We start from the raw sequence: 57,671 nt of genomic DNA on the forward strand, positions 1-57,671 counted from the left end.
GCTGGGCATAGGCCCGGGCGTCGGCGGGCTTGCGGACGGTGGTCTGCAGCTTCTGCTCTTCGCGGTCTGCCTCCAGCTTGGCCACCTGGGTCTCCTGCACCACCACCTGCTGCCGCGCCGTCGCCTCCGCCAGCGGGCCGGCCTGTGCCGCGTTGGCCCGGGCCCGCTCGGCGTTGGCCTGGGCGGCAGACTGCTTGATGGCGGAGATGCTCTGGGCGTCGGCAACGAGGGCCGCTGCCTCCGCCTCCTTCTCCGACGCCTCCCGGTTCCGCGTGGCCTCGGCCACCCTCGCCTCCATCATGACCTGGGCAATGTGCGGCTTGGCCAGGTTTTGGATGTACCCGGTGGGGTCCTGCAGGTCCTTGATCTGCAGCGAATCCACCACCAGCCCCAGCTTCTCCATTTCAATGCCGCTGGCACTGCGCACCTGGGAGGCGAGCTTGTCCCGCTCCCGGATGATTTCCTCCACCGTCATGCTCCCGATGATGGAACGCAGGTGGCCCTCAAAGACGTTGTACACCTGGCTTTCCATCTTCGGCTGCTGTCCCAGGAAGCGTCTTGCCGCATTGGCGATGAACGGCGTCGAATCCCCAATCTTGAAGATCACCACGCCCTCCACCACCACTTGGATGCCCTGTGAGGTGACGCAGTTGACCTGCAGTTCGGTTTCGTTCAGGGTCAGCGACAGGGTGCGCACGGTTTGCAGCCCGGGGAGCACCAGCGCGCCCTTGCCGGTGACGATCCTAAAGTCCATGCCGTCGGTGGTGGCGGGGCGGCTGCGCCCAAAGCCGGAGATGATCAGGGCCTCGTTGGGCTCGGCCACCTGCCACATCTTTTTCACGGTCGCCCGGACCAGCACCAGGAACACCACGACGGCAACAATGATGATGATGAGGGGAAGGAATGCTAACAGCACCGGCATGGCGGTGACCCTTTCGCGGGGCCAGCATCGCCCGGATGGCTGGCCGTGGACCGCGGGCGTACCCGTCGGCCCGGAAATGTAGATGGCGCTGTCCGCGGGGGCGGCCCTGCCGGGAGGGCCGTGTCCGCGTCAACGGGCCCGACGCCGACAGCTCGCCGGCGGCGGGAACGAAAGGCTGCGAGGTGGCCCAGTCGTGTGACGGACCAGTACTTTTATGCTGCGCGCAACATTACCCGCCGATGCTTGGAATTCACCCACTGCCGGCCGTGGACGGGGCCGGCAGTTGCCTGGCCCGTTCAGTCCCCCGAAGGCTGCCCCGCCGGCTCGGCGAACCACAGCCGCGTTTCACCGTATTTCTTCGCCGCCAACAGCTCCAGCGACGCCGGCCAGGCAGGCTCGGGCGTGCGGGCCGAGCGTTCCACCACAACCACGGCGTAGGGGCTGAGCCGCGGGCCCAGCAGTCCCAGCACCTCGGACAGCTCCGGCTCGGTCAGCGGGTACGGCGGGTCCAGGAAGACCAGGTCCCACCGGTCCACGTCGGCGTCGTCCGCCCGGGCCAGGAACGTCTCCACGCGGGAGCGCTGCACCGTCACCACCTTGCTGCCGCGCACCTTGTTCACCAGTGCGGCATTGCGCTGGCACACCCCGGCCGCCTTTTCGTTGAACTCCACCAGCTCCACGGACTTGGCCCCGCGGCTGGCGCTCTCCACGCCGAGCGAGCCCGAGCCCGCGTACAGGTCCAGGACCCGGACATCGGCGAGCATGTCCATGGATTCCAGGCGTGAGAACAGGGCCTCCTTCACCCGGTCCGTGGTGGGCCTGGTGCCGTCGCCGGGCACCGAAATGAGCGGCGTCCCCCCGGCGGCCCCGGCAACAATCCGGCTCATGCGCGCACCCCTGCAGCCACTGCAAAACCACTAGCCACGTTCAAGGAATGCCTCATTCTGTTCGGTCAGGTAGGTGTCGATTTCAAGTTTCAGGGCCGGATGCTGCTTCAGCTCCGGATCCGCGGCGACGATCCCCGTGGCGTCCGCACGGGCCCGCTCAATCAGGTCCTCGTCGCGCAGCACGCTGAGCACGCGCAATCCGGAACGGCCGCCGGACTGCCGGGCGCCGAGGATGTCTCCCTCGCGCCGCAGTTCCAGGTCCTCGCGGGCGAGGACAAAGCCGTCGGTGGTCGCCGCCACGACGTCAAGGCGCTTCCGGCTGGGGTGCCCGTGTTCCAGACCGGTCACCAGCAGGCACAGGCCCGGATGCCCGCCCCGGCCCACACGCCCGCGCAGCTGGTGCAGCTGCGACATGCCGAACCGGTCGGCGTCGAGTATCACCATGAGGGTCGCATTGTGCACGTCCACGCCCACCTCAATCACGGTGGTGGCCACGAGCACGTCGATGTTGCCGGCGGCGAATTCCGCCATTGTCCCCTGCTTGTCCGCGGAGTCGAGCCGGCCGTGCAGCGCCTCGATGCGCCTGCCTGCCAGCGCCGGGACTGTACGCAAGTACCTTACGACGTCGAGCACCCCGGCCATGGGGCGGTCCTCGCCGTCCGCGGGGGTCCCGGCAGGCCCGGACTCCGGATCGTCGCCGATCTTGGGGCACACCACATACACCTGGCGGCCGGCGTCAATCTCCTCGCGGGCGCGCTCCCACACCCGCGTTTCCCACTGGGGGTGGTCGGCCAGCGGCGCCACATGGGTGGTGATGGGTGCGCGGCCCCTGGGCAGCTCGGTCAGTTCGGACACTTCCAGGTCGCCAAAGACCGTCATGGCAACGGTGCGCGGAATGGGCGTGGCCGTCATGACCAGCAGGTGCGGCGGCTTGGCCGCCTTTGAGCGCAGGACGTCGCGCTGTTCCACGCCAAAGCGGTGCTGTTCATCCACCACGATCAGCCCCAGGTCGGCAAACTGCACGTTGTCCGAGAGCAGCGCGTGCGTGCCGATCACAATCCCTGCCTCGCCGGACGCGGCCGCCAGGAGTGACTTCTTGCGGGCGGCGGCCGGCATGGACCCGGTCAGCAGCACCACGTTGGTGGCGTGCGGCCCGCCCAGCAGCGGGCCCTCGCCCAGGCTGCCCAGAAGAGCCAGGATGGAGTTCAGGTGCTGGGCGGCGAGCACCTCGGTGGGGGCCAGGAACGCGGCCTGCCCGCCGGCGTCGACCACCTGGAGCATGGCGCGCAGCGCCACCACGGTCTTGCCCGAACCCACTTCGCCCTGCAGCAGCCGGTGCATGGGATGGCCGGCTGCAATCTCCCCTGCCACCAGGTCACAGATCTGCTGCTGGCCGCCCGTGAGCGTGTAGGGCAGCTGGGCGTCAAAGGCTTCCAGCAGCGCACCGGCAACCAGCGGCCGGGCCGTGGCGTCCTGCTGCAGGGCCTCGATGCGTTTCCGGGCCAGCGCCGTCTGCAGTGCCAGGGCTTCCTGGTAGCGGAAGCGCTGCCGGGCCCGCGGCCAGTCCTCCATGGTGGCGGGCACGTGGATTTGTTCGTAGGCCTCCCACAGCGGCATGAGCCTTTCCCGTGCGGCAATGGCCGCCGGCACCGGGTCCGGGACCTTGCTGAGGTCCAGGGCCGGCAGCAGGGCTGCGATGACGGCCTGGGTTTTCCAACTCGGGAACTTTGCGGTGGCCGGGTAGACGGGCACGGGCATGACGGCCTGGATCTCGGCTTCATGCTCGGCCAGGGGGTCATCCGGCAGCAGCACGTAGTCCGGGTTGGTTAGGGACTTGTGCCCGCCGTACAGCGAAACCCGGCCGGAAAACATGGCCAGCACGCCGGGCCGCAGCTCCTTTTGCGCCGTCCAGCCGTTGAAAAAGCTGATCTTCAGGTTGGAGGGGCGCCCCGAATTGTCCGTAATGACAACGTCGCTGATGGTTCCCTTGCGCCGTTGCATGTGGCGGGTGGAGAGGTCGACGACGCGGGCCAGGATGGTCACTTCCTCGTCGAGCGGAAGCTTGTCCAGCTCGGTCAGTTCTCCGCGGGCCAGGTAGCGCCGTGGAAACTGGTGCAGCATCTGCCCGACGGTGGTGAGCTCGAGGTGCTTTTCCACCGACTTAGCGGTGGCGGCCCCCACGAGCCGGGACAGCTGCAGGGCCAGGTCGGGGTATTCGCGGGGCCGCGGCGGCTGCGGCTCGTCCGGCACGCCGCCCAGGGCGGGGTGGGCGCCGTCAGAGGAGGTCATGGGCGTCTGCGACGGCGTTGGGGCTCAGGGCCGAAATGCTGACGTTGCTTGGATCACCCACGGCCTGAATGGCGTCCAACGCGATGGTTGGCGACGGAACGTGGACGTGCACGCGCCACGGGTAGGCGCCGGTGTCGTCGGCCTGTTCCGAGACGGCGCTCATGATGACCGATTCCCCCAGCTCATCCAGCTGCATGCGCAGCCCGGCCGCCGCCAGCGGCGTGAGGCTGATGGTGCACATGACTTCCACGCCCAGCTGTTCGGGCATGTCCAGGGCAATGTTGGGGTCCTGGACCTTGTAGCCGGAGAGCCCGTCGAGCAGGTCCTCCTGCAGCGGCTCGCCCACCACCACGGAGCGCAGGCAGTCCAGGATCAGCAGCAGGCCCACGCCGCCGGCGTCCACCACGTGGGCGTCGGCCAGCACGCCGAGCTGGGACTCGGTCAGCACCACGGCCTCCCGGGCCGCGGCCACGGCGCCGTCCAGGGCCAGTGCCAGGGCCGCGTTGGAGTCGTCGCCGTTGAGCGTGGATTCCACCTCGGAGGCGCCGTGGGCGGCGGCCTCCAGCACGGACAGCATGGTCCCGGGCATGGGCTCGCTCAGCGCACTCCAGGACCGCAGCTGGGCGCGGTGCAGCGCGGCGGCCAGCAGGGGCCCGTTGAGGCGCGGCTGCCCGGCCAGGGGCTCGGCCATGGCGCTGAGGAACACGGAAAACAGGGTGCCGGAATTGCCGCGGGCCTGTTCCATGGCGGCGCGCCCTGCGGCGGCCATGGTGGCACCGGCGTCGAGCGGGTCCAGGTCCGCCACGGCCTGGGAGGCGGACCGGACCGTCTGGTACAGGTTGGTGCCGGTGTCGGCGTCGGCCACCGGGTAGATGTTGATGGCGTTGAGCCGGTCGCTGTGATTGGCAAGCGTCTGCTCGGCCTTGGCCAGCCAACGCCGAATTACGGGGGCAGTTGCGGCAATCTTAGACTGCAAAATGATCCCATCCCACAGCGCCGTCCACGACGCTTTTGAAGTTCCGTCCGTCGATGGTCACAGCCGGTTGGCCGTCGCCCGCGGACACTATTGAGCCTATCCCAATGAAGCCGGACGGGAGCGCAACGTTGGCTGGGAATGTGGATAACAATCCGTGGTCCTCGCCGCCGCTGAGCACCCATTGCAGCGGGTCCGTGCCCAGTGCCTGCGCGCATTCGGCCAGTCCATCCGCCAGCTTTTCCAGAACGACGCCGGCCAGGTCCAGGCCGGTGCCGCTGGCCGCGGCAAGGCGCCCGGCGTCGCGGAGCAGGCCGTCGGAAATGTCCATCATGGCGGTGGCGCCGGCGCGGGCTGCGGCGGCGCCGGCGGCCAGGGGCGGCTGCGGCCGGTTGAAGAGGTCGGCCGCGTTTTGCAACGCGGGTGTGTACTGTGCCGGGGCGATGCTGCTTTCCTGCAGCGCCCACCCGGCGGCCGAATATCCCAGCTTGCCGCACACGGCCACCATGTCCCCGGGGCGGGCGCCGCTGCGCAGCACGGGGTCCCGGCCGGCCAGGGAACCGGTCACCGCCACGGTGACCACGATCTCGGAGCCGCCGGACAGGTCGCCCCCCGCCACGGAACATTGGCCCGCCCCGAGGGCGTGGATCGCGGCAGCCAGGCCGTCGGCCAGCGCCTCGACCCAGGCGACCGGCGTCGTGCCCGGCAGGGTCAGGCTTACCACCATGGCGGTGGCCTCGGCGCCCATGGCATTGATGTCGCTAAGATTCTGGGCCGCGGCCTTCCAGCCGACGTCGTAGCCGGTGGTGGCGTAGCCGTTGGGCCAGGCGAGTCGGAAGTCCTTGTCCTGGACCTGGGTGTCGATCGAGATGACCGTGCGGCCGTCGGGGGCGGCGATGATGGCTGAGTCGTCGCCGGGGCCGAGCAGCGTGGACGTGCCGGAGGGCAGGCGCGGGAAGATGCGGGCCAGCAGGGCCGATTCGGAGAGTTCGGCGACGGTGAGGGTCATGGTTTAACCGTAGCGGGTGGGGCCGACACCGGGCGGCTGTCCCTGGGCTGATGCGGCGCCGGGCCTGTTGCCCCGCCCGTGCGTTGCTGTGAAGATGATCCTGATGACTGACGTGACGCACTACCTTCAGGCCTATGACGACCAGCTCCGGACGGACGCCGAAACGCCCAGCGCGCTCAGCGTCGCCGTGCTTGGCCCGCTGCGGCTGGTGACCTTTGCCGGCGGCCGGGGATTCATCACGTACCGGGACCTGGCCGGCTCCGGGGACATTGCCGCCCTGGTGGCCGACGCGCTGGCCCACTTCCGCGCCGACCCCGCCGTGACCGGCGTCGAATGGAAGACCCGCGGCCACGACCGGGCCCCGGGGCTGCATGAGGCGCTGGTGGCAAACGGCTTTGTGCCGGGCGAGCCCGAATCCATCATGGTCGGCCCGCTGGCGGGGCTGTGCCGGAACGCCCCCGTGCCTGCCGGGGTGGTGCTGCGGAAGGTGACGGCCGACGCCGACGTGCGGGCCATGAGTGCCATGGCCGATGAGGCGTTTGGCGAATCCGTCAACACCCGCGCCGCGGACGCCCTGCTGGCACGTTTGGCCCGCCGCGACGGCATGGAACTGTGGGTCGCGGCGACCGGCGGCCGCATGGTCGGCGCCGGCCGGCTGGAGCCGGTGCCCGGCACCGGCTTCGCCGGGCTCTGGGGCGGCGCCACCCTGGCCGAGTTCCGGGGCCGGGGCATCTACCGGGCGCTGACGGCCGCGCGGGCGCGCTCGGCGATGGCCTTGGGCAAGACGCTGGCGCACAGCGACTCCACGGAATTTTCCCGCCCCGTCCTGGAGCGCTCGGGGCTCGTCAAGGTCTCCACGACCACGCCGTACGAATGGACCCGCTGAGACGTCTCCCTGCGGGCCATTCCTGCCAGTGCAGCCGGGGGCGTGCCATACCGTCGGCGGCGTGCGAAATTTCACCCGCCCCCAACGGTTTGGCACGCCGCCAGCGAAACGAAGGCTGGGGCACCGCGCGGGCGGGAATCCTGCCCGCCGTTATGACATGTGGACAAAAGTCCGCCCCAACTTGACTCTTTTGGACAGAACTGTCATTCTGATGCAATAAATAGCAGTGACCCTCGTCACGTTTGAACTATTTGGTCACCTGGAGCGAAGGAGCTGCCATGCCATTTTCTGCCGTCAACCCGGGGTCGACAGACATCACCCCCATATCGTTCCACCCGGTGCTCTGGATCGCTGCTGCGGCCGTCTTTGCCGTCATCATCCTGCAGTCCCTGATTTACCTTCGGGCCATCCGCAAGGCCGCGCCCGCCGCCAACCTCACGGACGGCCAGGTCACCAGCTCAGTCCGCCGCGGCGGCATCGCGGCCATCGGCCCTTCACTCGCCGTGGCGCTCGTGGCCATTTCCCTGCTGCCGCTGTTCAGCACTCCGGCCGTGCTGACCCGCATCGGCCTGGTCGGCTCAGCGGCCTTCGACGTCGCCGCCGCCGGCCTCGCCGCCCAGTCACAGGGCGCCGGGCTGGGCGGTCCGAGCTACACGCAAAAGGTCTTCGCGATCGGCTTCGCGGCCATGACCCTTGGCGGCCTGGTCTGGATGGTCACGGCGCTCATTCTCACCCCGATCCTCGCCAAGGGCGACAAGCGGCTGCGCAACGTCAACCCCGCCGTCATGACCGTGGTGCCGGGCGCGGCCATCCTCGCGGCGTTCTTCACCCTCGCCTTCGCCGAGACCACCAAGTCCGGCACCCACATCGTCACGGTGCTCGCCTCGGCGGCCGTGATGGGCCTGTGCCTGGCCGCGGCGAAATACTTCAAGAAGCCCTGGCTGCGTGAATGGGGTCTGGGCATCGCCATCCTCGTCTCCCTGGCCGTCGCCTACTTCCTCACCGCCAAGTAGCAGAACCGAAAGAGAAACCCCATGTCTTCCCAGACCAGCACCCTCGGCGGGCTCGCCCAGTTCGACCGCACCACCTCCATCTGGGGCCCGATCACGCTCGGGCTCGGATTCCTCATCTCCCTCGGGGCCGCCCTTTTCGTCGCCTTCGGCACAGGACTTGGCATCACGGCCGCTGAGGTGTGGAACGCCTTCAGCATCGTCTTTGCAACGTTCGGCATCATCGCCATTGTCGAACCCATCTCGTACTACCCGATCCTGGGGCGTTCCGCGATGTACCAGGCGTTCATGATCGGCAACATCGCCAACAAGCTGCTGCCGTCGGCGATCATCGCCCAGAGCGACCTCGGCGAGAAGCCGGGCACCCGCCGCGCCGAGCTCATCGCCGGCGCGGCCATCATCGGGGCCGCGTTCGTGCACCTGCTGTCGCTGGTGGTGTTCGTCGGCATCCTCGGCACCTGGCTCCTCGGGCTGCTGCCGCCGGGACTGATCAGCGTCGCCCGCCTCTACATCCTTGCTGCGGTGTTTGGCGCCGTGACCGTCCAGACCATCATTGCGATGAAGACCCTGCGCACCACCATCATCGCCGGCCTTGTCGCCGCCGTCGTGGTGTTCGGCGCCGTCCACGCCGCTCCGCAGCTCACCAACTATGCGACGGCTATTTCGGTGGTCTGCGCGATCCTCATCGCCTGGTTTGCCCGCAAGCGCGACACCGTCCAGCCGCCGGCCCCGGTGTCCGTCGGCCACTAGCACCCCCAACCCAGCACAGCCAACAGGAGAATCCACCATGCCAGGTACCGCAACCACCGTCGCCCTCGCCACGGGCATCAATGTCCCGGACAGTTTCCTCACCGAACACATCGAGATGTACAAGGCCTTCCACCGCACGCCCGAGCTCTCCTCCTGCGAACAGCGGACCGCGGAAACCATTGAGGCACGCCTGAGTGAACTCGGCATCGAGCACTTCCGCTGCGGCGGCACCGGCGTCGTCGGCCTGCTCAGGAACGGTGAGGGCCCGGTCATCGGATTCCGCGCCGACACCGACGGGCTCCCCATCGCCGAGGAGACCGGCCTCGACTACGCCAGCCGCTCAACGGGAACCTTGCCGGACGGTTCCAACGCCCCCACCATGCACGGCTGCGGCCACGACACCCACATCACCGCCGCACTCGCTGCCGCCGCGTACCTGGTGGACGCGCGCGAGACGTGGGCGGGAACGGTGGTGTTCCTCTTCCAGCCCGGCGAGGAAACCGCCAGCGGGGCCAGGGCCATGGTCGACGACGGGTTGTGGGACCGTGCGCCGCGCCCCGACGTGGTGCTGGCCCAGCACGTCATGCCGGCCGCGGGCGGCACGTTCTGGCTGCGCGCCGGCAACATGGCCAGCCTCGGAGATTCGCTGCGGGTCACCGTCCGGGGCCGCCAGGCGCACGGTTCACAGCCGGAGAAGTCCCGGGACCCGATTGTCGCCGCCGCGGCCATGGTCATGCGGCTGCAGGCCGTCGTCTCCCGCGAAGTCGCGCCGATGACGCCGGCCGTGGTCACGGTCGGCACCTTCCACGCCGGCCTGAAGGAAAACATCATCCCCGAGACGGCCGAATTCACCCTGAACATCCGCACGCCGGAGCAGGAGGTCCGCAACACCGTCATTGCCGCCGTCCGCCGGATCATCTCAGCGGAGGCCGCGGCCTCCGGCATTGCCGAGCCGGAGATCACCGAAATCAACAGCTTCCCGCGCCTGTTCAACGACGCCGAAAACACCGCCCGTGCCACGCGCGCGCTCACGGCCGCATTCGGCCCCGACGCCGTCATCGACAGCGCCCTGGGCATGGGTTCGGAAGATGCTGGATGGCTGGGCGACGCCATCGACGTCCCGGTCGTTTTCTGGGCCTTCGGCGCCTTCCCCCGGGAGGCGTTCGCCAATGGCGCCGCACCGGCGGGCAACCACTCCCCGCACTTCGCCCCCGACGCCGGGCTTGCGGTCACGAACGGCACGGGCGCCGCACTTGCCGTGCTGCTCGACCACCTCGGCAAGTAGCCGCCGGGGCCGCCAGCGGCCCCGTGCCGCCGCCGGCCGACCCCGCATGGAATGATGCATCCATGGAATTAGACGAACTCGACCGGCAGATCACGGCGGCCCTGCTCCGCAACGGCAGGGCGCCCTGGCGGCTCATTGCAGACGTGCTGGGGCAGCAGGAACGGACCGTGGCCCGGCGCGGCAACCGGCTGCTGGCCTCGGGGAACGTCCGGGTCCAGTCATTCCCCAACCCGCTCGCCCTCGACAACGTGGACCTGTACATGCTCCGCGTCCGGGTTGAACCGGCGGCACTGCGGTCCGTCGGCGCCTGGCTGGCCGGCCGCCCCGACACGCACTGGGTCTCCGGCCTGGCCGGATCCAGTGAGTGCATCGTGGAAATGTTTGTCCGGCCCGGGGACCTGGGGCAAATACTGTATGGCGAAGTGGCCGCACGCGACGGTGTGCGGGACTTCTCGCTTGAACCGGTCCTGGAGTACCACCGCACCGTCTCCGGCTGGGCCCCCGACCTGCTCACCGTTGATCAATATGACGCCCTATACGCAGCCGAGCAGCCCCAGCTCATCACGCGGTTCGCCGCCACCGACCGTGCCCGGATCGACGACACCAACCGCGCCATCATCGACCTGCTGCGCGCGAACGGGCGGTCCACGAATGAAGAGCTGGCCACAGCACTGTCAATCTCCAAGGCCACGGCCGGCCGGCGGGTTGAAGCACTCATCGCCTCCGGGGCCGTGACCATCCGCGCTGTCCTGGACCCGGCCATGCTCGGATACCCCGTCGAAGCCCTGCTGGAAATGGCGTGCACGGCGGCACAGCTGCCGGCCGTGGGACGGCACGTGGCCGGCCACCCGACAACGCGCTGGGCCGCCTCCGTGGGCGACCGGCTCCTGGTGCAGACGGCCGTGCCCACCCTTGGCCACCTCAAGGACGTCATCGCGGAGTTCGGCGCACTCGACGGCGTGCAACGGTTCACTTCCTCGCTCTACGTGGACATCTTCAAGCGCAGCACCGTTGTCTACATTGGTGGGCAGCTGCCGCTCGTAGCCGTGTGATTAAGCAGGTAGGTCGCAGTTGTTACAGTTTTTGCGGCGAAAACCCGCCGAAAACGGTAACAACTGCGACCTACGTGGTGAGAGGCTACTGCTCCTGCATCGGGATGCGGACGCCGCGCTCGGCGGCCACCTCGACGGCGCGTTCATAGCCGGCGTCGACGTGGCGGATCACGCCCATGCCGGGGTCGTTGGTCAGCAGCCGCGAGAGCTTTTCCGCGGCCAGGGCGGAGCCGTCGGCGACGGACACCTGGCCGGCGTGGATGGAGCGGCCGATCCCAACGCCGCCGCCGTGGTGGATGGACACCCAGGTGGCGCCCGAGGAGGTGTTGAGCAGGGCGTTGAGCAGCGGCCAGTCGGCGATCGCGTCGGAGCCGTCCTTCATGGCTTCGGTTTCACGGTAGGGCGAGGCGACGGAGCCGGAGTCCAGGTGGTCGCGGCCAATGACGATCGGGGCCTTGACCTTGCCGGAGGCCACCAGCTCGTTGAACAGCACGCCGGCCTTGGCACGTTCGCCGTAGCCCAGCCAGCAGATCCGTGCCGGCAGGCCCTCGAACTCAACGTGCTCGGCGGCGGCGTCGAGCCAGCGGTGCAGGTGGGCGTTCTCGGGGAACAGCTCCTTCAGCGCCTCGTCGGTGACGCGGATGTCCTCCGGGTCGCCGGAGAGTGCCACCCAGCGGAACGGGCCCAGGCCCTCGCAGAACAGGGGGCGGATGTAGGCCGGGACAAAGCCGGGGAATTCAAAGGCCCGCTCATACCCGCCCTTGCGCGCCTCGTCGCGGATTGAGTTGCCGTAGTCGAACACCTCGGCCCCGGCATCCTGGAATTCCACCATGGCCTGCACGTGGCGGGCCATCGCGTTCTGGGACTTCTTGGTGAATCCCTCCGGGTCTGCCTCGGCCTCGGCAGCCCATTCCGCCACCGTGTATTCGGTGGGCAGGTAGGAGAGCGGATCGTGCGCGCTGGTCTGGTCGGTGACAATGTCCACCGTGAATTCCCCGGCCTTGTGGCGGCGCAGGATCTCCGGGAACACTTCGGCGGCATTGCCCACAACACCCACGGACAGCGGGGTCCTGGCCTCCTTGGCGGCCAGCACCTTCCCCAGTGCGGCATCCAGCGAGGGAGCCACCTCGTCCAGGTAACGCTTGCCCACGCGGCGCTGCAGGCGCTCCTCGGACACGTCCACGATCAGGCACGCGCCGCCGTTCAGGGTGACGGCCAGCGGCTGGGCCCCGCCCATGCCGCCGCAGCCGCCGGTCAGGGTCAGCGTGCCGGCCAGGGTTCCGCCGAAGCGCTTCTCGCCGATCGCGGCAAAGGTCTCAAAGGTGCCCTGCAGGATGCCCTGGGTGCCGATGTAGATCCAGGAGCCGGCCGTCATCTGGCCGTACATCATCAGGCCTTCGGCCTCGAGCTTGCGGAATTCGGGCCAGGTGGCCCAGTCCCCCACCAGGTTGGAGTTGGCCAGCAGCACGCGCGGGGCCCAGACGTTGGTGCGGAAAACACCGACGGGCTTGCCGGACTGCACGAGGAGGGTTTCGTCGTCGTCGAGCGTCTTCAGCGTGGCGACGATGGCGTCGTAGGCCTCCCAGGATCGGGCGGCGCGGCCGGTCCCGCCGTAGACCACCAGGTCCTCGGGGCGCTCGGCAACCTCGGGGTCCAGGTTGTTCATGAGCATGCGCAGCGGCGCCTCGGTCTGCCACGACTTGGCCGAGAGCTCGGTGCCGCGGGCTGCGCGGATGGTGCGGGAGGGGTCATGCATCGTTGCCATGATGGTTTCCTTAGCTGTTGGTTCAAAATTCCGTGTGGGATTTCCCTTAGTTCCATCCAACCCCCGACGGCCCTGCGATCCTAGGCTTTCGACAGGCCAGGTGTCTGTGATCCAAGACAATGCGGGCGCCCCGGGCGGAGGCCCTACACGAAGGCGGCAATCCCCGTTATCGCCCGGCCCGCCACGAGCGTGTTGATCTCATAGGTGCCCTCGTAGGTGTAGATCGCCTCGGCGTCGCAAAAGACCTTGGCCATCTCGTAGTCCACTGAAATGCCGTTCCCGCCCAGGATCCCGCGCCCCAGCGCAACGGTCTCGCGCATGCACTTGGTGACGAAGGCCTTGGCCAGCGCGGAATGTTCGTTGCGCGTGGTGCCTGCATCCTCCAGCTGCGCCAGCCGCACCATCATCCCCATCGAGGCCTGCGCGTTGGAGAGCATCGTGACCAGCTGCTCCTGGATGAGCTGGAAGCCGGCAATGGGCCTGCCGAACTGCCGGCGCTCCACGGCGTACTTGCGGGCCACGTCGAAGGCGGCCAGCTGCATGCCCACGGCCTGCCAGCCCACCGTGGCACGGGTCGTCTTGAGCACCTTGTTGGTGTCGCGGAAGCTGTTGGCGCCCGCCAGCTTGTTGAAGTGGGGCACGACGACGTCCGCCAGGACAATGTCGGCATTCTGGACCGCGCGCAGGGCAATGCGGTTCTCGATCACGGTGGCGCTGAAGCCGGGCGTGGAGGTCTCCACCAGAAAGCCCTTGACCTGGCCGTCGGCGGTGTCCTTCGCCCACACCAGCACGTAGTCGGAGAAGGTGGAGTTGCCGATCCAGCGCTTTTCCCCGTTGAGGATCCAATGGTCCCCGTCGCGGACGGCGGTCGTGGTGGTGCCGCCGGCTACATCGGAGCCCGCCAGCGGCTCGGTGATGGCAAAGACGCCGGTCTTCCGCAGCGCGTAGATGTCCGGCAGCCAGGCGGCCTTTTGTTCCTCGGAGGCCAGCAGTTCGATGGACCCGGTGAACAGCCCGTCATGGCCGCTGAAGAAGGTGCCGAAGGACGCATCCACCCGGTGGATGGCGGCCGTGACCATGCCGGCCAAAAGGTGCGAATGGCCCTGGCGGCGGACGGGGCTGACCATGTCCAGCTCCGCAACGCCCGGAATGAGGTGGACGGGGAATTCGCTGCGGCCCCAGTACTCGCGGGCAATGGGGCGCACGTTGGCCTCCATCCAGTCACGGATGGTGTTCAGGCGGGCCAGCTCATGGGCGGGGAGCAGGCGTTCAAAGTAAAGGAAGTCGGCGTCGGCGTAGGGCAGCTCGGCTGGCGAACTCATGGGTCTGTTCCTCCGAAAGGTTGGTTGGGGTGTCTTTTTCGAACATAGCCGCACGGCCGGGACGCGGATGGCGCGGATCACAGAAACCACCTCTTTGTCTGTGATCACAGACGTGATTCCTGAAGCCCATCTCGGCCCGGGCCCGGGCCGTGCTCAGATTAAGCAGGGCAATTCAACATCCCGCCACGTACTTCCCAGCTCCCAACAGAGGAACGCCATGTCAAGGATTGAAACAGTGAAAAAGTCGGGACCGGTGGTGGAGCGCCGCTCCATCGACTTCGTCCCGCACAGCGAACGCCACGGCCGGCCGTTTGGCCAGTTCACGCTGTGGTTCGGCGCCAACATGCAGATCACCGCCATCGTCACCGGCGCCCTCTCGGTGATCTTCGGCGCCGACGCCTTCTGGGGCATCATCGGCCTGTTCATCGGCAACCTGCTCGGCGGCACGGTCATGGCCCTGCACGCCGCCCAGGGGCCCAAGCTGGGCATGCCGCAGATGATCTCCAGCCGCGCCCAGTTCGGCGTTTTCGGCGCAGTCATCCCCCTGGTCCTGGTCATCGTCATGTATCTCGGCTTCGCGGCCACCGGCGCCGTCCTGGCCGGGCAGGCGGTGTCGGAGGTCATCCCCACCGGGCACCCCGCCGTCGGCGTCGTCATCTTCGGCGCGCTGACGGTGCTCGTGGCCACGCTGGGCTACAAGTACATCCACATGCTCGGCCGCCTCTCCACCATTGTGGGCGTCCTCGGCTTCACCTACCTGGCCGTCATGCTGTTCAGCAAGCACGACGTCGGCGCCGTCATGGGGGTGGGCAACTTCGCCTTCCCCACGTTCCTCCTGGCCATTTCCCTCAGCGCCGGCTGGCAGCTGACCTACGGCCCCTACGTGGCCGACTACTCCCGCTACCTGCCGGCCAAGACCAACGCCGGCAAGACGTTCTTCTCCTGCTTCGCCGGCGCCGTGCTGGGCTCCCAGTGGTCCATGACGCTCGGCGCCCTGTTTGCCGCCATTGCCATGCCCAAGGGCCATGGGTTCCTGGACGGGCAGGTGGCCTTCGTGGGCGAGCTGTCCGGCGGCGGGGCCATCGCCATCCTGATGTACATCGTGATCGTGGTGGGCAAGCTGACCGTCAACACGCTCAATGCCTACGGCGGATACATGACGATCCTGACGTCCGTGAGCGCGTTCACCCACCAGCTGCGCTTCGCCCCGTGGGTGCGCTTTGCCTACGTGATCGGCTTCATCACCGTCTCGGTCATCATCGCCATTGCCGCCTCGGCGGACTTCATCGACAACTTCAAAAACTTCGTCCTGCTGCTGCTCATGGTCTTCATCCCGTGGAGCTCCATCAACCTGGTGGACTTCTGGCTGGTCTCCAAGGAAAAGGTCGACGTCCCGGCCCTGTACGACCCCAAGGGCCGCTACGGCGCCTGGAACGTCCCGGCACTGCTGACCTACCTGCTCGGCGTGGTGGTCCAGATCCCGTTCCTGGCCCAGACCATGTACACCGGCCCCATTACCCCGCTGCTGGGCGGCGCCGACATCTCCTGGCTCGTGGGCCTGGTGGTCACCGCCGCCGTCTACTACCCGGTGGCCCGCAGGTTCCAGCGCCCGCCGGCGGCCATGGTGTACCCGGAGGACCTCGACGCCGACCCGGTGGCAGTGACCTCCGCGTAGCACCAAGGCACCGGCCCGGGGGCACGACCCCGGCGCCATCGCAGCGGCCGCCACCACGGTGACGGCCGCTGCCGCGTCCGCGCAGAATGTTCGCACCGGTCCGATTTCCCGGCGGCCAGGCAGCGACCCCCTTGGTCCGAAAAACATCCTTGAAGGGACGCTGCGGCCGTGCCATGCTGGAGTTTTCCACGAGGAGGAATCATGCAACGGATCGTGCCCAACGTATGGTGCCAGGGCAACGCGGCGGAAGCCGGCGCGTTCTACTCCGCGGTGCTGCCGGAAACGTCGTCGGCGGTCACCATGAGCTACCCGATGGACGACCTGCCCGACTTCCAACGCGGCTATGCCGGCCGGCCCCTCATTGTGGATGTGACAGTGGGCAGCTACCAGATCCGCCTCATCAACGCCGGAAACGAATTCCGCCCAACACCTGCGCTGTCCTTCATCCTGAACGTGGATCCACGGCTCGTCGACGGCGGCGGGGACCAGGCACGCACCCGCATCCACAGCATCTGGGACGCCTTGGCCGACGGCGGCGAGGTGCGCATGCCCCTGGGCGCGTACCCGTTCAGCAAACTGTACGGCTGGGTCGAGGACCGATTCGGGGTCAACTGGCAGCTCATGCTGGCCGACCCGGGGGCAGAGCGGCGGCCGATGCTCATGCCACAGTTCCTTTTTACCGGCCCCGCCGCCCAGGCCCGGCAGGCGATCGACCTCTATACCGGCCTTCTCCCGGATTCGGGCACCGGCATGCTCGTGCCCCAACCGGCAGATCCGGACGCCGTCATGTTTGCCGAGTTCCGACTGGCCGGCCAATGGTTCTCCGCCATGGATGGCGGCACGGCCCACGACTTCACGTTCACCCCGGGGCTTTCACTGGAGGTCAACTGCGCAGGACAGGAGGAGATCGACGCCTTGTGGGAGGTGCTCTCCGCCGTGCCCGAGGCCGAGCAATGCGGTTGGTCGGTGGACCGGTTTGGCGTGAGCTGGCAGATTGTGCCGGACAACATGGGCGAGCTGATGCAAAAACCCGGCGCCTACCAGCGGATGCTGGACATGAAGAAAATCATCATCGCCGAACTGTGAGCGTCCGCGGCCACTGGGCCGGCCGCAACACCGGAGTGCCCGGTGTTTTTTCGCTGCCCCGGGGCGGCGTCAGCCGCTGGGCCGCAGCCGCCGCGAGATTTCCGCCGCGCAGCGCTTGACGTCCGGCAGCCACTGGTCGGCCAGGTCCTCCAGCTGCACGGTCCGCTCCGGCACAACGCCTTCCGCGGCATTGCGCGCGGCCGCGGCAGGGGACAACGCCGGCCGGTTGGCCACGGTGAGCGTCACGCTGGCCACGGCATAGCCGCTGCGGTCCACCACGGCCACGGCCAGGCTGGAGAAGCCGTCGGTGACCTCGTCCTGTTCCCAGGAGAATCCGCGCTCGCGGATGCGTTCGAGGATCTCGTTGAGCGCCTCCACGGAGTGGACGCCGTTCTCGTAGCGGGTGGGAAACGCCTCCGGTCCCGGGTACAGCGCGGCCAGCTGGGCGGCGGACATGGACGCGAGCATGGCCCGGCCGCTGGCCGTCAGGTGGGCGGGGAGGCGGACGCCGGCGTCCGTGACCAGCTCACGCTGCCGCTTGGCCCGTTCCTCAATCACGTAGATGACCTCGCGCCCGTGCATGACGGCCAGGTGCGCGGTGCGCCGGGTGCGGGCCACGAGCTGGGCGATCGGGAACCGGGCGATGCGCTGCAGCGGCGCCTGGCGCGAGTAGCCGGTGCCGAGCTCGTGGGCGGTCACGCCCAGCGCATACTTGCGCTCCTCCGGCAGGTGCACCACAAAGCCGTCGTCCACGAGGGCCGCCAGCAGGTGGTAGGTCGTGGAGCGGGGCAGTTCCACATCGCGCGCAATGGCCGCAGCGCCCACAGGGCCGCCCTGGGAGGCAACGTAACGCAGCACGGAGAGGACGTTCTTGGCGGCAGGCACCTGCGCCGCGGGCTGTGGGGCGTTCATCCCACCATGGTAGCGCCGTCTGTGATCACAGACGCATTGACCGGCACCACCGTGTTCCGGGCCGCCTTTCGATGGTCGGATGGGGAGGACAGACCTCCGGCCCGCGCGCCGAACCACCGTTGCAAAGGACAGTGCCAGCCATGACCGCCACGCCCGCCCCAGAGAACCGCTCCCCCGCCGCCGGGCCCGGGCACCCAGGCTCCCTTGAGGGCCTGCGCGTCCTGGACCTCTCCCGGGTGCTGGCCGGCCCGTTCTGCGCCATGATCCTGGCCGACCTCGGCGCGGAGGTGATCAAGGTGGAAAGCCCCGACGGCGACGACTCCCGCCATTTCGGCCCCTGGTACAACGGCGAATCCGCCTACTACCGCCTGTTCAACCGCAGCAAGTACGGGGTCACCATGGACCTTAAGGACGACGGCGGGCGCGGCCGACTGCTGGAGCTGGCGCGCCGCTCCGACGTCCTCATCGAGAACTTCCGCCCGGGCGTCATGGACCGGCTCGGGCTGTCCGCCGAACACCTCATGGCGGAAAACCCGCGGCTGGTGATCGTCAGCATCACCGGTTTCGGCCAGGACGGGCCGCTGCAAAAGGCACCCGCCTACGACCTGATCGCCCAGGCCATGAGCGGACTCATGTCCATCACGGGCCTTCGGGGCGGGGATCCCACCCGTGTGGGCATCAGCATTGGCGACGTCATCCCGGGCCTTTACGGTGCCATCGCGGCACTGGCCGCCATCAACGAACGTCACCACACCGGCCGCGGCCAGCACATCGACGTGGCCATGCTGGACAGCCTCGTCTCGGTCCTGGAATCCGTGGGCATGCGCGCACTCCACGGCGGGAGGCCGGTGGCGTGCGGCAACGACCACGCCATGTCCACGCCGTTCAGCACCTATGCGACCGGGCGCGGTTCCATTGCCATTGCCATCGCGGGCGACCGGCTGTTCCCGCGCCTGACGGCGGCCCTGGACCGCCCGGAGTGGCTGGCGGACGAACGGTTCAGCGAGCAGACCCGCCGCAACGGATTCCCCGGTGAGTTCCGGGCCGCCCTCGAAGGTGCGCTGCAGGCATACACCGCCGAGGAGGCCATCGAGCTGCTCTCCGCCCACCACGTTCCGGTCTCGAAGGTGCACACGGTCAACGAAGCCCTCGAAAGTGAGCACGCGGCCCACCGCGGCGCCGTCGCCACGGAGTCCGACGGCTTCCGGACACTGGCCTCCCCCCTGCGCCTGAAGGGTTCCGTGGCGCCCTCGCCCGCACCCACCCTGGGCCAGCACAACGGCATGGTTGACCGATGGCTTTCCGGACCCGTGCGCACGGGCCGCTAAGGCACCGGGTCTCGACGCGCCCGGCCAGCGGGGACTCAACCGCCGAGCTTGGCCGCCGCCAGGTATGACCCGAGTGAATCGTCGGTGAGGGCCTTCGCTATGGCCGAGATGGCGGCGTCGTCCTTCAGGACGATTGACTGGCCGTCCGGGCTGGTCCCGGTGCCCAGCGTGGGGAGGGTGAAGGACACCACGTCCGGGCCGCGCACCGCGTACAGGCCCAGGGCCAGCGCGCCCACGGTGGCCGAATCCAGACCCTTGTCCACGCTGAGGTACGGGGAGGCCTGGTCCACCAGGCGCGTGGCCTTGACCGGGTTGGCCAGGGTTGCCGGGGCCAGGATGGTGTTCATGACGGCCTTGAGGAAGATCTGCTGGTCCTTGACGCGCTGGTAGTCGCCGTCGGCAAAGGCATGGCGCTCCCGCACGAACGCAAGTGCCTGGTCCCCGTTGAGCTTTTGCGGTCCCGCCTTGAGCGTCATGTCCGTCGTGTAGGCCTTGAAGCCGACGGGCACGTTGACCTCCACCCCGCCCAGGGCATCGGTGATCGCCTTGAAGCCCTGAAAGTCCACGATCGCCACATGGTCGATCCGGTTCCTGAACAGCCCCTCGAGCGTCTGCACCACCAGCGGCACTCCCCCGTAGGCCATGGCCGCGTTGATCTTGGCCTGCCCGTGCCCGGGAATGTCCACCCATGTGTCCCGCAGGATCGACATCAGGTAGACGTGCTTGCGGTCCGCCGGGATGTGCACCCACATCATGGTGTCCGAGCGCTGGTCCGAAGGTTGGCCCTCCTCGGACTGTTGAAGCGGGGCGGCGCGGGTGTCGCTGCCCAAGATCAGGATGTTCATGGCGTTCGACGCCGGGCCCTCCGTGGGCTTGACCGGCCGGGACGCCCCGCTGGGGAACGCCTGCGCGATCTTTTGCGTCTTGGTGTCATAGCTGTGGGCCAGGTTGAACACGAACAGGCCGGCAACCACCGCGGCCGCCACCAGGATGGCCGGGAGGAACAGCAGCACGTTGCGTCCGGTTTTGCGTCGGTGCCGGGCAGGGACCGGCGCAGCCATGTGTTCGCTCATGGCAGCATCATCCCACCGCAAGGTGGCGAACGTGCCGTCAATGTGGATGGATGCCGCCCCGTTGTTGCCCGCCCGTGACATTTCCGGCGCGAATGCGGCCGGCGCTACCCGCCCGACCGGGCCACGGCCGGCAACCTCAGCAGTGTCACGTAGCATGCCGTCGCCAGGGCCCACAACGTCGCCATGATGAGGGAGCTGACATCCTCCCCGTAGTTGAGGAAGCTCCCGCCATTGAATCCGGCGCCGAGGACCAGGACGCCGGCCACAATGGTGAGTGCCAGATGGCTGCGCCGCCCAGCTCGGGCCGCCTGGACGACCAGGCCGATGGCGGTCAGCACCAGGACCACCCCCAGCCCGGCGTGCAGGGCGAGCCACACTCCGCCATGGGCCAGGGCCCAGGCGACGCCTGCCGTCACGCCGCCAAAGTATTCGGCGGCGTTGGCACCGGGATGCACCTTGGGGACATGCACGAAGAGGTTCACCACCATCCCCAGCAGGTACTGCGCCAGCAGCAGCATGACCGCAAGGAAGGCACCCCGGCGCAACCCGCGCCCCCGCCGCGCCGCCGCGTCCTCGACCCTGCCCATGGTTTCATTATCCGCGCCTTCTACGGGCACCGTACAGTCTCCGGCGGGGGTTCCCAGTTTCCCGGGCTAGGCTTGATCCATGCGTTTGAAATCCCCGTCCTGGCGGTCCGCTGTGCCCTGTGCAGCCGCCGCCCTCCTGGTCCTGACCGGTTGTGCGCCGTCCGTGGGCGTGGCTGCCGCCACGGATTCCAACAACCCTGCCTGTGCCCCCATGATGGTTTCCCTGCCGGACACCCTGGCAGGCGCCCAGCGCCGCACCACCACCAGCCAGGCCACCGCCGCCTGGGGCAACCCGTCGCTGGTCATCTTGCGGTGTGGCGTCGAAGTTCCCGGGCCCACCACCGCCAGGTGCGTCGGGGTCAACGGCGTCGACTGGATCATCAAGGAAGGTGACCCGGACTGGACCATGACCACCTACGGGCGCAACCCCGCCGCCGAGGTGACCATCGACCCGAACAAGATCGCTTCCAGCTCCGTGCTGGCCGAACTCTCCAACGCAGCCGACAAGCTGCCGAAGGTGCGCGCGTGCGTGGGCCCGGCCGATGTGGAGAACCTCCCCAGCGCGAAGGCGGGCTAGAAGGCCTGCGTCCGGGCCGCGCCAAGTTTCCACAATGAGGTGGTCTCGCGTGAGCGGGCGTCGAAGAAGGGATCGTTGCGGTCCATGGAGCGCGGGTGTTTCGCCGGCGTGTCCAGCCTGTCCCTGATGACGAGCCCGGCCGCCTCGATCCAGTCCAGGAGCTCGTCGCGGGAGCGCAGGCCCAGGAGTTCGGCGAGGTCGGAGATGACCAGCCAGCCCTCGCCCCCGGGTTCCAGGTGGTCCGCCAGGCCGTTCAGGAAGGCCTTGAGCATACGGCTCTTGGGATCATAGACGGCGTTGTCCAACAAAGTGTGGGGCGTCCCCGGCAGCCACGGCGGATTGCAGACAATCAAGGGCGCCCGGCCGGCGGGGAACATGTCGGCCAGCAGCGGCTCCACCCGGCCCGCCAGCCCCAGCAGTTCCAGGTTTTCCGCAGCGCACGCGATGGCCCGCGGCTCGCTGTCCGTGGCAATGACCCTTGCAACGCCCCGCCGGGCCAGGATGGCAGCCAGGACGCCGGTGCCCGTGCCAATGTCGAACGCCAGCTCCCGCGACGGCAGCCCGGCCTGCGCCACCAAATCCAGGTATTCGCTGCGGATGGGGGCAAACGTCCCATAGTGCGGATAAATCACGGCATCCAGGGCTTCGACAAACAACCCGTTCCGGCGCCATTCCCAGGCCCCGATGGCCCCGAGCACGTCCTGCAACGGCACCACCACCGGCCCGGTGACGGGGCCGGCGGCGGCCAGCCAGGCCCCGGCAATGTCCGGGGCGCGGCGCAGTGCGACGGCGGGGCCCGCCTCCAGCGGCACCAGCAGCAGGCCGAGCACCCGGGCCCGCTGGGAGCGGGACTGGCGGTAGCGGTAGAACGCTTCGGCCACGGTTTCGCCGCGGTGCTTGTGCTTCCTGGTGCCGTCCGGCAGCCGGCGGGCCAGGGCGGAGAGCAGCTGGCGGGCGTTGTGGTAGTCGCCGGTCCACAGCATGGCCGTGCCCTGGGCAGCGAGGCGGTAGGCGTCGTCGGCGGTCAGGGCGTCATCAACGGCCACTACGGTCCTTGGCGCCTTGGCACCGTTGGCCGAGTGCCACAGCGCGGTGTGCTCCGCGCCGTCCCGCGTCCACGTGACCGTGGCGTGGGCGGCGGCTGTCGGTTCGGTGCTCATGCTGTGGGGCGCTCCTGGGGTTGGCTGGCTGGGATGGGTCTCGACGCACCCGGATTTCGAGACGCCCGATTTCGGCAGGCCCCGATTTCGGCGGGCCCGGACTTCGGCCGGCTCAGTCTCCGGGCACCGGGCTCAGCGCAGGCCGGTCTTCCGGGTCAGGGCCAGCTGCAGCAGTTCGTCGATCAGCTCCGGGTAGGACAGCCCCGAGGCGGCCCACATTTGCGGGTACATGGAACTCGGGGTAAAGCCGGGCATCGTGTTGATCTCGTTGATGACCAGCCCGCCGTCGGCCGTGTAAAAGAAGTCAACGCGGGAGAGCCCCTCGGCTTCGACGGCGTCAAAGGCGCGGGCCGCCTGCTCGCGGACGCGGGCGATGTCCGCCTCCGGCATGTCCGCCGGGCAGCTGAGGTTCACGGCGCCGCCCTGGACGTACTTGGCCTCAAAGTCGTAGAACCGGTGGTGCGCGCCGTCCACCATGGCGATCTCGCCCGGCAGGGAAACGCGCGGGGCATCGCTCCCCCGGCCTTCAAGGACGGCGATTTCAATTTCGCGGCCCACGATGCCGGCCTCGATGACCAGCTTGAGGTCGTGTTCCCGGGCAGCAAGGATCGCGGCGTCGAGCCCGTCCATGGAATCCACCTTGGAGATGCCCATGGAGGAGCCGGCCCGGGCCGGCTTGACGAAAACGGGGAAGCCCAGCGCGGCCACGCTCTCGCGCACACGCTCCGGGTTGACGGTCCAGTCACGGTCCGTCACGGCGACATATGGGCCCACCGTCAGCCCGGCCGCCGCAAACACCACCTTCATGAAGTGCTTGTCCATGCCGATCGCGGACGCCAGCACGCCGGCGCCCACATACCGGGTGTCGGAAAGTTCCAGCAGCCCCTGGATGGTGCCGTCCTCGCCCCACGGCCCGTGCAGCAGCGGGAACACCACGTCCACGGAGCCCAGTTCCTCGGGCACGCTGCACGACTCGGTCACCACCAGCTGGTGGCCGCCGCCCAGGTGGGCCAGCGAAACCGACTTGCCCCCGGCCGCCACCTCAGGCAGGCTGCCACCGGTCAGCGACCAGCCGGCGACGTCATCCCCGGCCAACACCCACTGGCCGCTTTTTGCAATGCCGATGGGAACGACGTCGTACTTGGTCCTGTCAATGGCGCCCAAAACGCCGGCAGCGGTGACGCAGCTGACGGCGTGCTCGCTGGAGCGCCCGCCAAACAGGATCGCCACCCGGATGCGGGCGGGCGCAGCTGTGGAAGGGGTTGTTGCTGGAGTGCTCACGCGTTAGTCGCCTTCGGATTTCAATTCGCGGGCCAGCAGCAGCGGCCCGAGGTCGTCGACAGTCAGTTTACCTTCCAGCACGGCAACCACCGCGTTGGTGATGGGCATGTCAACGCCCACCTTGGCGGCCAGGTCCTTCACGGCGCGGCCGGACTTGATGCCCTCGGCCGTCTGCGTCATGCGGTTGTTGACCTCATCCAGCGTCAGTCCCTCGCCCAACATGCGCCCGGCCGTGTGGTTGCGGCTCAGCGACGACGAACACGTGGCGACGAGGTCGCCGAGCCCGGCCAGCCCGGCCAGCGTCTCCGCCTTCCCGCCGAGTGCCAGCGCCAGGCGCGTGGTTTCCGCCAGGCCGCGCGTGATGACGGTGGCCTTGGTGTTGTCGCCGACCTTCTTGCCCTCGCAGATGCCCACGCACAGGGCAATCACGTTCTTGACGATCCCGCCAATCTCCACGCCCACCACATCGTCCACCGTGTACGGGCGGAAGTACGGCGGCGTGCACAGGGCCGCGACCCACTTGGCCGTGTTCTCCTCCGCGCACGCCACCACCGAGGCCGTGGGTTCCTGCCGCGCGATCTCCATGGCCAGGTTGGGCCCGGACACCACCACCACCCGGTCCTTGCTGAGGCCCAGTTCCTGTTCGATCACCTGGGACATCCGCTGGTCCGTTCCCAGCTCCAGCCCCTTCATCAGGCTCACGACGACGGCGTTCCCCGCCAGGTGCCCGGCCCACCCGCGCAGCTGCTCACGCAGGGTTTGGGCGGGGACGGCCAGCACCACGAGCTCCGCGTCCTCGAGCACCTCCCCGACATCCGTGGAGGCGCTGATGTTCCCGGGCAGCTCCGTGGTGGAAAGGTAGCGGGGGTTGCGGTGCTGGCGGTTGACCTGCTCCACCACCTCCGGCCGGCGCCCCCACAACACTATTTTCCGGTCCGTGCCCTGCGCCGCATCGGCCATGACCTTGGCAAACGTGGTTCCCCAACTGCCGGCACCCAACACCGCGATTTTGGCCGGTGCCGTGCCATCCACGTAGCTCACCGGGCGTCCCCCGTTTCTGTTGTGCCGGCGTCGTTTTGCCCGGGAGCCGTATTTTCGGCCGGCTTGTTTTCGGCGGGCTTCGCCCCGCGCTCAACGAACCGGCCGTGCATGGACTGGTGGTGCGCGGCGGGGTCCCACCGCCCGCCCGGGGCCTTTTCGCCGCGCAGGCCCTCCAGGAGGGCGGTGATGTCGGCCATGATGACCTCGGTCATGGCTTCCAGCGTGGCCTTGTCGCCTGCCTGGCCGGCGAAGGCGCTGAGGTCGACGGGGTCGCCCACCACCACGCGCGTGTTTTTGCGCGGGAAGATCTTGAAGCCCTTGGCGTAGCGCGGGAACACTTCCTGGGCGCCCCAGTGCGCCACGGGGATGACCTTGGCGCCGGTGCCCAGGGCCAGCCGGGCAGCCCCGGTCCGGCCCTTCATCGGCCAGAGGCCGGGGTCGCGGGTGAGGGTGCCCTCGGGGTAGATGATCACGGCACCGCCGTCGGCCAGGACCTGCCTGGCGACGTCGAGCGACTTCCCGGCGCCCACACCGCTGCGCTCCACCGGGATCTGGCCCGAGCTCCTGAGGAGGGACCCGAGCAGGGGCGTGCGGAACAGCCCGTCCTTGGCCAGGAAGTGCGGCATGATGTTTTGGCTGTAGAGCATGTGGCCCACCACGATCGGGTCAATCTCCGTGCAGTGGTTGGGCACCACAATGAAGCCTTCACGGGCGGGCAGCTTCTCCAGCCCGCGCCATTCCTTGCCCGTGAGCCCATTCATGATGGGCAGGGCAATCCCGGCCATGAAGGCAAAAACCAGCCGCATGGACCACGACATGTTTTTCGGTTTGAACGGGCGTTTGGTTGTGCCCATCCCTAAACCAGCGCCTGTTTGGCGTCGTGGACGTCAAAGTCGGCGCCGAGCCCGTCCAGCTTGGCGGTGAAGCGTTCGTAGCCGCGGCTGATGATGTCGATCCCGGTCACCGTGGAGGTGCCCTGGGCTGCGAGCGCCGCGATCATGTGGCTGAAGCCGCCGCGGAGGTCCGGGATGTCAATGGTGGCGCCCTTGAGCGGGGTGGAGCCGGAGATGACGGCAGAGTGGATGAAGTTTCGCTGCCCAAAGCGGCACGGCACGCTGCCCAGGCATTCGCGGTGCAGCTGGATGTTCGCGCCCATGCGGGTCAGCGCCTTGGTGAAGCCGAAACGGTTTTCGTACACGGTCTCGTGCACGATCGACACGCCCTGGGCCTGCGTCAGCGCCACGACAAGCGGCTGCTGCCAGTCGGTCATGAAGCCGGGGTGCACATTGGTTTCCAGCACCAGCGGCTTCAGGTCGCCGCCGGGGTGGTAGAAGCGGATGCCGTCGTCCTGGATGTCCATGCCGCCGCCGATCTTGCGGAAGGTGTTCACGAACGTCATCATGTCCCGCTGCCTGGCGCCCTCGACGTAGATGTCGCCGCCGGTCACCAGCGCGGCCGAGGCCCAGGAGGCCGCCTCGTTGCGGTCCGGCAGGGCGGTGTGGACGTAGCCGGTGAGTTCCTTCACGCCTTCGATGCGGATGATGCGGTCCGCCTGGACGGCGATGATGGCGCCCATTTTTTGCAGGATGGCGATCAGGTCGATGATCTCCGGCTCGGTCGCCGCGCCGCTGAGCTCGGTGACGCCCTCGGCCCTCGTGGCGGATAGCAGGACCTGTTCCGTGGCACCCACGCTCGGGTAGGGCAGGGAGATCTTGGTGCCCTTCAGCCCGGTGGGGGCCGAAATGAGAATGCCGGTGCCGGTCTTGTCCACCACGGCGCCAAACTTGCGCAGCACATCCAGGTGGTAGTCGATGGGCCGGTCGCCGATCTTGCAGCCGCCCAGGTCGGGGATGAAGGCGTGGCCGATGGAGTGGATCAGCGGGCCGCAGAGCAGGATCGGGATGCGGGAGTCCCCGGCGTGGGTGTTGATTTCCGAGCTGGAGGCCTTCTTGGCGTTGGAAGGGTCCATGGTCAGGTCCCCCGTGACCGGATCCTTCACCACGGTGACACCGTGAATCTGCAGCAGCGACGTGACAACCTCCACGTCCTTGAGCTCGGGGACGTTGCGGAGCGTGGACGGGGCATTGCCCAGCAACGCCGCCACCATGGCCTTGGGCACCAGGTTCTTGGCACCGCGCACCTGCACCCGTCCCTTGAGCGGGACACCTCCACGGACCGTCAGAATCCTGCTCATGAATACACATCCTTTTGTACCAGTTCGACTCCCCCTCGGCGTTCCCCTTACCGCGGGAAGCCTCAACCAAGCATAGTTTCATCCGGGGGTATGCCGAAACGGCGCCACGGGCGCGTCCGGAAGGAGCGTCCGGCGTCACACCGTGGGCAGCTCAGGGCCCAGGCTCCGCGGTGCCGGGTTCGAACGCTTCCCACATGGCCGCATACAGCCCGTCCTGCACCATCAGTTCATGGTGCGTGCCGGACTCGGCGATCCGCCCGTGGGCCAGCACCACAATCCTGTCCGCCGCCCGCGCGGTTTGCAGCCGGTGCGCGATGACCACGGTGGTGCGGCCGCGTGCCAGCCGGTGCATGGCCGCCGTCACCTTCGCCTCCGTGGCCAGGTCCAGGTTGGAGGTGGCCTCGTCCAGCAGCAGGATGGCCGGGTCCACGAGCTCGGCCCGGGCCAGGGCAAGGAGCTGGCGCTGCCCGGCGGACAGCGAGCGCCCGCGCTCGGCCAGCTCGTGCCGGTAGCCGCCGTCGAGCCCGGCGATGAAATCATGCGCCCCCACGGCCCGGGCAGCGGCCTCCACCGCCTCGTCGCCGGCGCCGGGCCGGCCGTAGGCGATGTTGTCGCGGACGGTGCCGGTGAACAGGAAGGCCTCCTGTGGCACGTAGCCGAGCCGGTGGCGGTAGCCGGGCAGGTCAAGGCGGCGAAGCGCGGTGCCGTCCACGCGGACGTTGCCGGCCTGCGGATCGTAAAAGCGCAGCAGCAGCTTCATCACCGTTGACTTCCCGGCCCCGGTCTCGCCCACCAGGGCCACGGTCTCCCCCGGGGCGATGTCCAGGTTGAGCCCGCGGATCGCCTCCGGCGGCTTCACCGCATGGGCGTAGTCCGGGCGGAGGTTGCGTGGATCGGCGGGGCCGCGCAGCTCCCGGACGGCGCGGGGCGGTGCCGCCGGGTAGCTGAAGTGCACGCCCTCGAGGGACAGCGCCCCCGCGATGTCCACGCCCGCCACCCCGGCGCAGCGGACCGGCACCGGCCCGGGGTCGTTGGGCGTCAGGGTTTCCAGCTTCATCAGTTCGGAGATCCGCAGCACCGACACGCGGGTCTGTTGCCAGGCGTCGAACACCTGCGAGAGCTGCTGGATGGGCGAGAAGAACATGTTGATGTAGAGCAGGAACGCGATCAGCGCCCCGGTGCTCAACGCCCCGGCCACCACCATGTTCGAGCCCACGCCCAGCACAATCGCCTCGGCCACGGCGGAGAGGAAGGCCACGAACGGGAAGTACAGGGCCACGAGCCGCTGCGCCGCCAGCCGGGAGGACAGGTACCGCTGACCCAGCGCCCGGAAGCGCCTGCCGGTGGCGTCCTCGTGCACGAAGGCCTGGGCTTCGCGCACGCCGGAGAGGCTTTCCTGGAAGTCTGCGTTCACCACGGCAATGCGTTCGCGTGACTGGTCGTACAGCCTGCCGGCCCGGCGCCGGAACATCACCGTGGCGATGGCCAGCGGCACCACCACGGCGAACACGCACAGGGCCAGTTCGGCGTTGAAGAGGACCAGGGCCGTCCCCACCCCGGCAAAGGTCACGAACGCCACCAGCGCCGAGAGCAGCCCGTTCTGGATCAACGACTCAAACTGGTCCACGTCGGTGGTCATGCGCGTCATGATGCGCCCGGCCATTTCCCGTTCGTAGTAGTCCAGGGACAGGCGCTGCAGCTGCGCCCAGATGCGCAGCCGGAGCGAGAGCATGACCCGTTGCGCGGTGCGCCCGGTGATGAACGTTTCGCCAATTTCAATGAACAGGTCCGCCAGCGTGGCCACCAGGTAGATGGCCGACGCCGCGACGAGGACGGCCGCCACGCCCCGGTTGACGCCCTGGTCGATGCCGGTGCGCACCAGGACCGGCCCCACCAGGGAGGCAACGGCGTCGAGCACCACCAACAGCAGGCCCAGCAGCAGCGGCCGGCGGAATTCACCCATGAGCCGCCACAGGCTGAACCTGGGATCCGGCCGGGTCTCCCGCGCCAGGTCCGGCACCGCCGAGTCCTTGACGGGCCGCAGCGCCGCCACCCGCGCCAGCAGTTCCGGCGTGGGTGCCAGGCTCCGCCGCCAGCCCCCACCGCCGCCGCGGCCCAGCCCGCCGCCCAGGCTTGGGGCGCCGATCGACCGGACAGAGCGCGTCTTCTCCGGGGCCGGGGCCGTGCCCCACGCCGCGGCCGTCACGCCGGGCAGTTCGGGCACGACGCCGGCCGGGTCGCCCTGCGCTGCCGTCTCGAGTTCGGCCAGGCCTGTCAGCAGCGTGCGGTACAGCGCGCTCGATTCCTGCAGTTCGTCGTGCGTGCCTGCCGCCGTGATGCGCCCGCCGTCGAACACCACAATGCGGTCGGCCAGGTGCAGCGAGGAGAGCCGGTGCGCCACGAGCAGCACCGTCATGCCGCCGGTGGATTCACGCAGCCCGGCGTGGATGGCTTCCTCGGTGCGGGCATCCACGGCGCTGGTGGCGTCGTCGAGGATCAGGATCCGCGGCCCGGCCAGGAGCGCGCGGGCCAGCGCGATCCGCTGCCGCTGCCCGCCGGAGAGGACCAGGCCGCGCTCGCCCACCATGGTGTCGTAGCCGGCCGGCAGCCCCTCGATGAACCCGTGGGCCTGGCAGGTGCGCGCCGCCGCCTCGATCTGCTCGTCGGTCGCGTCGGGGCTGCCATAGGCGATGTTGGCCCGGACCGTGTCGGAGAACAGGAAGCTTTCCTCAAAGACCGTGCCGATCCGGCGGCGCAGCGAATGCAGCGTGAGCCCCCGGACGTCCTGCCCGTCCACGAGCACCTGCCCGGAGGCGGGGTCGTAAAAGCGCGGGACCAGCAGGGTGGCGGTTGATTTTCCGCTGCCGCTGGCACCCACCAGGGCCACCCGCTCACCCGGGGCCACGCTTAAGGTGACGCCGTCCAGCACGGGACGGGAGCCGGCGTCGTACGTGAAACGCACATCGCGGAACTCGATGGCGCCGCGGAGGTCCGGGACGGCGCGGGCGTCCGGGGCATCGGCAATGCCTGGGCGCAGGTCCAGCAGCTGGAAGATCCGCTCCACGCCGGCACGCGCCTGCTGGCCGATGGTCAACAGGCCCGCGAGCTGGCGGGCGGGCGCCATGAGCTGGGCGACGTAGGTGGAAAATGCGAGGAACGTGCCGAGGGTGATCTGCTGGTGCAGGACCATGAAGCCGCCGGCCGCCAGCACGGCCACCTGGCCCAGGGACGGGATGGCCTGCAGGAGCGGCTGGTAGCGGGCCTGCAGCCGGGTGGCGCGCATCTGTGAGCCGTACAGGGTGCCGGCGGCGCGCGCCATGCGGTCGATCTCATGCTGTTCCTGGCCGAACGCCTTGACCACCCGCACGCCGTTGACGGCCTCGTCGACGATTTGCGCGACGTCGCCCTCGCGCTGCTGCGCATCCCAGGTGGCCGGGAAGATCCGCCAGCGCATGCGGTAGGAGACCACCAGGAGCGCCGGCGCCATGACCAGGCTGATGATGGCCAGCACGGGCGAGAGGTACAGCATCACGCCCATGGACAGCAGCAACATCAGCAGGTTCCCGCTCATGATGGGCAGGAAGGCAAGCAGGCCCTGGACCAGGGCGGTGTCCGAGTTGGCGCGGCCCACAAGCTGGCCCGTGGGCATCGTGTCCAGATGCGTGGCGTCCATGGACTGCAGGTGCGCCTGCATGTCATTGCGGAGGTCGTACTGGACGTTCAGGGCCACGCGGCCGCCCCGGTAGCGGCGGATGTAGGAAAAGCCGAACGTCGCCGCCGCGAGCCCGATCAGCAGCACCAGCCACGGCAGCAGCGGGGAGCTGCGCGTCAGGATCACATTGTCCACGATCTGCCGGGTGACCAGCGGCACCACCGTCTGGCAGGCGCTGCCGATCACGGCCGCGGAAACCGCCAGCACCATGTCCAGCTTGTGGCGGAGCAGGTAGCCCCAGAGCCGGCGGATCCAGCCGGGTGAGGTCTTCGGCCGTGGCCGGTTTTGGTCCGGGTTGTGGCCGCCGTCCGGGTTGTGGCCGTGTTTCGGGTTCCGGCCTGGCGTCGGACTGGCGCCGGCCGGGCGTTCGGCACCGTCTCCGTGCGGGCCCCGGTCCCGTACCTGGGTCACGGTGCGGCCTTTGCAGCCGGCGCGGGCTTGCCGGCGCGCGCAGGGTTTCTTGCCGGCGCGGGCTTGCCGGCAGGGGCTGGCTTTGCGGCAGGCACAGCCGTCTTGCGGTGCCCGGCATAAACCCTGCTGACGGCGTCGTTAAGCAGGCCCATGGTGTCGAGGAGCTGTTCGGGGTGGCCGCTCGCGTCGGCAATTTCGCGCAGGGCGGCGGCCATGGACCCGTCGGCGCGGGCGAGCGCCGCCCAGCCTTCCCCTGTTAGTTGCAGGGCGGCCGCCCGCTGGTCGCCCGCCACGTCGACGCGCACCAGCAGGCCGCGCCCGGCCAGGGCGGCCACGGCGGCACTGACCGCGGGCCGGCCCAGTGCCAGTCGCGCGGCCACCCGGGAGGCAATTTCCTCGCCTGCGGACAACGCCGCGAGGATGCGGTAGTGCGGCAGGCTCAGCTCCGAGAGCGAGCGCTCCAACAGCCTGGACACCCGCACCACGGCCCGCACCGCCGCGACTGCCGCATCGGGGCCACCCTTGATTTCAAGCTCTTCCGCCATCCCTCAAGCGTAGGCACTTTGTTCGGGCATCGAACCATTTTTTGGCTGTGAATTTGCCGGGAACGCCCGGCGGCCGGGACGGTGCCCAAAAGGCGCACCGTGGCCCATCGGCGGGCACTTTCGATGGTTCAGGTAAAGCGGGCCAGGCAGCTTCCAGCCCGCAGGAGCTGCACCGCCGAATCCGGGCGCGGGGCCCAGCCCGCAGGAGTTGCACCGCCGCGGCCGTACTGACGGTGCCCTGGGGCAGGTCCCACTGGGCACCTGGCTCCCGAACGTACACTTCTGGCGGCCAACTCGTGGAGTTGGCCGCCAGAAGTGTACGGTCGAACGGCGATCCCGCCCGGTGCCGGCGTCAACCCGCCACGGCTGTCCTGCCGACGGCGGGGAGCCGGCCCGAGCCCGGGCGCTGCGGGGCCGGAAGTCAGCTCTTGGCAGGCAGCGTGGTCGGCTTGAAGGACGGCCGGGTTGCCTCGAAGGCCGTGATGGCCGGTTCGTCGCGAAGTGTCAGGCCGATGTCGTCCAGGCCCTCGAGCAGGCGCCAGCGGGTGTAGTCGTCGATCTGGAACGGTGCCACAACGGAGCCGGCCGTGACCATCTTGTCCACCAGGTCAACGGTGACTTCGGTGCCCGGGGCATGCTCGAGGACCTTCCAGATCAGCTCGATGTCGTCCTGGGCCACCTCGGCCGCCACCAGGCCCTGCTTGCCGGAGTTGCCGCGGAAGATGTCGGCAAAGCGGGAGGACAGCACGGCCTTGAAGCCGTAGTCCTTCAGCGCCCAGACGGCGTGCTCACGGGAGGAACCGGTGCCGAAGTCCGCGCCGGCCACCAGCACGGATCCGGCGTTGAACGGCTCCTGGTTGAGGATGAACTCCGGGTTCTTGCGCCAGCTGGCGAAAAGCGCGTCCTCGAAGCCCGTGCGGGTGATGCGCTTTAGGTAGACGGCGGGGATGATCTGGTCGGTGTCGACGTTGCTCTGGCGCAGCGGAACACCAATGCCGGTGTGGGTGGAGAACTTTTCCATGGATGAGCTCCTTACGCTACGTTGCTGGCGGATGTGGACGCGGAAGCGGCAGGCTCAAGGTCCGACGGCGAGCTCAGCGTGCCGCGTACCGCAGTGGCGGCCGCGACGACGGGCGAGACCAGGTGGGTGCGCCCGCCCTTGCCCTGCCGGCCCTCGAAGTTGCGGTTGGACGTGGACGCGCAGCGCTCGCCCGGCTCCAGCTGGTCCGGGTTCATGCCCAGGCACATGGAGCAGCCGGCGAAGCGCCATTCGGCTCCGAAGTCCAGGAACACCTGGTCCAGGCCCTCCGCCTCGGCCTCCAGGCGGACGCGGGCCGAGCCCGGGACCACCATCATGCGCACGTTGGGGTCCTTTTCGCGGCCGCGGATGATGTCCGCCGCCGCGCGCAGGTCTTCGATGCGCGAGTTGGTGCACGAGCCCAGGAAGACGGTGTCCACGCGGATGTCCTTCATGGGCGTGCCGGCCTCGAGGTCCATGTAGGCCAGGGCGCGCTCGGCGGCCGCCTTTGCGTTCTCGTCGCCGAAGGACTCGGGTGAGGGAACGGTGTCGTTCAGGGAAACGCCCTGGCCGGGGTTGGTGCCCCAGGTGACAAACGGTTCCAGCGTGTTGGCGTCCAGGAACACCTCGGCGTCAAACTCGGCGTCGCCCTCGGTGGCCAGCGACTTCCAGTACTCGACGGCGGCATCCCAATCGGCGCCGGCCGGTGCGTGGGGGCGGCCCTTGAGGAACTCAAAGGTGGTTTCATCGGGGGCGATCATGCCGGCGCGGGCACCGGCCTCGATGGACATGTTGCAGATGGTCATGCGGGCGTCCATGGACAGGGCGCGGATGGCCGAGCCGCGGTATTCCAGGACGTAGCCCTGCCCGCCGCCGGTGCCGATCTTGGCGATGATCGCCAGGATGATGTCCTTGGAGCTGACGCCGGGGCGCAGGGTGCCCTCGACGTTGACGGCCATGGTCTTGAACGGTTTCAGCGGCAGGGTCTGGGTGGCCATGACGTGCTCCACCTCGGAGGTGCCGATGCCGAAGGCGAGCGCGCCGACGGCCCCGTGCGTGGAGGTGTGGGAGTCGCCGCAGACCACTGTCATGCCCGGCTGGGTCAGCCCAAGCTGCGGGCCGACCACGTGGACGATGCCCTGTTCGGCGTCGCCCAGGGAGTGCAGCCGGACGCCGAATTCCTTGCAGTTGTTGCGCAGCGTCTGGATCTGGGTGCGGCTGGTCAGGTCTGCGATGGGCTTGTCGATGGCCAGCGTGGGGGTGTTGTGGTCCTCGGTGGCGATGGTCAGGTCCGGGCGGCGCAGCGGGCGGCCGGCCAGGCGCAGCCCCTCAAAGGCCTGCGGGGAGGTGACCTCGTGGACGAGGTGGAGGTCGATGTAGAGGAGGTCCGGCTGGGCGGCGTCGCCCGCACCCTCGCCCTGCTTGACCACGTGGTCCCGCCAAACTTTTTCCGCCAGCGTCTTCGCAGCCCTGCGCGGGGCCGACGGCGTCTGTGCTGAGCCTTGTGCATCGGGTGTGGTTGCCTCGGTCACGGCCAGCTCCCTTCCTCGGTTGGGCCCGTCCCGCCCATGGAATCGGCAGGCGTGGACAGTGCTCGGTGGTTTGTATGTTTCCACTGTCGCAGCGTTGCCCGTGCGGATGCCAGCCCGTCGATTTGCATCTCACATGCTGAGACGTCAATATCATTACATGGACAATTCTAGCGGCGTTGGCGTCATCGATAAAGCAGCCCTGGTGCTTGATGCACTGGAGGCCGGCCCCACCACCCTGGCGCAGCTGGTCGCGGCCACCGGCCTGGCCCGCCCCACCGTGCACAGGCTGGCGCTGGCACTGGTGCACCACCGGCTGGTCAGCCGCGACATGCAGGGCCGCTTTGTGCTGGGCAGCCGGCTCGTGGAGCTGGCGTCCGCGGCCGGCGAGGACCGGCTCATTGCCGCCGCCGGCCCCGTCCTGCTGCAGCTGCGCGACTCCACCGGCGAGAGCGCACAGATCTTCCGCCGCCAGGGCGACTCCCGCGTGTGCGTGGCCTCCGCCGAGCGCCCCATCGGCCTGCGCGACACCATCCCCGTGGGCACGCAGCTGACCATGAAGGCCGGCTCGGCCGCACAGGTACTGCTCGCCTGGGAGGACCACGAACGCCTGCTCGAGGGCCTGCACAACGCCCGTTTCACCCCCACCGTGCTGGCCGGCGTACGACGCCGTGGGTGGGGCCAGAGCCTGGGCGAACGTGAGCCCGGGGTCGCCTCGGTCTCCGCCCCGGTGCGTGGCCCGTCCGGCCGCGTGATCGCCGCCGTCTCGATTTCCGGACCCATTGAACGCCTCACCCGCCAGCCCGGGCGACTGCACGCCGAGGTGGTCTGCAACGCTTCCCGCATCCTGACCGAAGCCCTGCGCAAGAGCGCCGAATAGTCCGCACCGCGGGCCCCACCAGCCCCGCGGCGGAGTTCGATCCGCGGTCCGTGGCGCCTTCGCACCGGCCCCGGAAGCGACCCATTGAACCTTGGTGCGATCAAGCGTAGAACGGAAGTGTAGGAAAGGTTGAACCTTGAAGTCACACAAAAGGCAACCTGAATAGTAGGAGGATGAGATCCATGAAGGCTTGGACTCGTTGGCAGGACTGGGTAACGCTCGGCGCGGGTGTTGTTGCCGCATTTGCCGCATTTTCCAGCATGTCGTCGGTGGCAGGCGCCAGCGCATTGATGGTCCTTGGAGCGGCGATGGTCATTGCCGCACTGATCAGCCTGGCAATGCCTGACCTGGTAGTGATGGAGTACGTCAAGGTGGCCCTGGGGCTGCTGATGATTGTTTCACCGTGGATGTTCGGCTTCGCGGCCGTCTCCGGGACGGCAACCACGGCATGGACCCTTGGCCTCATCTCCTTGGCCGCTTCCCTTTGGGCTGCCCCGCTCAGCGTGGAGGCCCGCCAGCACACGCACCACCACACCCCCACCGGGGCATAGCGGAAACCCGGCTGCGCCCAGCGCAGCCGCCGCCAGATTGATTTGATTCAGGAGCCCGGTGTGGCTCCTGAACCATTTTTGCCCCTGAAACCGTTGCCGGGAAACCGCTTCCGTTCAGGCACGGGCACGCCCGGGGCCGAGAGGAGCCGGCCATGCAAACCATTGGCCGCACCATATTTGCGGCCGTCATGGCCGCCGGCCTCATGGCCGGCACGGCCGGATGCACCGCCGTCACCACCCACAACAACGCATCGGCCCCGCCATCCGGGGCAACGGCCCCCGCGCCGTCAAGTCCCGCGTCAGACCCGCCGTCAGCGTCGGCGCCGGCAACCGGGACCGGGAGCGGTCCAGTCAACGAGGGCCTGCCGGCCGTGCCGGCCATTGTCCAGAAGATTGAACCGGCGGTCGTCACCGTCCAAACGCAGGTCGGCCTCGGCAGCGGGGTGGTTTATCGCAGCGACGGCACCATTGTCACCGACGCCCACGTGGTTGAGGACTCGCAGAAGCAACCGTTCACCACCGTCCAGGTGCAGTTCGCGGACGGCAAGCAGGCGTCCGCCCGGGTGCTCGGCGTGGACAACGTGGACGACGTCGCCGTGATCCGCGCCGACCGCACGGGACTGCCGGTGCCCACGTTCGCGTCAACGCCGCCGGTGGTTGGCTCCCTGTGCGTGGTCATCGGCAGCCCGCTGGGTCTGGACAACACCGTGACGGCCGGGATCATCTCCGGGCTGCACCGTGACATCCCGCCGTCGTCCGAGGCACCCGAAGGCATGATCAACCTCATCCAGACCGACGCACCCATTTCGCCCGGCAATTCCGGGGGCGCGGTCAGCAACGCGCAGGCCCAGGTCATCGGCCTGTCCGAGGCCTACCTGCCGCCAAGCTCCGGGGCCGTGGCGATCGGCTTTGTCACCCCGGCCTCCACCGTCACCGAGGTGGCGGACCAGCTGCTGAAGAACGGCACGGTGAAGCACGCCTTCCTCGGCGTCAGCCTCAGCGACATCTCCCCCCAAACCGCACAGGAATTCAGGCTGCCAACGACGAACGGCGCCCTGGTCATCAATGTCGCCTCCGGCGGCCCGGCCGCCGCGGCCGGCATGAAACCCGGGGACGTCATCACCCGCGTGGGCAGCACCCCGGTCAACGACGTCACGGACCTCGTGGCGGCCCTGCGCGCCGACTCGCCGGGCCAGCGGATCAACGTCACCGTGCAGCGTGGCAGCACCGCCACAACGCTGGAGGTGACGCTCGGCAACACGCCCGCCGCGACACAGTAGCGGCCCGTTCCACCCCGGCCGCCCCACCTGGGGTGGCCGGGACGGTAGGGTTTTTGCCATGAGCAACTACGCGGTGTTCCTGCGCGGCATCAACGTCGGCGGCATCAACATCAAGATGGCCGATCTCCGCCTGGCACTGGAGCCCCTGCCCGTCACGGGCGTGAAGACGCTGCTCGCCTCCGGCAACTTCGTGTGCGCAGCCGAGGCCACGGCACCGGAGCTGAAGGACCTGGTGGAGGTGTGCCTGCGCGACCGCTTCGGCTACGACGCCCGGGTGGTGGTCCTCGACCGCGACCGCCTGGCGGCCATCATCGAGGCCTGCCCCTTCCCGCCGGACAACAAGGCCCGGCACAGCTACGTCACGCTCTCCTCCGACCCTGCCATCCTCGACGAGCTGGAAACGCTGGGAGGCGGGCTCGCCGGCGTCGAACTGGCCAGGCTCTCGCCCGAGGCACTCGCCTGGCCGGCACCCGTCGGAGGCACCCTCGACTCGCCGTTCAGCAAGCTGACCGCCAAGGAAAAAAACAAAAGCACGACGACGACCCGCAACCTGCGCACGCTCCTCAAGTGCCGCGACGCGCTGGGGTAGGGGCCAGACAGGCCCGGCCACCTGGTCCCGGCCCCCGTGCACCCTGTCACCGGGCCGCGTTGAGGGCTTCCTGGAACCTGGCGTAACGCGCTGTTTCGGCTTCCACGGGGCCCACCACGAGTGACTGCGCCACATCGGCAATGCCGCCGCGCAACCGGCGCCGTGCGAAGGCAGCCCGGCCCCGGGCACCCGCTGCGGACAGGAACTTGGACGTCACGGCCAAGAGGATGCCCGCCACCACGCCGGCGGCAACCATGAGGGTGGGCAGCGGCCAGCCCTGCTCACGCGGAACCTGAGGGACCGGCAGCTGGAAATAGCCCAGGGCCGCCAGCACGCCCAGCCACACGAGTCCGCCCACAGCCACCAGCAGGGCCAGCCACTGGACAACCGAAAACACCGGCCACCACCAGGCCCGCTTGGTGGCCTTCAGGTCTGCGGAGGCCACGGCCTGGTCCAGCGCGTCGGGCAGCGCCTCGCGGTTGCTGCGCGCGGCGGCCCGGATCGACGCGCGCCAGGGCCCGGCAGCGCCGTCGCTGGCCGCGTCGGCAAAGTCGCGCACGGCCGAATCGAGCCGGGCCTGTCCCGCCGCACCTGCCGGCGGCAGCGATGTCCGGTTCACCTCGGCGGGCCCTTCCCGGCGTAGTCCCAGGCGGCGCAGCGGGTCCTTGCGGAACCGGGACATCCACCGCGTCACGGGCCAGCCTGTCCGCCTCACGGCCTCCAGCCGGTAGGAGGTGCGCACGGCGGACACCACCGTGTCCACATGGGCGGCATCCGCCAGCCCGGCCGCCAGGGCCGTGCGGTCCTGCTGGCGGACCCCGGCGGCCACACCGGCACCGGCCGCCTCTTCCAGGTGGCCCGCCGCGACGGCAACGTCCGCTGCCAGCCGGGCAGACTGTGCCTGCTTCGCCTTCACGACGGCGGCCACCTCGCGGCGCAGCCGGTCCACGCCCTCGCCGGTCACCGCGGAAACGCCCAGCACCGAGACCTTTCCCAGGCCGTCGCGGTCCAGGATGGAGGACAGCGATGCCACCACCGGCTTCACCTCGGACAACGCGAGGCGGTCCACCTGGTTAAGCACCACCAGCGTGACGGCGGCGTGCGCGGAAAACGGCCGGATGAAGTCGTTGTGGATCGCGGCGTCGGCGTACTTTTGCGGGTCGACCACCCAGACCAGCACGTCCACCTGCCCGGCCAGCCGCTCGGCGGTTTCGCGGTGGCCGCGGTGCACGGAATCAAAGTCGGGCAGGTCCAGGAGGACCAGGCCGCCGCCCCCGTCCGTCAGTCCGGGCACCGGGCCGCCCCCGCGCCGCTCCGACACCTCCAGCCAGTCCAGCAGCGGCGCGCTGCCGTCGGGCTGCCACACCATGGCCAGGGCTTCGCTGGTGGTGGGCCGGCGGACGGCCACGCGGGCGGCGTCCGTCGCCGCCACGGCGTTGAACAGGGACGACTTCCCGCTGCCGGTGGCCCCGAAAAATCCCACCACGGTGTGCTCCGCGCTGAGGGAGCGCCGTGAAGAGGCCCGCTCCAGCACGTCGTACACCCGCTGCAGTACGGCGTCGTCCAGGCGGCCTTCGCCCAGTTCCCGCGCCTCGTTCAGCGCCGCGAGCCTGCCTGCCAGGGCCGATTCCGTGCGTGCGTTGCGGTGCCGGCTCATGCGCCCTCCCCCAGTTTCGCCAGTTCCACGGCCAGCCCCTCCAGCCGGTCCGCCGCCGTGCCGTCCAGCACCGGCCCGATCCGCTCCAGGAAGCGCTGCTGCTGGTGTTCCAGCAGTGCCGTGCACCGCGTTTCCAGCGACTGCCTGGCCTCGTGGGCCAGGCGCCGCACGGCATCCTCGCCAAACACGGCTTCGAGCACTTTTTGGCCGACGACGGCGGTGCCCCCGGCAATCCCGATCTCGGCGCCCGTCAGTCCCCCGGTGAGCGAAAAGACGGTGATCATCAGCACCACGCCCAGCCCGTTCACCCCGAAGGACAGCCAGCGGGCCTGCGACCGTTTGGCCGCCCCCTCGGCACGAATCATCGCCAGCACGTCACCCTGCCAGGCGCGGATCTCGGCGGCCACCTCGGCGGGGAACCCCGGCGTGGTTCCGGAAAGGTCGTCCGTGCCCAGCAGTGCGCGCCCGGCGGGGTCGGCACGCCAGCGCTGGTCGGCGTCCTCGGCGGCATGGGACGCCTGATCGACGATGACGGCCCGCAGGCCCGTCCCAATGGCTGCCTCCACTTTCACCGCCGGCGGCGGCTGGCCCCGGAAGAAGGCGCCGATCCGGTCCCGGACCCGGCCGATCCCGTTTTCCAGGGCCCGGAAGAAGTCGCCGGTGCCCACGAAGTCCTGCCAGCGGGCCAGTACCTCCCCCCGCAGCAGGGAACCGCCGCTGGTCGCCTTGGAAATCCGTGCCTGGGCGTCGGTGAACGCTGCGGTGACATCGTCCGACAGCTGCCGGCCGGCGTCGTCCTGGTCGCGGGCCGCCTCCGCCAGGGCCGACACCTTGCCGGACAGGGAGCGGACGGTGCCATTGAGGGTGCGGCGGGCGATTTCCGCGCGGCCGGCGGCGTCCGCAGCGATGTCCCCCAGCCAGGCGGCCATGGGGGCGGTGCCGGCGGGCGGGAGCATCCCCAGCGGGTCCAGTGCGGTCTCGGGCACCACAAACAACTTCGACTCCGCGAGCCCCTCGCGGGTGAGCATGGCGCGCAGGTCCGCGGCGACCTCGTCCTCGGCGCCGGGCGGGACACGGTCGAGGACCACGGCCACCAGGATGTCGCGCGAGGCTGCGTCCACCAGCAGCTTCCACGGCACGGCGTCGGCGTAGCGGTTGGCCGTGGTGACGAACAGCCACAGGTCCGCGGCGGCGAGCAGCTGCGAGGCAAGCTGGCGGTTGCCGTCGGCGACGGAGTCCACGTCCGGGGCATCCAGCAGGGCCACGCCCTCCGGCACCGCCTGGTCGGCCACGAGGACCAGGGACTGCATCGCCGAAGGGTCCGGCGTGGCGCCGGCCCGGGTGGCGGGCGTGCCGGCACCGGCCAGTTCGCCGTGGATGCGGGCCAGCGTGGGCAGGACGCGCGTGGACGTGAACCAGGCGGCGTCCGCGGGGTGGTGCAGGAGCACCGGCTGGCGGGTGGTGGGGCGGATGGCGCCGGCCCGGGTGACGGGGTGCCCGGCCAGGGCGTTGACCAGCGTCGATTTGCCGGCCCCCGTGGAACCGCCGACGACGGCCAGCAGCGGGGCGTCCAGGCTGCGGTAGCGCGGCAGGATGTAGTCGTCCAACTGCCCGGCGGCACGGGCGGCGGTCCGGCGGGCGTCTGCCGCGCCCGGGAGCTCCAGCGGAAGCTGCAGCGATGCAAGTTCGCCGCGTACCTGCTCCAGCAGCGAAACCGCGGCCTCCTGCACGCGGGCGCCGGCGCCGTTGTCCGTGGCATTGCCTGAATTGGTTGGGCTCACTGCTTCATCATGCCAGTTCAATGGGCAATACAAACCAAAGGCACGGAAAGCAAAAGGGGCCGGGCATGCAAAAAGGCCGGGAAACCTGTGGTTTCCCGGCCTTGCTGGTGACCCCAGCGGGATTCGAACCCGCGTTACCGCCGTGAGAGGGCAGCGTACTAGGCCGCTATACGATGGGGCCCTAATACATTCGATTTATTGCTCTGCGAACTCCGGAAACGTTACCCGAATTTTGCCTTGCATGCCAATCGAAAAGGCAGCTTTTACAAGCGCTGGGATACCAGGACTCGAACCTAGAATGTCGGTACCAGAAACCGATGTGTTGCCAATTACACCATATCCCAAAGGCACGTTCTGCCGTGAAATCCGCGGGTTTCCCCGGTCCTTCAGCGGCCCTCGCGCCGGGATAAAACTATACCTGAGACTTCGCCAGACACCAAAACCGGGCGGCGCATTCGGGCCGAGGCGTGCATCACAGCCGCCGCGGGCCGGTGAGTGCGCCCAGTTCCCCGAGTCCGGCCACCGTGCGGATGCCCTCCGCCGCCCCGCATCCTGCGGCACTGCCCGACGGTGCACCCGCACCTTTCCGGTCCAGCCAGACGGCCTGCAGGCCCGCCGCGGCGGAGCCTTCACCGTCAACCAGGTAGTTGTCCCCCACGTACAGCGTTTCCGCCGGGCCGGTGCCCAGCAGGCGGCAGCCTTCCAAGAAGACTTTCGGTTCCGGCTTGGCCGCGTTGACCGTGTCGATTCCCACCAGGATGGAGATGCGCTGCAGCCCGGCGTGGTCCAGCTTGGCGCGCTGGTAGTCGTGGACATTGTTGCTGACGGCACCGTACGGGATGCCGGCAGCATCCAGCGCGTCCAGGGCCGGCACCACGTCCGGGTAGGCCCTGATGTGGTGCGGCTGCGCCCGTTCAAAGTCCTCGATCCAGTCCTGCTCCGCACGGGCGTCGAAGCCGGGCGTGCCGAAATGCGCGAACACGGCACGGGCCCGCAAACCGCGCTGCTCGCCGAACGTGAACTCGCCGGCCACATAACGGTCGTAGTACCTGTGCACATCCGCCATGTACAGCGCCGCGAAGCCGTCCCAGTCCGCCGCGCCGAAGTCCGGCAGCAGCGGCCGGCTCGCCGCAATCATGGCGTCCTTCATGGCCGCATGCAGGTCGACCAGGGTGTCGTCTATGTCAAACAAGACACCCCTGACCGGGGCCGCGGGGGCGCCCCGAACAGCGGTGTTGTGCGTAGCGCTGGCGTCCAAGCCCTAGCCCCGGAAGGCCTTGAGGCGGGCCAGCGAGGAGTCCCTGCCCAGGATGACCATCGACTCGAACAACGGCGGGGAAATGCGCCGGCCGGACACGGCCGTGCGGACGGGGCCGAAGGCCAGCCGCGGCTTGACGCCCAGGCCCTCAACCAGCGCCTCCCGGAGGGCGGCCTGGATGTTCCCGGCCGTCCAGTCGGCGACGGTTTCCAGCGCTGCCAGCGCGGCGTCAAGGACCTCCGTGAGGTTCTCGGGGAGGCCCTTGCGGGCGTCGTCGGCGACGTCAACGGCGTCGTCCTTCTTGAACAGGAAGGAGAGCATCTCGGGGGCCTCGCCCAGGAGGGTGATGCGTTCCTGGACCAGCGGGGCGGCCTCGGTGAGGATCTCATTCTCACGGTCGGTCAGGGTCTCCCCCACCACGCCGGCGGCCTGCAGGTACGGGACCAGTCGGTTGCGGAAGTCGGCGGGCTCGAGCATGCGCACGTGGGTGCCGTTGATGGCCTCGGCCTTTTTGATGTCGAAGCGGGCGGGGTTGCCCAGGACGTCGTGGATGTCGAAGTTGGCCACGAGCTCCTCGACCGTGAAGATGTCCCGGTCGGCGGAGAGCGACCAGCCCAGCAGGGCCAGGTAGTTCAGCAGCCCCTCGGGGATGAAGCCCCGGTCCCGGTGCAGGAACAGGCTCGACTCGGGGTCGCGCTTGGAGAGCTTTTTGTTGCCGGCACCCATGACGTAGGGCAGGTGGCCGAACAGCGGCATGTACTTGGCCACGCCCACGTCGTACAGGGCCGCGTACAGGGCCACCTGGCGGGGGGTGGAGGAGAGCAGGTCCTCGCCGCGGAGCACGTGGGTGACACCCATGAGGGCGTCGTCCACCGGGTTCACCAGCGTGTACAGCGGCGCGCCGTTGGGACGGACCAGGGCGTAGTCCGGGACTGATCCTGCCTTGAAGGTGATCTCGCCCCGGACCAGGTCGGTGAAGGTGATGTCCGCATCCGGCATGCGCAACCGCAGCGCGGGCTTGCGGCCCTCTTCCCTGAACGCGGCGATCTGCTCCGGTGTGAGGTCGCGGTCAAAGTTGTCGTAGCCCAGCTTGATGTCCCGGCCGGCCGCCTTGTGGCGCGCCTCGACCTCTTCCGGGGTGGAATAGGACCCATAGACGTGCCCGCCGGCCACCAGCTTGGCAATCACGTCCTGGTAGATGTCCCCGCGCTGGGACTGGCGGTAGGGCGCGTCCGGGCCGCCCTTTTCCACGCCCTCGTCCCAGTCGATGCCGAGCCAGTTGAGCCCGTCCAACAGCTGGAGGAAGCTTTCCTCGCTGTCCCGCTTCGCGTCGGTGTCCTCGATGCGGAAAATGAGCTTGCCGCCGGTGTGGCGGGCGTATGCCCAGTTGAACAGCGCCGTGCGGATCAGCCCGACGTGGGGGGTTCCGGTGGGCGAGGGGCAAAACCGTACCCGGACGGGGGTTTCAGCGGTGACAGTGGGGATTTGGGCTGCGTTAGTCATGATGTTCCCAGTTTAGACCTTGAAGCAAACCACCTGGCGCCCGCGATGCCGGGAGGCCTGCCTGCGGGGCGCTGACCCGTCACTCGTGGCGGCCACGGAGCGTCAAAGCCGCCACGACCCGTCACTCGTGGCGGCCATGGAGCGTCAAAGCCGCCACAAGTGACGGCTCGGCCGCGAATCGCCACATGCCGCAGGGTCAGGTGAACAGCTCGTTCGCGGGCTCGTTGTCCTTCACGAACCGCCAGCCGAACCACAGCATCGCGGCGAAGACCGGGATGGCGCAGAGCGTCCACAGGCCCAGGTGGAAGACGGCGCCGTCGGGCCCGGTCATGGTGTCAAAGCCGATCAGCACGGTGATGGCCAGCAGCGCCGCCAGGCCTGCCCAGCTGGTCCAGGGCGATCCCGGCATGGGCAGCTTGGAGACCTTGCCCTTCTTGTGCCGCAGCATGATCTGGCTGGCGAAGATGGAGCCCCAGGTGAAGATCACGCCGATGGAGGCGGTGTTGAGGGCGAGGTCGAAGGCGTGCGTTCCACCGAGCAGCACGTTGGCCCCCACGCCGACAACGTAGACCGCGGCGATGGCCAGGATGGCGGCGTAGGGCACGTGGCGCGCGGACATCTTGGTCAGCCACTGCGGCGCGTGCCCGTTGTTGGCCATGGTGCGGAAGATGCGCCCGATCGAGTACAGGCCCGTGTTGCAGGACGACAGGGCTGCGGTGATGACCACAAAGTTCATGACGGAGCCCACCCAGCCGAGCCCCATGGAGGCGAACACTGTGACAAAGGGGCTCTCACCGGACTTGTAGTGGTCCGAGGGCATGATCATCGCCAGCAGCGTCACGGAACCGACATAGAAAATCACGATGCGGACCACCACGGCTCGGATGGCGCGGGGCACCTCGCGCGCGGGGTCCTCCATCTCGCCGGCCGTGATGCCCACCAGTTCAATGGCGTTGTAGGCAAAGATGACGGCGTTCAGCACCAGGATCATGACGAGCCCGCCCTGGGGGAACATGCCGCCGTGGGCGCTGAAGAGGTTGCTGACGGTGGCATGCTGGCCGCCCACCTGGGCGTTCATGGCAACCATGACGGTGCCGACCACCAGGAACATCACGATGGCGGCCACCTTCAGGCACGAGGCCCAAAACTCAAATTCGCCAAAGGCCTTGACGCTGAGCAGGTTCACCGCCACGAGCAGTGCCAGTGCGCACAGGGCGCTGGCCTCAACGGGGACCCCGGGGAAGAAGTATTGGAAGTACAGGCCGATGGCGATCAGCTCGGCCACGCCCGTCATGGCCCAGTTGATGAAGTACATCCAGCCGGACAGGTACGCACCCTTCCTGCCGAACAGCTCGCCCGCATAGGACACAAAGGAACCGGAGGTCTGCCGGTACATGACCAGCTCGCCCAGTGCCCGCATCAGCAGGTAGGCAATGGCGCCGGCAATGGCGTAGGAGAAGATCAGCGCCGGGCCGGTCGAGGCCAGCCGGCCGCCGGCACCCATGAACAGGCCGACGCCGATGGCCCCGCCCATGGCGATCATGGTCACGTGGCGCCGGGACAGCGTGCGCTGGTAGCCCTCCCCCGTGATGGATCCGGCCGCGGGCGCGGCAGTGTCGGTGGCGTTTTGTGACACGCGAAAGTCCTTACGATCGGCGGGTGCCCTGCAAAAAGCCCCCAGATCACGCGTTGGCGGCGGGTGGGGGCGCAAAGGACTTGTCAATGGTACTACGACGCCGGTCACGCCGCCGTGGTGCGGACCACAGGCATCCCGCCAAGGATTGCCCCTCAGAGGTCTTCGCGGACAGCCACGAACGTGTACTCCCAGGTCGTGACACCGGCATCGCCGGGATTCAGGTGCAGCGCGCCTCCTTCACGACCTTTCCACCAAGAGAAACAGTTCATTCGCCTCCCCGGCGGTCAGCCGCAGGGTGCCGACGGCGGTCTCGGCCGGATTGGTTTCCGCCGGCATCAATGCCGCCCTGCTGGGGTACTTCATGGTCGCGGTGCCCACGGAACTGCTCGGGCGGGCCGGCAGCGCGCAGGACCTCCTGTCCCTTGGCGCCACTCCCCTATCACCGTGCGTGACGGGATTCGGCTACCTGCTGTTGGGGTGGACGGGAATCCTGCCCGCCTCGGACCAATGGGCCGGGCACGCGGCAGCCATCGACACGGCCGCCGGGCACCAACGGTGACCTCAACGCCGAAGGAGGGCCCGGCGTCGTACGCGGGACAGGGGCATCGCCCTAGCGGCGGACAATCGGGTTGGACAGGCGGCCGATGCCCTCAATTTCAATCTCGTAGCGGTCACCGTCCGTGACCAGCCCGACTCCGGCGGGGGTGCCGGTCATGATGACGTCGCCGGGCAGCAGGGTGAACGCGCGCGAGACGATCGAGACCAGCTCGCGGACACTGCGGACCATCTGGTTGGTGTTGCCGTCCTGGCGGAGTTCGCCGTTCAGCCAGCCCAGGATGCGCAGCTCTTCGGGGTCCAGCTCGGTTTCAATCCACGGGCCCAGCGGGGCGGACGTGTCAAAGCCCTTCGCGCGGGCCCACTGGCCATCGCCCTTCTGGACGTCGCGCGCGGTGAGGTCGTTGCCGCAGGTGTAGCCAAAGATGACTTCATCCGCGCGCTCCTCCGGCACGTCCTTGCAAATGCGCCCGATCACGACGCACAGCTCGGCCTCGTAGGAGATTTCCTCGGAGAATGCCGGCATGACGACCGGCTCCCCGGGACCCACCACCGACGTGTTGGGCTTGAGGAAGAGCAGCGGGTGGACGGGAATCTCGTTGCCCAGCTCACGGGCGTGTTCGGCAAAGTTCCGGCCCACGCCCACCACCTTGCTGCGCGGGATGATCGGGGCCACAAGGCGCACGTCCTCCAGCGGGTACCTGATGGTGGTCCGCTCCACGCCGTTGAAAAAGGGATCGCCCTTGATGACAGTGACAACTTCACTGCCGGACTCCCCCTCCACCAGGCCGTACATCGGGTCATTGTCGACTACAAAACGGGCTATGCGCATGTGTGTCAGTCTATTCCAGAATGAGGTTTCCCCATGGCATTTGACCGTCTCCGGGAAACGACAATATTGTACTGAACCTGTTTCTTGCCGCCATCCCATTGCGGCGCTCCAGCTGCCGTCGATGCGGGTCATGCTCACAATTAATTTACCCGTCCAGTTATGCCCCGGCCTGGCAGTCCCTGCGTTCCCGATGCAATTGAAAACTGCGTCGCCTTTTCCACTCACGTTTTGCGTGCCGTCAGTGGGTGGGGCCGGCACACTGGCGACCGATATGGTCCATGGCGATATGGTCCATGGCCTGTCAGGGGTGATGTGCAACCTGATGGTTGGTCCCGACCTGTCGTACCCGCCAATGACAATTGTTCCGGCATAATTGCCGATCCCGTTGGCCGGGCGTGGCGTCCAATTCAGCGTTGACGCCTTTCCGGTCACAATGAAATTGGCACGGCCACGGTGCGTCATCGTGGCCATGCCCACCACTACGGCCCCGTGCGGTTTGCTTCTGTTGACAACTTGCTTCTGTTAACAACCTTGTCACGCCAGCCGGATTAAGGAGCGGGCCGTGGCGCTGGCGCCCGTGACGCCAGGCTCCGACGTTGCCGGCCGGCGCAGCTCATTCGTCATGGCAGCAACCAACCCGCTCGGAGCAATCAGGAGAATCAAGGGCCGTCATTTTTGCAGCCAAGGCACCGCCTGACCGGGCGTGGGCATGGTTCGCGCCCGAGGCAACACCGGCGGTTGGCGCCGCAGGTCAAAGACCCGGCCAGGTGCCGGCTGCGGTTGCCTATCCGCCAGCATCAGGGATATTCAGCACGTAGGCGCGATACTTCCGTGCAGACTCCACCATGGCGTTGGACACCGCACGCCAGTACATGGTGGCCGTGAGAAATCGGGGATCCGGCCGGCAAAATCGCCACAGTCCCGGTTGCCGGCATCCCGACATCGCCTGAGCGCTGAAAAACTGCGCGGTTCCACCTTTTTGCGGTCATTGACCCCCGTTCGAATTTCCTGGCATGAGGGATGAACGATCATCCTGTCCCCGCCGGGGACAATGATGGTCCACGCAGGCCCTCGATGTGCAAGGTCCGTGCGGCGACCACCTGCCGTCAGCAGCCCTGACCGAACGCGACGGCATCGCCCACGACTGCTGAGCCACCGAGCAATGTCACCCGCGTGGCGGCAGTGGTGCCCGAAACCGCCTTCAGGACGCCCGCCGGGAGGCAGTTGGGCTGAACCATGTAAGCCTGGCCCTGGTGGCTTGGCATCACGGCGGAAATGGTCAGCGCGTCAGGGAAGTTCCAGCCTGAGACGTAATACGTGCGGTCGCTCGCGGGAGCAAAGGACGCGGCGTTCACAAGCTGGTTGGTTTCAAAGCGGTTCGTGCCACCGAAGCGGTAGACCTGGATGAATTTGTCCCGCAGGGGCTTCTCGATGCTGGTGGATACGACGCCGGAACCACCTACGATATACACGGAGGCGGCCTTGAGTTGCCCCAGAAGGGTCATGGTGGAGACGTCCAGGCGTGTGGTCCCGGGCGGCACGAGAAGGACCGGGCCCAACGCGGCCGCGGACAGTGCGTCGGGGTAATCCGCACCCGTTACCAGGGCAATCGATTGTGCGCTTGGGAATGCGCCCGCAACCACGGCCCGGGCCGTGGCGTAGCGGTCCGCCCCCGACCGCCGGATGGTGTTGGGGACCAGTTTCTTCAAATCCTGGAAAACTGCGGCCGACACTGCCCCTTCACCGCCAACCACCACGACCTTGCCGGGTTTGAGCCGGATGATCTCGTCCTGGACCACGGGGGGCAGGCTGCGGCTTCGGGTTAGCAACAAGGGTGCATACTCCTTGTTGGCAGCCGGCGCGGCAGCCAGTGCATCGGCAAACTGCTCCCCCGTGGCAACATAAACGGTACCGGCGCCTACAAAGTACTCGCGTGAAACGGCGACAGCAGTCTCATAGCGGTCGGCACCAAAGATGCGGTCCGTGAAAACAGCCGGGCGCGCATTAGTCACCGTCATTGGGGAGAGCATGGTCAGCGTTTGGCCTTCGCGCCGCACCACATATGCGTTGGTGCCCGCCCGCGGCACGGCAAGTCCCAGGATCTGTGAGGCTGTCGAGACTGTGCCGGTCACTGTGTCCGTAGCGATGTCAATTTCCGCAACCCTGTCGTCAACGGCCCCGGCGACCAGGACCTTGGTGCCGCTGCCCCCAAGCTGGGCATACTGCACCTTGAATCCCGGTCTCAGCGACTTGGCCACAGTTCCACCGACCGTATCCAACACGGAAACTTCACCGGTTTCACAGCCAACGTAGGCTTTCCGGCCGTCGGGGCTGAAGGCTATGGCGCGTACAAAGGGACATGAGGGGACCCTGCGGAGCACCGTCCGCGTCGCCAGGTCCATGACTTCAATGTCAAAGGTGCGAACGCCCTGCGCGTTGTAGCCGCTGCCAGTGGCAATGTAGGCCTGTGTACTGTCCGGGGTGGTCCACACCCCGAAGAGTTCAGCCTCGGTTGCCAAGGACAACGCCCCGCCCGGCGCGGACGCCGCGGTGTCAATGAAGTTCAACGACTTGTTGACGCCATCCAGCGCCAGGAGGGTTTTCCCGTCTGCCGTCAAGGCCAGGTCCGGATTGGAGCCGGTCCCACCCGGCGCGATGGTGGAGACCACCGAATTGTCCGCCGTCGAAATGACGGCAATGCCGTTCCCGCCCGTGAGGCTGGCATAGATTCGGGACCCGTCGGGGCTGGCGACCAGCGAGCCGGCATTGGCAGGGAGGGAGACGGAGGCGACGGCCTTGTTCCCGGGGATGCTGAACACTCCGATGGTGTTGCTGACATTGCCTGACGCAGCGTAGGCAGTTCTCCCGTCCGGGGTGACTGCCAGATGCGTTTTCCACAGGCTGCCGGAAACTGAACCCAGCTGGACATCGGGGCCTATGGCCGTCAATGACGTAGGGCTGGCCGTCGCGGGCAATGAGGCCGCACCGGCCGGCGCCAGGCCGGCCGCCAGAAGCCCAAATGCTGCCGCCAGCCCCACACCAACATTAATGTTCCATACTCGATGCATACCCACGGAGCCCCCAATATAATAAATGTCCGTCGCCGCAGCTGGAATCCACAACGTGGCAGCAAAACAACTGAGCATAATCTACGGCAATTTCAAAAAAGAAACCACGGATTGGCAGCTGGTCGCATCAATTGACGTCCCCGCACGGCACGGCGGAGCGACATGGCGCAGCCGCGCGCACCGGTGGCGACGATGCCGCGCAAGCCGGACACCCGGCGTCGTGCATAAAAAAACTGGGTCGCAGTTGTTACCGAAAAACCCCGGAAAACGGAGGAAAAATGGTAATAACTGCGACCCAGTTGCGGAGGGAGGGGTCAGGCCAGGCGGGTCAGCCACCCGTGCAGGTCCTCGAGCTGGCCGGTCTGGATGCCCAGCAGCTGCTCGCGGATGGCCATGGTGACCTCACCGGCACCGGAACCGGGCGAAGCGATGGTGCCCTCGGACGACTTCAGCTCGCCGATGGGGGTGATCACGGCCGCCGTGCCGCAGGCAAACGCCTCGGTGATCTCCCCGGAAGCCACCCCGGAACGCCATTCGTCGATGGTGATCTTGCGTTCCTCCACCTTCAGCCCGCGGTCCGCCGCCAGCTGCATGACGGAGGAGCGCGTGATGCCGTGCAGGATGTGGCCGTTGAGCTCCGGGGTGACCAGGCGGCCGTCCTTGAACACGAAGAAGATGTTCATGCCGCCGAGTTCCTCGATGGCGTTGTCGTTGAACGGGTCCAGGAAGAGCACCTGCTTGCAGCCCTGGGCCTCGGCCTCGATCTGCGCGGCCAGCGACGCGGCGTAGTTGCCGCCGCACTTGGCCTCGCCGGTGCCGCCGGCACCCGCACGGGCAAAGTTCGTGGAGAGCCAGATGGAGACGGGCTTGAGCTCGCCGCCGAAGTAGTTGCCGGCCGGGGAGGCGATGACGCGGTAGGAGACCTCGCGGGCCGGGCGGACGCCCAGGAACGCCTCGGTGGCGATCATGAACGGGCGCAGGTACAGCGATTCGCCGTCCTGCGTCGGCACCCAGTCCAGGTCTGCGGAAACCAGCTGGCGCAGGGACTCAATGAACGTCTCGGCGGGCAGTTCGGGCAGGGCCAGGCGGCGGGCGGAGGCGTTGAAGCGGGCGGCGTTGGCCTCGGGGCGGAACGTCCAGACCGAACCGTCGGCGTGCCGGTACGCCTTCAGGCCCTCGAAGATTTCCTGCCCATAGTGCAGCACGGCGGAGGCGGGGTCCATGGCGATGGGGCCGTAGGGTTCAATGCGCGCGTTGCTCCAACCGCCCCGGCCGTCGGCACCCACCTTGTAGTCCACGACAGCCGTGTGGTCGGTGAAGAAGTCGCCAAAACCGGGGTTGGCCAAAACGGCGTCGCGCTCGGCGGCGCTCTTCGGGTTGGTGGTCAGCTGCCGGGTGAATGCCAGCTGCGCTGTCTGGGTCATGCTTCCTCCACATGGTTGTGCCCGCCGTCGGTGATTCCAGCCTGGGCGGCGTTCGTGCCGAAAAATGCGTGTTCCTGCGCCGACTTTTTCAGTTACGGTGCATTCACTCTAGGTGTTAAGCGTACCCCTGCCCGTCCGTCGCGGCGTCCGCCGGCACGACGCCGTCAGACGGCCTGGGCGATGGCGTCGCCGATGGCGCCGGTGGTGCGGGGGGACGCCGGGTTGCGTGTGGCAATGTCCGCCGCGACGGCCGCCTCGATGCGCCCGGCGGCGGCCTGGTGTCCGAGGTGGTGCAGCAGCAGCGCCGCGGAGAGGATGGCTGCCGTCGGATCCGCCTTCTGCCGGCCGGCAATGTCCGGGGCGGAACCGTGGACCGGCTCAAACATGGACGGCGCGGTGCGGTCCATGTTGAGGTTTCCGGAGGCGGCCAGGCCGATCCCGCCGCTGACCGCGGCGGCGAGGTCGGTGATGATGTCGCCAAAGAGGTTGTCGGTGACAATGACGTCAAAGCGGGCGGGGTCGGTGACCAGGAAGATCATGGCCGCGTCAACGTGCAGGTAGTCGACGGTGACGTCGGGGAACTCCGCGGCGACGGCCTCCACGGTGCGCTTCCACAGGTGCCCGGCGTGGACCAGCACGTTGTGCTTGTGCACGTACGTGAGCCTCTTGCGGGGGCGTTCGCTGGCGCGGCGGAAGCCGTCGCGCACCACGCGCTCCACGCCGTAGGCGGTGTTGACGGAGACCTCGGTGGCAACCTCGTGCGCGGTGCCCTTCCGGAGCGAGCCGCCGTTGCCGACGTAGGGCCCCTCCGTGCCTTCGCGGACCACCACGAAGTCGATGGCGCCGGGGTCCGCCAACGGCGAGGCCACGCCGTCGTACAGGCGCGACGGGCGCAGGTTCACATAGTGGTCCAGGCTGAAGCGCAGCTTGAGCAGCATCTCGCGCTCGATCAGCCCGGAGGGGATGGACGTGTCGCCGGGGGCCGCTCCGACCGCGCCAAAGAGGATCGCGTCGTGGCCGCGCAGGGCGTCAATGGTTTCCTCCGGCAGCGTCTCGCCGGTGGCCAGCCAGTGCTCGGCGCCGAGCTTGTACTCGGTCAGCTTAAGCCCCACACCCTCGGCGGCCGTGACCTTTTTCAGGACCTTGACGGCCTCCGCGGTGACCTCAGGGCCGATGCCGTCGCCGCCAATAACTGCAATGTCAATTGATGCGCTCATGGCTCCAGACTAGCGAAACCATCCACATGATGGGCAAGCGGTCCCACATTATGAGACACCAGCCGGGGCCGCCGGGTCCATCGGCGTGGCCCGGCTCCACCCCTGGCAGGACGCCGGACAGCCGCCGCCCGCCTACAGTGGAAGGCGTGATCATGCATTCCGTCTACGACTGGTTCCGCCGGCACCGGTTCGCCGTGGACCTCGTCTCCATGGCCGTGCTGTGGTTCGTGGCCATGCCGCTGGGGATGGCCCGTCCGGGCGCCGGCCCGGGCATGGCCCACCTCACGGCGACCGTCGTCTTCGGCACCGCGCTGGTCGTTCCGCTGGCTTGGCGGCGCACCCGCACCCTCGCCGCCGGCGCGTTCGTTGCCGCCGCGGCCATCCTGCAGTGGGCGCTGGCGGTGCAGCCCATGCCCGCAGACATTGCGGTGCCGATCGTGCTGTACGCCCTGGCGGCCTTCGCCCCGCGCTGGGCGAGCCTGGGCGGGCTGGCATTGGCAATGCTGGGCGCCATCTTGCTGGTCACCCGCTTTTTCGCCAACCTCACCTCGTCCTCCCTGGCCTCGATGCCCTATGGCGCCGTGCTGGTCCTGGGCATCTGGGTCCTCGTCCTGTTCAGCTGGACAGCCGGGGACCTGACCCGGACCAAACGGCTGCGGGAACAGGCACTGGAGGACCGCGCGCACCGCCTGGAGATCGAGGCCCAGCAGGAACGCGAACTGGCCGCCGGCGACGAACGCGCCCGCATCGCCCGCGAGATGCACGACATCGTGGCCCATTCCCTCTCCGTCATCATCACCCAGGCCGACGGCGCCCGGTACGCCGCCGCAGCCCATCCTGAGGCCGCGCCCGCCGCACTCGCCACCATCGCCGGGACGGGACGGTCCTCGCTGCAGGAAATGCGGCGCCTGCTGGGCGTGCTGCGCGGGGGCGCCGACGCCTCCATGCGGCCCCTGCCCGGCCTGTCGGAACTCGATGAACTGCTGCTCGGTGTCCGCGCCGCCGGCCTCGCGGTCTCCTCAGAGACCACCGGATCGGCGCGCCGCACGCTGCCGGCGGGGGCCGAGCTCACCGCCTACCGGGTGGTCCAGGAGGGCCTGACCAACGTCATGAAGCACGCCGGGCCCAACGTCCAGGCGGCAGTGGCGCTCCACTGGGGCGCCCGCGGCCTGGATGTGTCGGTGCGGGACAACGGGAGGGGTGCCTCGGCGTCGTTGGCGGACACGGGAGGCGCGCACGACGCCGGCACCTCCCTCCCAGCCCTGCCCGCCTCCCCGCGGTCCCCGGGCGGCAACGGACTGCGCGGAATGGGCGAACGTGTGAAACTGTACGACGGGACGCTGGAGGCCAAGCCGCTCGCCGGCGGCGGCTTCGGCATTGCCGCATTCATTCCCTATTCGGAGGCTTAAATGACACATCCGCCCATCCGCGTGGCGCTGGTGGACGACCAGCTGTTGATCCGCTCCGGACTCGGCATGCTCATCAATTCCCAGCCGGACCTTTCCGCGGTGGTGGAGGCCGGCAACGGCGTCGAGGCCCTGGCCGCGCTGTCCGCGACGGCCGCCGATGTGGTCCTCATGGACGTCAGGATGCCCGGCATGGACGGGATCGAGACCACCCGGCGGCTGGTGGAGCGGGTCAAGGCCGCACCCGCCGGATCGTGGCTTTCCGGGCTGAAGATCGTGGTGCTGACCACCTTCGACCTGGACGAATACGCATTGGCCGCCATCCAGGCCGGGGCCAGCGGCTTCCTGCTGAAGGACGCCCCGCCGGAGGAACTGCTCGGTGCCATCCGTACCGTCTACCGCGGCGACGCCGTGATCGCCCCGTCCACCACCCGGCGGCTCCTGGACCACGTGGCGCCCCTGCTCGCGGCGCCGAGCCCGGCCAACGACGCGCACGCCGCCGCCGTGGCGGGGCTGACGGCGCGGGAGCACGAGGTGTTTGTGCTGATCGCCCAGGGGCTGTCCAACCCGGAAATCGCCGGACAGCTTTTTGTCTCCGAGGCCACCGTCAAGACCCATGTGGGGCACATCCTGGCAAAGCTGAACGCCCGCGACCGCGTCCAGGTGGTGGTCATCGCCTACGAGACAGGCATAGTCTCCCCCGGCTGACCCCACCCACCCACCAACGCTCGGTTGCAATCGGGGCGTTTTTGCCCAACGCTCCCGCACCCAGTGAGGGAGCGTTGGCCGTATTTGCCCCGATTGCAACCGAGCGTCGCAGGGAGGCAGGCCCGGGGTGCCGCGGGCGGGTCATCCCTTGGGAGGAGGTGGCGGGGGCGAACATGCCTGCGATCTCCACCCGCGCTCCGATCCGCCGCCACCCCAGGCGGAAATAGGCTGGAGCCATGACGATCACTACCGAACAAAGCCGGCGGACCCTGGCGGTCCAGGCCCGCGGGCTGCGCAAGACCTACGGCAAGGGCGAGACCGAGGTGGCGGCGCTCAAGGGGGTTGACCTGGACTTCCCGGCGGGCCGGTTCACCGCCATCATGGGCCCCTCCGGCTCCGGCAAGTCCACGCTCATGCACTGCCTGGCCGGGCTCGACTCCGTCACGGCCGGCACCATCCACCTCGGCGAGACGGAACTCACGGCGCTCAACGACAAGGCGCTGACGCAACTGCGCCGGGACCGGATCGGCTTCGTGTTCCAGGCCTTCAACCTGGTCCCCACGCTCACCGCGGAAGCCAACATCACCCTGCCCGTGGCGCTCGCCGGCGGCAAGGTGGACAAGGAATGGTTCACCTCCGTCACCTCCACGCTGGGCCTCACCGACCGGCTGGCGCACAAGCCGCACGAGCTCTCCGGCGGCCAGCAGCAGCGTGTCGCCGTGGCCCGCGCCCTGCTCACCCGCCCCGACGTCATTTTCGGCGACGAGCCCACCGGCAACCTCGACTCCCGCTCCGGCGCCGAGGTGCTGGGCATGCTGCGCCGCTCTTCCCGCGAGATGGGCCAGTCCATCATCATGGTCACGCACGACCCCGTCGCCGCCTCCTACGCCGACCGCGTGGTGTTGATGAACGACGGCGCCCTGGTGGGCGAGCTGGAGAACCCCACGGCCGAGACCGTGCTTGCCTCCCTCGCATCCTTGGGGGCATAGGACATGCTGCAGGTAGCCTTCAGCCAGCTCAAGACCCATTCGCGGCGGTTCATCGCCATCATGCTGGCCGTGCTGCTGGCCGTCGCCTTTCTCTCCGCCACGCTCATGGTCAACTCCTCCGCCACGGCCTCCCTAACCGCGAGCCTGGGACAGTCCTACGCCAAGGCGGACCTGGTCGCCTCCGCCACCGCCTCCGTGCCGCTGACCGCCGCGTCCGCCGCAGCAGCCGCCCGCACGCCCGGCGTCGCCGCCAGCTACCCGCTCCGCCAGGACATGGTGCCGGTCTCGGCCGGCACCGCCACGCTGGCGGGCGTGCTGCGCAACCTCCCCGCCTCCCCTGCCTTGGAGCCCCTGGCGCTGGTCAGCGGCTCATGGCCGACGGCGGCCGGCCAGGTCACGGTCGACGCCAAGACCGCAGCGGCCCGCCACCTGGCCGTGGGCAGCACTGTGACCCTGGGCGGAACCCCCGTCGCGGCGGCCCACCAGGAAGGCCGCCTGAAGGCCGAGGCCCGAGCGTCCGGTTCCGGCGTCTCCGGTTCCGGCACTTCCGGGGCAGCCCGTTCCGCCGCGCCAGACTCCGCCCTGCCCGCCGCCTCGCACGCCGTGAAGGCGACCGTCACCGGGGTCATGGCGGCCTCCGCCGATCCCCAGCTCTCCGGCCTGACGCAGTTTGCGGCCACGGCCGCCACCCTGGACGCCGTATCCGGCCCCGACACCCACTACACGACCATTGCGGTCAAGCTGGTGCCGGGCACCAACACGGCCACTGCCACCACCGCGCTGGAGCAGGCGCTGAGGCTGCCGGCCGGCCAGGTGGTCACCCCGCAGGAGCTGACCACGGCCACCGTCAAGTCCTTCACGGGCGGGACCGACCACCTCACGATCGTGCTGCTCGCCTTTGCCGCCGTAGCCCTGCTGGTCTCCGGCCTGGTGGTTTCCAACACCTTCTCCGTCCTTGTCGCCCAGCGCACCCGCGAGCTGGCGCTTCTGCGCTGCGTGGGCGCAAGCCGGAAGCAGGTTCGCTCCTCCGTCATCCTCGAGGCCCTCGTGGTGGGCCTGGCAGCATCGGTGCTCGGCGTGCTGGCCGCGGTGGGGACCATGGCCGTCGTCGTCGGCCTGCTGCGCCACAACCCCGACTACGCCTTTGCCACCCTGGGGGTTCCGGCGTCGTCCATCATTGCCGGGTTGGTGGTGGGGACGCTGCTGACGGTGGCGGCCTCGCTGGTCCCCGCCCGCTCGGCCACGCGGGTGGCGCCGCTGGCGGCGCTGCGGCCGGCCGACGACGCCTCCGTCCACAACGCGGCCGGGCGGGTGCGCCTCGGGATCGGCATCGCGCTGATCCTGGTCGGAGGTGCGGGACTGGTGGCCGGCGGGCTCGGTTCCAACCTGCTGCTGGCCGTGCCTGCCGGGGCGGCGTCATTCGTGGGGCTCATCCTGGCGGCGACGCTGTTTGTGCCGCGCCTGGTGTCGATGGCCGGCAGGCTGGCCCGGCCCGCGGGCGTCCCCGGCACCATGGCCTCCGCGAACGCGGTGCGGAATCCGCGCCGGACCACCGCCACGGCCTCCGCACTGCTGATCGGCGTCACGCTCGTGACCATGATGATGACGGGCGCAGCCACCGCGCGGCAGGCCTTCGAATCGCAGCTGGCCGACCATTTCCCCGTCGACATGGCAGCCGCGGCGGTGCCGGGCGCGCCGGCATTCACCGGCGCCGAACTGGCCAAGGCGGCCACCCTCCCCGGCGTTGAGGCCGTGGCCCAGCTGAAGGTGGTGGGCACCGTCACGGCCGGCGGCCGGCAATACCCGGCCTATGGCATCTCCGCCGCGGACGCCGCACGGCTGCTCGGCAACCCGGCGAACCGGCCCGCACCAGGCACCGTGGTGCTGCCCAAGGGCACCAAGGCTGCGGGCGCATCGCTGGTGGACGGCAAAACGACCACCCGGCTCACGGTGCACACTTCCACCACTGGCGGGTTCGCCGCACTGGTCCCGCTCAGCGACTTCCCCGCCGCGGCCGCCGGCAGCCCTGTACTGGCCGGCGCTGCCGACCAGGTATGG

General features: G+C 68.7%; 46 protein-coding genes and 2 tRNA genes (2 of these 48 cut by a window edge). 18 read left to right on the plus strand and 30 right to left on the minus strand.

What is annotated here, in order from left to right; all coding sequences use genetic code 11:
* The 5 genes from MMF96_RS03735 to MMF96_RS03755 form a co-directional block, all read right to left on the minus strand.
* Positions 1 to 922 carry the 5' portion of a flotillin family protein gene (locus MMF96_RS03735; protein WP_256882595.1) on the minus strand. The gene continues 494 nt to the left of window position 1, outside the view, so 922 of the gene's 1,416 nt are visible here — the first part of the coding sequence; its start codon is at positions 920 to 922; its stop codon lies beyond the left edge, outside the window.
* 296 nt (positions 923 to 1,218) lie between these two features.
* Complete coding sequence (rsmD, locus tag MMF96_RS03740; protein WP_176618669.1) at positions 1,219 to 1,809, minus strand: 16S rRNA (guanine(966)-N(2))-methyltransferase RsmD; 591 nt, start codon at positions 1,807 to 1,809, stop codon at positions 1,219 to 1,221.
* Between the two features lie 30 nt (positions 1,810 to 1,839).
* Positions 1,840 to 4,098: an ATP-dependent DNA helicase RecG gene (locus tag MMF96_RS03745; RefSeq protein ID WP_256882596.1), complete on the minus strand. Its 2,259-nt coding sequence runs from the start codon at positions 4,096 to 4,098 to the stop codon at positions 1,840 to 1,842.
* Complete coding sequence (locus MMF96_RS03750) at positions 4,085 to 5,041, minus strand: DAK2 domain-containing protein (RefSeq protein ID WP_176618673.1); 957 nt, start codon at positions 5,039 to 5,041, stop codon at positions 4,085 to 4,087. The genes MMF96_RS03745 and MMF96_RS03750 overlap by 14 nt, the downstream gene beginning before the upstream one ends.
* A 22-nt stretch (positions 5,042 to 5,063) precedes the next feature.
* On the minus strand, positions 5,064 to 6,080 hold the full coding sequence (locus MMF96_RS03755; protein WP_176618671.1) for a thiamine-phosphate kinase: 1,017 nt from the start codon (positions 6,078 to 6,080) through the stop codon (positions 5,064 to 5,066).
* A 103-nt stretch (positions 6,081 to 6,183) separates the two neighbouring features.
* Between MMF96_RS03755 and MMF96_RS03760 the strand changes: the two genes are divergently transcribed.
* The 5 genes from MMF96_RS03760 to MMF96_RS03780 all read left to right on the plus strand — a co-directional run bounded on the left by MMF96_RS03760 (position 6,184) and on the right by MMF96_RS03780 (position 11,063).
* Complete coding sequence (locus tag MMF96_RS03760) at positions 6,184 to 6,966, plus strand: GNAT family N-acetyltransferase (protein WP_256882597.1); 783 nt, start codon at positions 6,184 to 6,186, stop codon at positions 6,964 to 6,966.
* 278 nt (positions 6,967 to 7,244) lie between these two features.
* A complete protein-coding gene (locus tag MMF96_RS03765; RefSeq protein ID WP_176616508.1) occupies positions 7,245 to 7,979 on the plus strand; it encodes a DUF5058 family protein in 735 nt (244 codons plus the stop codon).
* 21 nt (positions 7,980 to 8,000) lie between these two features.
* Positions 8,001 to 8,726, plus strand: a complete 726-nt coding sequence (locus MMF96_RS03770) for a hypothetical protein (protein WP_176616509.1) — start codon at positions 8,001 to 8,003, stop codon at positions 8,724 to 8,726.
* 37 nt (positions 8,727 to 8,763) lie between these two features.
* Positions 8,764 to 10,011: an amidohydrolase gene (locus tag MMF96_RS03775; protein WP_256882598.1), complete on the plus strand. Its 1,248-nt coding sequence runs from the start codon at positions 8,764 to 8,766 to the stop codon at positions 10,009 to 10,011.
* A 62-nt stretch (positions 10,012 to 10,073) separates the two neighbouring features.
* Positions 10,074 to 11,063, plus strand: a complete 990-nt coding sequence (locus MMF96_RS03780) for an Lrp/AsnC family transcriptional regulator (protein ID WP_256882599.1) — start codon at positions 10,074 to 10,076, stop codon at positions 11,061 to 11,063.
* An 85-nt stretch (positions 11,064 to 11,148) separates the two neighbouring features.
* On the opposite strand, the gene hutU is transcribed toward MMF96_RS03780, so the two are convergent.
* Positions 11,149 to 12,828 carry a urocanate hydratase gene (hutU, locus tag MMF96_RS03785; RefSeq protein WP_256882600.1) on the minus strand — a complete coding sequence of 560 codons (1,680 nt, stop codon included), beginning with the start codon at positions 12,826 to 12,828 and terminating at the stop codon, positions 11,149 to 11,151.
* Positions 12,829 to 12,971: 143 nt separating this feature from the next.
* A complete protein-coding gene (locus MMF96_RS03790) occupies positions 12,972 to 14,150 on the minus strand; it encodes an acyl-CoA dehydrogenase family protein (RefSeq protein ID WP_256882601.1) in 1,179 nt (392 codons plus the stop codon).
* Positions 14,151 to 14,367: 217 nt separating this feature from the next.
* On the opposite strand from MMF96_RS03790, the gene MMF96_RS03795 reads away from it, so the two are divergent.
* Together MMF96_RS03795 and MMF96_RS03800 are read left to right on the plus strand one after the other, a co-directional pair.
* Positions 14,368 to 15,825 carry a cytosine permease gene (locus tag MMF96_RS03795; protein WP_256882602.1) on the plus strand — a complete coding sequence of 486 codons (1,458 nt, stop codon included), beginning with the start codon at positions 14,368 to 14,370 and terminating at the stop codon, positions 15,823 to 15,825.
* 201 nt (positions 15,826 to 16,026) lie between these two features.
* Positions 16,027 to 16,911, plus strand: a complete 885-nt coding sequence (locus MMF96_RS03800; RefSeq protein ID WP_256882603.1) for a VOC family protein — start codon at positions 16,027 to 16,029, stop codon at positions 16,909 to 16,911.
* A 69-nt stretch (positions 16,912 to 16,980) separates the two neighbouring features.
* Here MMF96_RS03800 and MMF96_RS03805 read toward each other — a convergent pair whose 3' ends face one another.
* Positions 16,981 to 17,823 (minus strand): IclR family transcriptional regulator, encoded by an 843-nt coding sequence (locus MMF96_RS03805; RefSeq protein ID WP_176616515.1) that lies wholly within the window; start codon positions 17,821 to 17,823, stop codon positions 16,981 to 16,983.
* Positions 17,824 to 17,963: 140 nt separating this feature from the next.
* Between MMF96_RS03805 and MMF96_RS03810 the strand changes: the two genes are divergently transcribed.
* Complete coding sequence (locus tag MMF96_RS03810; protein WP_256882604.1) at positions 17,964 to 19,151, plus strand: CaiB/BaiF CoA-transferase family protein; 1,188 nt, start codon at positions 17,964 to 17,966, stop codon at positions 19,149 to 19,151.
* Positions 19,152 to 19,186: 35 nt separating this feature from the next.
* On the opposite strand, the gene MMF96_RS03815 is transcribed toward MMF96_RS03810, so the two are convergent.
* Entirely contained in the window at positions 19,187 to 20,224 is a 1,038-nt protein-coding gene (locus tag MMF96_RS03815) for an LCP family protein (protein ID WP_256882605.1), read from the minus strand.
* A 104-nt stretch (positions 20,225 to 20,328) separates the two neighbouring features.
* Positions 20,329 to 20,811, minus strand: a complete 483-nt coding sequence (locus MMF96_RS03820) for a hypothetical protein (protein WP_256882606.1) — start codon at positions 20,809 to 20,811, stop codon at positions 20,329 to 20,331.
* A 79-nt stretch (positions 20,812 to 20,890) separates the two neighbouring features.
* Between MMF96_RS03820 and MMF96_RS03825 the strand changes: the two genes are divergently transcribed.
* Complete coding sequence (locus MMF96_RS03825; RefSeq protein WP_176616519.1) at positions 20,891 to 21,388, plus strand: DUF3515 domain-containing protein; 498 nt, start codon at positions 20,891 to 20,893, stop codon at positions 21,386 to 21,388.
* Here the strand turns inward: MMF96_RS03825 and MMF96_RS03830 are convergent.
* The 9 genes from MMF96_RS03830 to leuC all read right to left on the minus strand — a co-directional run bounded on the left by MMF96_RS03830 (position 21,385) and on the right by leuC (position 34,207).
* Complete coding sequence (locus MMF96_RS03830; RefSeq protein WP_256882607.1) at positions 21,385 to 22,548, minus strand: methyltransferase; 1,164 nt, start codon at positions 22,546 to 22,548, stop codon at positions 21,385 to 21,387. The two genes, MMF96_RS03825 and MMF96_RS03830, sit on opposite strands and share 4 nt — an antisense overlap.
* Positions 22,549 to 22,680: 132 nt before the next feature.
* The gene (locus tag MMF96_RS03835; protein ID WP_256882608.1) at positions 22,681 to 23,829 is read right to left on the minus strand and encodes a D-alanine--D-alanine ligase family protein; all 1,149 of its coding nucleotides are present in this window, start codon (positions 23,827 to 23,829) and stop codon (positions 22,681 to 22,683) included.
* 3 nt (positions 23,830 to 23,832) lie between these two features.
* On the minus strand, positions 23,833 to 24,870 hold the full coding sequence (locus tag MMF96_RS03840; protein ID WP_176616522.1) for an NAD(P)H-dependent glycerol-3-phosphate dehydrogenase: 1,038 nt from the start codon (positions 24,868 to 24,870) through the stop codon (positions 23,833 to 23,835).
* Entirely contained in the window at positions 24,867 to 25,688 is an 822-nt protein-coding gene (locus MMF96_RS03845) for a 1-acyl-sn-glycerol-3-phosphate acyltransferase (protein WP_176616523.1), read from the minus strand. The genes MMF96_RS03840 and MMF96_RS03845 overlap by 4 nt, the downstream gene beginning before the upstream one ends.
* Before the next feature lie 38 nt (positions 25,689 to 25,726).
* A complete protein-coding gene (gene murA / locus MMF96_RS03850) occupies positions 25,727 to 27,064 on the minus strand; it encodes a UDP-N-acetylglucosamine 1-carboxyvinyltransferase (RefSeq protein ID WP_176616524.1) in 1,338 nt (445 codons plus the stop codon).
* A 151-nt stretch (positions 27,065 to 27,215) separates the two neighbouring features.
* Positions 27,216 to 31,187: an ABC transporter ATP-binding protein gene (locus MMF96_RS03855; protein ID WP_256882609.1), complete on the minus strand. Its 3,972-nt coding sequence runs from the start codon at positions 31,185 to 31,187 to the stop codon at positions 27,216 to 27,218.
* Positions 31,184 to 31,732, minus strand: a complete 549-nt coding sequence (locus tag MMF96_RS03860; protein WP_256882610.1) for a MarR family winged helix-turn-helix transcriptional regulator — start codon at positions 31,730 to 31,732, stop codon at positions 31,184 to 31,186. Before MMF96_RS03860 ends, MMF96_RS03855 begins: the two co-directional genes overlap by 4 nt.
* Positions 31,733 to 32,153: 421 nt before the next feature.
* Positions 32,154 to 32,753, minus strand: coding sequence for a 3-isopropylmalate dehydratase small subunit (leuD, locus tag MMF96_RS03865; protein WP_256882611.1), 600 nt, complete (start codon positions 32,751 to 32,753; stop codon positions 32,154 to 32,156).
* A gap of 11 nt (positions 32,754 to 32,764) precedes the next feature.
* Entirely contained in the window at positions 32,765 to 34,207 is a 1,443-nt protein-coding gene (leuC, locus tag MMF96_RS03870; protein ID WP_256882687.1) for a 3-isopropylmalate dehydratase large subunit, read from the minus strand.
* Between the two features lie 232 nt (positions 34,208 to 34,439).
* Here leuC and MMF96_RS03875 point away from each other — a divergent pair, with 232 nt between their 5' ends.
* The 4 genes from MMF96_RS03875 (at position 34,440) to MMF96_RS03890 (ending at position 37,579) form a co-directional block, all read left to right on the plus strand.
* A complete protein-coding gene (locus MMF96_RS03875; protein WP_176616527.1) occupies positions 34,440 to 35,159 on the plus strand; it encodes an IclR family transcriptional regulator in 720 nt (239 codons plus the stop codon).
* 182 nt (positions 35,160 to 35,341) lie between these two features.
* Positions 35,342 to 35,710, plus strand: a complete 369-nt coding sequence (locus tag MMF96_RS03880; protein ID WP_176616528.1) for an SPW repeat protein — start codon at positions 35,342 to 35,344, stop codon at positions 35,708 to 35,710.
* Positions 35,711 to 35,862: 152 nt separating this feature from the next.
* Positions 35,863 to 36,990, plus strand: coding sequence for a S1C family serine protease (locus tag MMF96_RS03885; protein WP_256882612.1), 1,128 nt, complete (start codon positions 35,863 to 35,865; stop codon positions 36,988 to 36,990).
* A gap of 58 nt (positions 36,991 to 37,048) precedes the next feature.
* Positions 37,049 to 37,579 carry a DUF1697 domain-containing protein gene (locus MMF96_RS03890; protein ID WP_256882613.1) on the plus strand — a complete coding sequence of 177 codons (531 nt, stop codon included), beginning with the start codon at positions 37,049 to 37,051 and terminating at the stop codon, positions 37,577 to 37,579.
* A gap of 46 nt (positions 37,580 to 37,625) precedes the next feature.
* Here MMF96_RS03890 and MMF96_RS03895 read toward each other — a convergent pair whose 3' ends face one another.
* From MMF96_RS03895 to MMF96_RS03925, 7 genes are all read right to left on the minus strand, one after another.
* Positions 37,626 to 39,236, minus strand: coding sequence for a GTPase (locus MMF96_RS03895; RefSeq protein ID WP_256882614.1), 1,611 nt, complete (start codon positions 39,234 to 39,236; stop codon positions 37,626 to 37,628).
* Positions 39,233 to 41,017 carry a dynamin family protein gene (locus tag MMF96_RS03900; protein ID WP_256882615.1) on the minus strand — a complete coding sequence of 595 codons (1,785 nt, stop codon included), beginning with the start codon at positions 41,015 to 41,017 and terminating at the stop codon, positions 39,233 to 39,235. Before MMF96_RS03900 ends, MMF96_RS03895 begins: the two co-directional genes overlap by 4 nt.
* Before the next feature lie 105 nt (positions 41,018 to 41,122).
* A tRNA-Glu gene (locus MMF96_RS03905) sits at positions 41,123 to 41,198 on the minus strand.
* Positions 41,199 to 41,289: 91 nt separating this feature from the next.
* Positions 41,290 to 41,361: transfer RNA gene (locus MMF96_RS03910), tRNA-Gln, on the minus strand.
* A gap of 128 nt (positions 41,362 to 41,489) precedes the next feature.
* Positions 41,490 to 42,209 carry an HAD family hydrolase gene (locus tag MMF96_RS03915; protein ID WP_256882616.1) on the minus strand — a complete coding sequence of 240 codons (720 nt, stop codon included), beginning with the start codon at positions 42,207 to 42,209 and terminating at the stop codon, positions 41,490 to 41,492.
* Between the two features lie 69 nt (positions 42,210 to 42,278).
* Positions 42,279 to 43,778, minus strand: coding sequence for a glutamate--tRNA ligase (gltX, locus tag MMF96_RS03920; RefSeq protein ID WP_256882617.1), 1,500 nt, complete (start codon positions 43,776 to 43,778; stop codon positions 42,279 to 42,281).
* Between the two features lie 196 nt (positions 43,779 to 43,974).
* On the minus strand, positions 43,975 to 45,414 hold the full coding sequence (locus tag MMF96_RS03925) for an amino acid permease (protein WP_176616534.1): 1,440 nt from the start codon (positions 45,412 to 45,414) through the stop codon (positions 43,975 to 43,977).
* A gap of 295 nt (positions 45,415 to 45,709) precedes the next feature.
* On the opposite strand from MMF96_RS03925, the gene MMF96_RS03930 reads away from it, so the two are divergent.
* The gene (locus MMF96_RS03930; RefSeq protein WP_256882618.1) at positions 45,710 to 45,973 is read left to right on the plus strand and encodes a hypothetical protein; all 264 of its coding nucleotides are present in this window, start codon (positions 45,710 to 45,712) and stop codon (positions 45,971 to 45,973) included.
* 51 nt (positions 45,974 to 46,024) lie between these two features.
* Here MMF96_RS03930 and MMF96_RS03935 read toward each other — a convergent pair whose 3' ends face one another.
* The 4 genes from MMF96_RS03935 to MMF96_RS03950 all read right to left on the minus strand — a co-directional run bounded on the left by MMF96_RS03935 (position 46,025) and on the right by MMF96_RS03950 (position 52,510).
* Positions 46,025 to 46,801, minus strand: a complete 777-nt coding sequence (locus tag MMF96_RS03935; protein ID WP_256882619.1) for a fumarylacetoacetate hydrolase family protein — start codon at positions 46,799 to 46,801, stop codon at positions 46,025 to 46,027.
* A gap of 1,106 nt (positions 46,802 to 47,907) precedes the next feature.
* Positions 47,908 to 49,620 carry a cell wall-binding repeat-containing protein gene (locus tag MMF96_RS03940; RefSeq protein ID WP_256882620.1) on the minus strand — a complete coding sequence of 571 codons (1,713 nt, stop codon included), beginning with the start codon at positions 49,618 to 49,620 and terminating at the stop codon, positions 47,908 to 47,910.
* A 563-nt stretch (positions 49,621 to 50,183) separates the two neighbouring features.
* A complete protein-coding gene (locus MMF96_RS03945; protein WP_176616538.1) occupies positions 50,184 to 51,293 on the minus strand; it encodes a branched-chain amino acid aminotransferase in 1,110 nt (369 codons plus the stop codon).
* Between the two features lie 164 nt (positions 51,294 to 51,457).
* Positions 51,458 to 52,510: a 3-isopropylmalate dehydrogenase gene (locus MMF96_RS03950; RefSeq protein ID WP_176616539.1), complete on the minus strand. Its 1,053-nt coding sequence runs from the start codon at positions 52,508 to 52,510 to the stop codon at positions 51,458 to 51,460.
* Between the two features lie 152 nt (positions 52,511 to 52,662).
* Between MMF96_RS03950 and MMF96_RS03955 the strand changes: the two genes are divergently transcribed.
* From MMF96_RS03955 to MMF96_RS03970, 4 genes are all read left to right on the plus strand, one after another.
* Positions 52,663 to 53,919 carry a sensor histidine kinase gene (locus tag MMF96_RS03955; RefSeq protein WP_256882688.1) on the plus strand — a complete coding sequence of 419 codons (1,257 nt, stop codon included), beginning with the start codon at positions 52,663 to 52,665 and terminating at the stop codon, positions 53,917 to 53,919.
* A complete protein-coding gene (locus MMF96_RS03960) occupies positions 53,920 to 54,624 on the plus strand; it encodes a response regulator transcription factor (protein ID WP_176616540.1) in 705 nt (234 codons plus the stop codon).
* 236 nt (positions 54,625 to 54,860) lie between these two features.
* Positions 54,861 to 55,613 carry an ABC transporter ATP-binding protein gene (locus tag MMF96_RS03965; protein WP_256882621.1) on the plus strand — a complete coding sequence of 251 codons (753 nt, stop codon included), beginning with the start codon at positions 54,861 to 54,863 and terminating at the stop codon, positions 55,611 to 55,613.
* A gap of 3 nt (positions 55,614 to 55,616) precedes the next feature.
* Positions 55,617 to 57,671: the 5' portion of an ABC transporter permease gene (locus MMF96_RS03970; protein WP_256882622.1), read on the plus strand. 537 nt of this gene lie beyond the right edge of the window; 2,055 of the gene's 2,592 nt are visible here — the first part of the coding sequence; its start codon is at positions 55,617 to 55,619; its stop codon lies beyond the right edge, outside the window.

Origin of the sequence: Arthrobacter sp. STN4 (genome assembly GCF_024539665.1) — a bacterium.
Classification (GTDB): Bacteria; Actinomycetota; Actinomycetes; order Actinomycetales; family Micrococcaceae; genus Specibacter.

What these genes read in the sequence shown, in the direction of transcription:
- MMF96_RS03955 (WP_256882688.1), top strand. Translation starts at nt 52,663, where the DNA reads ATGCATTCCGTCTACGACTGGTTCCGCCGGCACCGGTTCGCCGTGGAC.
- MMF96_RS03965 (WP_256882621.1), top strand. Translation starts at nt 54,861, where the DNA reads ATGACGATCACTACCGAACAAAGCCGGCGGACCCTGGCGGTCCAGGCC.
- MMF96_RS03880 (WP_176616528.1), top strand. Translation starts at nt 35,342, where the DNA reads ATGAAGGCTTGGACTCGTTGGCAGGACTGGGTAACGCTCGGCGCGGGT.
- MMF96_RS03770 (WP_176616509.1), top strand. Translation starts at nt 8,001, where the DNA reads ATGTCTTCCCAGACCAGCACCCTCGGCGGGCTCGCCCAGTTCGACCGC.
- MMF96_RS03780 (WP_256882599.1), top strand. Translation starts at nt 10,074, where the DNA reads ATGGAATTAGACGAACTCGACCGGCAGATCACGGCGGCCCTGCTCCGC.
- MMF96_RS03895 (WP_256882614.1), bottom strand. Translation starts at nt 39,236, where the DNA reads ATGAGCCGGCACCGCAACGCACGCACGGAATCGGCCCTGGCAGGCAGG.
- MMF96_RS03960 (WP_176616540.1), top strand. Translation starts at nt 53,920, where the DNA reads ATGACACATCCGCCCATCCGCGTGGCGCTGGTGGACGACCAGCTGTTG.
- MMF96_RS03950 (WP_176616539.1), bottom strand. Translation starts at nt 52,510, where the DNA reads ATGAGCGCATCAATTGACATTGCAGTTATTGGCGGCGACGGCATCGGC.
- MMF96_RS03775 (WP_256882598.1), top strand. Translation starts at nt 8,764, where the DNA reads ATGCCAGGTACCGCAACCACCGTCGCCCTCGCCACGGGCATCAATGTC.
- MMF96_RS03845 (WP_176616523.1), bottom strand. Translation starts at nt 25,688, where the DNA reads ATGTCGTGGTCCATGCGGCTGGTTTTTGCCTTCATGGCCGGGATTGCC.
- MMF96_RS03935 (WP_256882619.1), bottom strand. Translation starts at nt 46,801, where the DNA reads ATGCGCATAGCCCGTTTTGTAGTCGACAATGACCCGATGTACGGCCTG.
- MMF96_RS03875 (WP_176616527.1), top strand. Translation starts at nt 34,440, where the DNA reads ATGGACAATTCTAGCGGCGTTGGCGTCATCGATAAAGCAGCCCTGGTG.
- leuD (WP_256882611.1), bottom strand. Translation starts at nt 32,753, where the DNA reads ATGGAAAAGTTCTCCACCCACACCGGCATTGGTGTTCCGCTGCGCCAG.
- MMF96_RS03945 (WP_176616538.1), bottom strand. Translation starts at nt 51,293, where the DNA reads ATGACCCAGACAGCGCAGCTGGCATTCACCCGGCAGCTGACCACCAAC.
- MMF96_RS03815 (WP_256882605.1), bottom strand. Translation starts at nt 20,224, where the DNA reads ATGAGCGAACACATGGCTGCGCCGGTCCCTGCCCGGCACCGACGCAAA.
- MMF96_RS03790 (WP_256882601.1), bottom strand. Translation starts at nt 14,150, where the DNA reads ATGAGTTCGCCAGCCGAGCTGCCCTACGCCGACGCCGACTTCCTTTAC.
- MMF96_RS03820 (WP_256882606.1), bottom strand. Translation starts at nt 20,811, where the DNA reads ATGGGCAGGGTCGAGGACGCGGCGGCGCGGCGGGGGCGCGGGTTGCGC.
- MMF96_RS03795 (WP_256882602.1), top strand. Translation starts at nt 14,368, where the DNA reads ATGTCAAGGATTGAAACAGTGAAAAAGTCGGGACCGGTGGTGGAGCGC.
- MMF96_RS03860 (WP_256882610.1), bottom strand. Translation starts at nt 31,732, where the DNA reads ATGGCGGAAGAGCTTGAAATCAAGGGTGGCCCCGATGCGGCAGTCGCG.
- MMF96_RS03885 (WP_256882612.1), top strand. Translation starts at nt 35,863, where the DNA reads ATGCAAACCATTGGCCGCACCATATTTGCGGCCGTCATGGCCGCCGGC.
- MMF96_RS03800 (WP_256882603.1), top strand. Translation starts at nt 16,027, where the DNA reads ATGCAACGGATCGTGCCCAACGTATGGTGCCAGGGCAACGCGGCGGAA.
- MMF96_RS03810 (WP_256882604.1), top strand. Translation starts at nt 17,964, where the DNA reads ATGACCGCCACGCCCGCCCCAGAGAACCGCTCCCCCGCCGCCGGGCCC.
- gltX (WP_256882617.1), bottom strand. Translation starts at nt 43,778, where the DNA reads ATGACTAACGCAGCCCAAATCCCCACTGTCACCGCTGAAACCCCCGTC.
- rsmD (WP_176618669.1), bottom strand. Translation starts at nt 1,809, where the DNA reads ATGAGCCGGATTGTTGCCGGGGCCGCCGGGGGGACGCCGCTCATTTCG.
- MMF96_RS03805 (WP_176616515.1), bottom strand. Translation starts at nt 17,823, where the DNA reads ATGAACGCCCCACAGCCCGCGGCGCAGGTGCCTGCCGCCAAGAACGTC.
- MMF96_RS03825 (WP_176616519.1), top strand. Translation starts at nt 20,891, where the DNA reads ATGCGTTTGAAATCCCCGTCCTGGCGGTCCGCTGTGCCCTGTGCAGCC.
- MMF96_RS03755 (WP_176618671.1), bottom strand. Translation starts at nt 6,080, where the DNA reads ATGACCCTCACCGTCGCCGAACTCTCCGAATCGGCCCTGCTGGCCCGC.
- MMF96_RS03760 (WP_256882597.1), top strand. Translation starts at nt 6,184, where the DNA reads ATGACTGACGTGACGCACTACCTTCAGGCCTATGACGACCAGCTCCGG.
- MMF96_RS03765 (WP_176616508.1), top strand. Translation starts at nt 7,245, where the DNA reads ATGCCATTTTCTGCCGTCAACCCGGGGTCGACAGACATCACCCCCATA.
- murA (WP_176616524.1), bottom strand. Translation starts at nt 27,064, where the DNA reads ATGAGCAGGATTCTGACGGTCCGTGGAGGTGTCCCGCTCAAGGGACGG.
- MMF96_RS03745 (WP_256882596.1), bottom strand. Translation starts at nt 4,098, where the DNA reads ATGACCTCCTCTGACGGCGCCCACCCCGCCCTGGGCGGCGTGCCGGAC.
- MMF96_RS03890 (WP_256882613.1), top strand. Translation starts at nt 37,049, where the DNA reads ATGAGCAACTACGCGGTGTTCCTGCGCGGCATCAACGTCGGCGGCATC.
- hutU (WP_256882600.1), bottom strand. Translation starts at nt 12,828, where the DNA reads ATGGCAACGATGCATGACCCCTCCCGCACCATCCGCGCAGCCCGCGGC.
- MMF96_RS03830 (WP_256882607.1), bottom strand. Translation starts at nt 22,548, where the DNA reads ATGAGCACCGAACCGACAGCCGCCGCCCACGCCACGGTCACGTGGACG.